This window comes from Megasphaera sp. An286 (genome assembly GCF_002163455.1).
GTDB lineage: Bacteria > Bacillota > Negativicutes > Veillonellales > Megasphaeraceae > Megasphaera > Megasphaera stantonii.
The window spans coordinates 1-57671 of the sequence record NZ_NFIY01000011.1; the positions used below are offsets into that span (position 1 = coordinate 1).

Genomic DNA, 57671 nt, shown 5'->3' on the forward strand with positions numbered 1-57671 from the left:
TGGGCTACCATACGCCGTCAGAGCTATTTGATGCATTCCTCGATGAAGTTTATGCTAGTGAGTGTGTTTCCTGATTATGGTTGTTCAAATTCAACTTGCAATTTACCTTAAAATTTTATATGATAGGGAAGTTCAATTCTTAGCTATATCAGGAGATGTCGTTTTTTTATGAACCACCGTATTTCATTGCGTCAATTTCTGCCTCTGGCGGGGATTACCGTTTCGGCTTTTTTATTTAATACGTCGGAATTTATGCCGATTGGACTGCTGACGAGCATCGCTTCGGATTTTCAGATTACCGAAGCGCAGGCCGGCGTCATGATATCGGCCTATTCCTGGGCGGTTACGATTTTATCTCTGCCGCTCATGCTGCTGGCCTGCAAGGTAGAATACCGCAAGCTGCTGCTGATGACGCTGGGCATGTTTTGTCTGGGGCAGGCACTATCGGCTTTTTCCAGCCAATATGCATTGCTGACGGCGTCGCGCATCTGCGTGGCCTGCGCTCATTCCGTCTTTTGGTCTATTGCGGCTCCTATGGCCGTTCAGCTCGTAGAAAAGGAACATCGCTCGACGGCGCTGAGCATGGTGGCGACGGGAACTTCTATCGCGATGATTTTAGGCCTGCCTTTAGGCCGCGTCATCGGCTTGTATATTGGCTGGCGCATGACCTTTTTGACGATCGGCATCATATCTTTTCTCACCTTGGTTTATATATGGCGCGTATTTCCGCAGATTCCCAGCCGCTCGGCTTTCTCGGTACGGCAGCTGCCGGAGCTCGTTAAAAATCCCGTCTTGATTCGTTTATATGGGCTGACCGTAGTCATGGCGACGGCATATTATACGAGTTACAGCTATATCGAACCGTTTTTGCAGCAGATTGGCGGTATGTCGGAAGAGAGGATTACTTTGACGCTGATTCTTTTCGGCCTCAGCGGATTAGGCGGCAGCGTCTTGTTTTCGCGCGGCTACGGCCATTTTCGCTTCGGAATGCTTCGCCTGTCGTTTATCTGCATGGCTGTGCCGCCATTATTGCTGCACGCGGCTTCAGGCAGCTTGTATGCCGTCATGATATTATGCGCGGTCCTCGGCATGGCTGCTACGATTTTCAACGTATCTTTCCAGGCCGAACTAATTCAGCATACGTCTCTCAGCGCGGCTGCCGTGGCGATGTCTATTTTTTCCGGCATCTTCAACTTGGGAATCGGCAGCGGCACCTGGATTGGCGGCATGGTTTCTACGTACAGTTCTATTGCCTATATCGGCTATGCCGGAGGCGGCTTGGCGGCTGCTGCGTCGGCGTATTGTATTTTCAGCTTTATCAAACGGCTGAAACAAGGGTAATTGCGGTAAAATGGATGTATAAGGCCGGCGAGCAGGCTGGGACATAGAGGCGTCAGAATTCATCAAAAAAATTTCAAAAAAGTACTTGCATTTTTTCTTTCTTACTAGTATAATAAATATCGTTCCAGTGAGAACACATGAGTTATTCCTCAATAGCTCAGTCGGTAGAGCAATCGGCTGTTAACCGATTTGTCGTAGGTTCGAGTCCTACTTGAGGAGCCATGGCCCCTTGGTCAAGTGGTTTAAGACACCGCCCTTTCACGGCGAGAACATGGGTTCGAATCCCGTAGGGGTCACCACTATTTGGGCGATTAGCTCAGCTGGGAGAGCGCCTGCCTTACAAGCAGGATGTCAGCAGTTCGATCCTGTTATCGCCCACCAGACTCGAGAGCGCTAGTGCAGTGATGCACTAGCGTTTTTTTCGTATACGGAGATATACTTTAATATGGAAAACAGCCAGATATGCCGGGGCACATCTGGCTGTTGTGTCAGGATTCTGTTGGTTTTTTCAGGGATTGCTTTAATTTTTTGATCGATAAGCCGACGCGGCCGCGGGAGCTGTCGACGGAGATGATGACGGCATCGACGACGTCTCCGACGCTGATGACGTCGGTCGGGTGGCGGAAGGGATGATTGCACAGCTCGGAGCGGTGAATCAGCCCCGGTGTCTTTAAGCCGAAGTCGACGAACGCGCCGAAGTCGACGACGTTGTGGACGGTGCCGCGGACGACGGTTCCTATTTTTAATTCGTCCAGAGATACGACGTTGCGGCGCGTCAGCGGCAAGGGAAATTCGCTGCGGACGTCGCGGCCCGGCTTGCGCAGCTCTTCCAGGATATCGCGGATCGTCGGCTCGCCGGCCTGGAATTTGGCGGCCAGGACAGGGACGGCGTTCATCTGCACCTTGCTTTGCAGGGCGCGGAGTTTCTCTTCGTCGTGGAGGTCTGCTTTCGTCAGGCCATAATGGCTGATGATTTTTTCTGTCAGCTCGTACGATTCGGGATGGACCGACGTGTTGTCCAAGGGTTCGTCGCCGCCTTTAATGCGCAGGAAGCCGGCGCACTGCGTAAAGGTAGCCGGGCCTAAGCGGTTGACCGACAGCAGCTCCTGCCGGCTGTGAAAGGGGCCGTTTTCCTTGCGGTAGGCGACGATATTGGCCGCCGTGGCCGCCGTCAAGCCCGATACATGCTGCAGCAGGGCTGCCGACGCCGTGTTGAGGTCGACGCCGACGTAGTTGACGACGGATTCGACGACGGCGTCCAGGGCGGCTGATAAGGACTTTTGGTTGACGTCGTGCTGATATTGGCCGACGCCGATTGATTTCGGGTCGATTTTGACGGCCTCTGCCAGGGGATCCTGAATCCGGCGGGCAATGGATACGGCTCCGCGGATGGTGACATCCAGGTCGGGCAGCTCTTCCCTAGCCAGATCGGACGCAGAGTAGACCGACGCGCCTGATTCGTTGGCGATGATGTAGCGGCAGGATAAGTCGTTTTCCTGAATGAGGCTGGCTACGAACTGCTCCGTTTCATAAGAGGCCGTGCCGTTTCCGATAGATAAGAGCGTTACGCCGTGATTTTGAATCATGCTCAGGAGGGTGTCGGCGCTGGCGCGGCGCTGTTTTTCCGAGCCGGTCAAATAGCAGACGCCGTAATCGAGGACGTTGCCCGTCGCGTCGATGACGGCGGCCTTGCAGCCCGTGCGGTATCCCGGGTCCAGGCCTAAGATTACCTGTCCGGCAAAGGGCGGCTGGAGGAGCAGGCTGCGCAGGTTCTTGGCGAAGATAGAAATGGCCTGCTTTTCGGCCCGTTCTGTCAGGTCGCTGCGGATTTCCCGTTCCAACTGGGGGAAGATGAGGCGCTTATAGCTGTCGGCTGCTGCTGCGGCGATGATCTGCCCGTAAGGCGAATTGCAGACCGTTACGTCTTGTATGAGCTTGCCGATGTTGGCGTCCGGCGTGTCGGTCAGAGTTACCTTCAGCAGCTTCTGCGCTTCTCCTCGGTTGATGGCCAGTATGCGGTGGCTGGGAAGGGAGGCGATGCGGCCGCTGAAGTCCTTATAGGTCAGCATGGCCTTGGCTTCGTCCTCTTCGACTAACAGGGCGCATTCCAGCTTTGACGTTTTCCACAAGGCGCGGCGGAGATACTGACGGTACGGCGCAAGCTCGGACATGCGTTCCGCTAAAATATTGGCCGCGCCGGCAATGGCGTCTTCGATTGTCGGTATCGTTTCATTCAGGTAAGATGCGGCGGCCTCTTCCGGAGACGGCCCGTGGGGATCCTGCCGCCAGAAGATGTCGGCCAGCGGCTCCAGCCCGGCGTCGCGGGCCATGGACGCTTTTGTCCGTTTTTTCGGCTTATAAGGCATGTAAAGGTCTTCGATTTCCTGCAGCTTGCCGGCCTGGTCTAGGAGACGTCCTAATTCTTCCGTCCACTGGCCTTGCTCCATAATGGACTGGCGTACGGCTTCGCGGCGGCTGGACAGGGCTTGTTCATATTCGTACTGCTCCTGGATTTGGCGCAGCTGTATTTCGTTCAGCATACCCGTCGCTTCCTTGCGGTAACGGGCGATAAAGGGAATCGTGTTGCCGCTTTGCAGGAGGCTCAGGGCCGTCTGGATTTGCTTTTCTGACACGTGTATCGTATGAGCGATTGTTTGAATAATGTGTTGGTCTGTCATGGAAAACTCCTTTCTAATACAGTATATATTATGCTTGCAAATTTTGTATTCGTCAAATTAAAAAATTTTATCTATTTATATTGAAAAATCTATTAATAACCGTTACAATGTAATAGAGAATACTTTCGCATATTATATGTTTAGTTAGTATGCTCAGTATCCTTGCACAAAAGGGGGGAAACGATATGAATATTGCCGAATTATTACGGAGTAACGGCTACAAGGTTACGCCGCAGCGGCTGGCTGTATACGATGCGATCGATCATAATATGACCCATCCCAACGCAGAATCCATTTACCAGCAGCTCCAGCCCCAGTATCCATCGATGAGCTTGGCGACGGTGTACAAGACCATGGAGATTTTTGCAAAAATCGGCGTAGTAAAAATTTTGCAGTGCGGCGAAGACGCCCACCGCTACGATTATAATACATCCCAGCACGCCCATATACGGTGCGTCAAATGCAACCGCGTGCTCGACGTCGATATCGACGAAGGCCAGCTGGCCAGACAGGCCGAGGCGCAGACAGGATTTTCTGTTAGCGGCGTGAGTTTGTCTTTCCTGGGTGTATGCAAGGACTGCCAGGAGGCAGAATAATAAAAAATACGAAGAGCGCTGCAGCGAAGTGACATACTATTTGCTGCAGCCTTTTTCTTATGCGAGGTGAAGAAATATGCTGCATATAGGATGTCATCTGTCCGTTTCCCAGGGCTTTCGCCATATGGGCGAGGAAGCTCTGACCATCGGCGCCGATACGTTTCAGTTTTTTACGCGCAATCCCCGCGGCGGCAGTGTCCGAAAGCTGGATATAGACGATATGAAGCAGCTGAACGAGCTCATGGCGGCCCATGATTTTGCGCCTATTCTGGCCCATGCGCCGTATACGCTCAACGGCTGCTCCAAGACGGAGCGAACGCGGCAGTTTGCCGTCGAAGCGATGAGCGAGGATTTGCAGCGGCTGGAATATCTGGATAACTGCCGCTACAATTTTCATCCCGGCAGCCACGTCGGGCAGGGCGCGGACGAGGGAATCCGCCTCATTGCGTCCATGATGAACCAATGCATGTTTTCAGGACAAAGGACGACGGTGCTGCTGGAAACCATGGCCGGCAAGGGGACGGAAGTAGGCCGCAGCTTTGAAGAGCTGGCGGCTATTATCGACAAGGTGCAATTTTCTGATAAGGTAGGCGTCTGCCTGGATACGTGCCACGTATTTGACGGCGGCTATGACATTACGGAGCGCCTGGATGAGGTGCTGGAGCAGTTTGACCGCCTTATCGGATTGGAGCGGCTGAAGGCCGTTCATATCAACGACAGCAAGAATCCCCTGGGCAGCCGCAAGGACCGGCATGAAAAAATCGGCGAAGGCCATATCGGACTGGAGGCATTTCGGAAGATTATCAACCATCCGGCCCTGCGGACGCTGCCGTTTTATCTGGAAACTCCTAACGAGTTAGACGGCTACGCCAGGGAAATCGCTATGCTGCGGGATTTATACTGCGAATAAGGAGGGATTGCCTATGCGGATTCTGCATACGGCAGATTGGCATTTAGGAAAACTATTTTACGGCGATTACCTGACGGACGACCAGGCCTATGTGCTGACGGAACAGCTTCTGCCGATGATCCGGGACGAGGGCATCGACGCCGTCGTGCTGGCCGGCGACGTATACGACCGCAGCTTGCCGCCGGCAGACGCCGTGGCCTTGTTTGATGAAATCGCGACGAAGATTACGGCGGAAGCGGGGGTTCCCTTTTTCGTCATCAGCGGCAATCATGACAGCGCGGCCCGCCTGTCCTTCGGCAGCCGGATGCTGGAAAAACAGGGGTTTTATATTGCCGGGGAACTCGACAAGCTGATCGGGCCGGTCGTCCTGCATGACGCCTATGGACCCGTGGCCTTTGTGCTCCTGCCGTTTATCGAGCCGGCAGCGGCCAGGTTGTATTTCGGCGACGATACGATCCGCAGCCATGAGGACGCCTTAGCCCGTTTCATAGACAGCCGGCGCGCCGGAACGGCGATGCGGACGGTCTGCGTCGCCCATGTCTTCGCTGCCGGCGGCGAAAGCAGCGATTCAGAACGCCCGTTGTCGATCGGCGGAAGCGACGCCGTTTCGCCGGCCTTGTTTTCCGACTATACGTATACGGCTCTGGGCCATCTCCACGGGCCGCAGCAGGTGGGCGGGCCGAACGTGCGCTATGCCGGCAGCCTGCTGAAATATTCCTTCGGCGAATGGAGGCAGAAAAAAGGAGCCGTCATCGTGGATATAGACGAAAAGGGCGGGACGGCGACGTCGTTTTTGCCCTTTTCTCCCTGCCATGACGTACGCGTCGTCGAGGGCTTGTTTGAGGATATCATGGCCGGCGAAGACTTGCATACCGACGACTATATCCTGTTCCGCCTGACCGATACGGCTCCGATTCTGGACGGCATGTCTAAGCTGCGGCAGAAATATCCGCGAGCGGCGGCGCTGGAAATGCCGAACCGTCAAAGCGGCGGCACGGGAGAGCGGGATTTCGACCTGCGCAGGACTACGGAGCGGCAGCTGTTTGAGAGCTTTGCCGCCGCCATGATGCCGGACCGGCCGCTGACGGAGGCCGAGCAGGCTTGCATGGACGACTTGTGGACGGATATGCTGCAGCGGGAAGGAGACGGCTTGTTGTGAAACCATTATATTTGGAAATGAACGCCTTCGGTCCCTATGCCGGGCGTCAGGTTATTGATTTCCGCCGGCTGGAAGATCATAAGCTGTTTTTGATATACGGGCCGACCGGCGCCGGCAAGACGACGGTACTGGATGCGATGTGCTATGCCCTGTACGGCGAAACGAGCGGAAACCGCCGCTCGGGCGCCCATATGCGCAGTGAATATGCTTCGCCGGAAGAGGAGACGTACGTCGTCTTTGCCTTTGCCATCGGGCCGGCGCGGTACTGCGTCGAGCGAAGGCCGGAGCAGCAGATAGCGAAAAAGCGCGGCACTGGCTTAAAGAAATCGGCGGCGTCGGCCGCCTTATACGCCGTGGACGAAAAGGGCGAAAAGACGGCGGTCATTGCGACGAAAAAGGTCGGCGAAGAGGTGGAACGGCTGCTGGGCTTTAAGGCCGAGCAGTTCCGGCAGGTCGTCCTGCTGCCCCAGGGGGATTTCCGCCGTTTGCTGCTGGCCAGCTCGGCGGACCGCCAGCAGATTATGCAGACCTTGTTTCATACCCAGCGCTACGCCCGGCTGCAGGAGCTGGCAAAGGAAAAATACGACGATATCCTGTCGCAGTACGACTTGCGCAAGGAGCGCATTGCTCAGCTTTTGCAGAGCCTGGGAGCCGGCGATGCAGCGGCGCTGACCGCTATGGAACAAGCTGCAGACGAAGAACAACGGCTGCGTCAGGGCGAATTGGACGCGGCCATAGCCGACCGCGATGTCTATCAGAAAACAGTCCAGGATGCGCAGGTAGTGTACAGCCATTGGCAGAATTTGAAGGAAAGCCGCAGGCTGCGGGATCAGCTGCGTCAGCAGGAAACAGCTATGGCGGAGAAACAGGCTTATATCGACGTGTTGCGCCGCGCACAGCTGCTGGCGGAACCGTGCCGCCAGCTTGACGAGATACAGGCCCAGGGCGTCGCTGCCGGCCAAAAAGCCGGCGAAGCTGCCGTACAAGCCGAACGGGCGCTGCAGCGACTTCAGGCCGTGCGCAAAGAGGCAGAAGTACTGCAGGCGCAGGGCACGGCTCATGACGCCGACGCAAGGCAGCTCGTCCTGCTGCAGAACATGGCGAAAAAAGCTGAGCAGTATGGAGAGCTGTGCCGCAGGGCCCGGAAGCTGGCGGACCAGAGCCGGCATGCTGATGAGATATTGGCGGCACTGCAGCAGGAACGGGAGGCCTTGCAGGCCCGGATAGACGCTGGACGAGCAGAAGTAGCTAACCAGCCCGAGCTGGCCGCGGCGTGGGAACAGGCTAAAGGGCAGGCCGCCGCCTGGGAAGAACGGCTGAGCCGGGAAGCGTCGATAGAGTCTTTGTCCGAGGAAATCGCGCAGCGGGATACAGCGTGCCGGGCCGTTGAGGACACCTGCAGCCGGGCTGCCGCCGGGGCGGCGCAGGCGCAGTTGGATTACGAAGGCGTACAAGCCTTGTTTTTGCAGGGACAGGCTGCTTTGCTGGCCAAGGAGCTGAAAGCAGGAGAGCCTTGTCCTGTTTGCGGCGCGACGGAGCATCCCATGCCGGCTCCTTTGGCGGCCCATATGCCGCGGAAGGAGGACGTAGAAGCGCGGAAACGGCAGGTTCAGCAGCGCGATGAGGAGCGCCGTCAGGCTGAACTGACGCTCCAGCGCGTACAGGCGGAGTGCCAAAGTCTGAAGCGGCAGCGCGACGACCTGCGCGCTCAGTATCCTTTTGAATGTACGTCCGCTCAATGGCGGGTACGGCTGGACGCGCAGAAGCAGAAGGTTAGCCTCTTGGGCGAACAAGCCGCCCGGGCAGAACGGACGAGGGCCGCCGTGACGCAATGGGAGATGAAGCAAAAAGAAGGGATACAAAAAGAAGAGCAGGCCCGCCAGCAGGCGGAAGCGGCTCGACTCGCCGCCGCGCAGAGCCAGTTGGCGAAGAAACAGGCCGAAGCGGACGTACCGGCAGAATATCGGGACGCCGCCGTACTGAGACGGCATATGGCTGATCTGAGCCAGCGCGTTAAAGCCTATGAAGAGCAGGCAGAACGAAGCCGAAAGGCCGTCGTTGACGCCGAAAAGGAGGCTGCGCGCTGGACGGAGCAGGAACGCCTGCTGCAGGAGCAGGTGACGGCTCTGCGAAAGCAATATAAAGAGTACGCCGCCGATTTGAAGGATCGGGTTCGACAGGCTGGAATTGAAAGCCTGCAGCAATGCCGGGAACTGCAGCCCTTCGTAGGTTCCATCGACAGAGAGCAGCAGGCTGTCGACGAGTATAACCGGGACGTACAGCAGATACAGGGCCGGATAGCGCAGGAAGAAAAGGCCGTCGCCACGCAGCCGGAACCGGATATGGCGGTATATAAGGCGCAGCTTGATGAAAAGAACAAGCTGTGCCAGCGATTATCTGAATCCTGTGCCGCCGCGGCGATACGCCGACAGGAGCTGTGTCGGGGGCGGGAGCAGATTGCCGCCTGGCAGGGAGAGCAAGCGGAGCTGTCGGCTCGGTATGAGGCAGTCGGTTCCATATATGAACTGATTTCCGGCCAGCATACGGGCGTCAACTTCGAGCGGTATGTGCTGGGAGCGCTGCTCGACGAAGTCTTGGCGGCGGCCAACGCCCGCCTCGATTTGATGAGCCGCCGGCGGTATGAGCTGCAGCGCTCCCGCTCGTGGGACGACAAGCGCGTGCGGCGCATCGGCCTGGATATCGAAGTATTCGACAACTATACGGGATACGCCCGCCCGGCCAATACGCTCTCCGGCGGCGAGACCTTTTTGGCTTCCCTGGCCTTAGCCCTGGGACTGGCCGACGTGGTACAGGCCTATTCCGGCGGCATTCACCTCGATACGATATTTATCGACGAAGGATTCGGTACTCTCGACGGAGAAACGCTGGATTTCGCCTTAAAGGCCCTGATGGAGCTCAAGCAGGGCGGCCGTCTCGTCGGCATTATCTCCCACGTGCCGGAGCTGAAAGAGCGAATCGACGCGCGCCTGGCCGTCCACAAGACCGACAGGGGCAGTACGGCTGACTTCGAATTGCCGTAATTCGTAAAAATTATTTGAATCCCTTTCCAAATGGTAATATAATGAAACCTAATAACGCTATGATACAGGAGGGGACAGAAAGGATGTCTATTCAGAAGGTAAGGGAGTATTTCGCCCAGTGGGGCATGGCTGACCGCGTGTTGGAACTGGATCAGTCCAGCGCGACTGTCGACGAAGCGGCGGCGGCCCTTCATACGGAAGGCAAGCGCATCGCCAAATCTATGTCGTTTTTATTGGACGACGGGCCGATTTTAGTATTGTTTGCCGGCGACGCCCGCGTGGACAATCATAAATTTAAGGCGCAGTTCCATAAAAAGGCGACGATGATCAAGCATGACGACGTGGAACGGTTAATTGGACATCCCGTCGGCGGCGTCTGCCCCTTTGCCGTTAATCCCGGCGTGACCGTATATCTGGACGAATCGCTGAAGCGGTTTGAAACGGTCTTTCCGGCCTGCGGCAGCGGCAACAGCGCCATCGAACTGACGCTGCCGGAATTGGAACTCTACGCCCGGTCTCAAGGCTGGGTCGACGTTTCCAAGGGCTGGCAGGAAGAAGCATAAGGAGGAACCTACACATGCAGTTTACATTCAGACATACTAATTTTAACGTGCTGGACTTGCAGCGCAGCATGGAGTTTTACAAAGAAGCCCTGGGCCTTACGGAAGTGCGCCGTATTGAAAAGCCTGATTTTACGATTGTTTATCTCGGCGACGGCGTTTCTGATTTCCAGCTGGAGCTGACGTGGCTCAAAGACAGAAAAGAGCCCTATAATCTCGGCGAAAACGAGTTCCATACGGCCTTTTCCGTCAAGGATATGGATGCGGCCCTGGCCAAGCATAAGGAAATGGGCTGTGTCGTCTATGAAAATCCGGCTATGGGCATTTATTTTATCGTCGACCCCGACGGCTACTGGCTGGAAGTCGTTCCGGAACGGTAAGCCGTGAGGGAGGAATACGCCCAGCGGACGGCGCTGCTGCTGGGATGGGATAAGGTAGAGGCCTTAGCGGGCAAAACAGTGCTGGTGTTCGGCGTCGGCGGCGTCGGTTCCTTTGCGGCTGAGGCTCTTTGCCGGGCCGGCATCGGCCGCTTGATTCTCGTCGACGGCGACGTATACGACCCGTCTAATGTAAACCGCCAGCTTGGGGCGACTGTGCCGGCTATTGGCCGGCCTAAGGTCGAGGTCATGAAGGAGCGGTTTTTGTCGATTAATCCGGACATAGACGTCGAAACGCATCACGTGTTTTACTTGCCGGCAGAGCGGCCGGGCTTGGTTGCGCAGTCGGGAGCCGATTACGTCGTTGACGCCATTGATACAGTAGCGGCGAAGGTCGATATCATAGCAGAAGCCTATGAGGCCGGTATTCCCGTCATTTCCGCTATGGGGGCGGGGAATAAGCTCCATCCGGAGCTGTTTGAAATTGCCGAGATCGAGAAGACGTCTGTCGATCCCTTGGCCAAGGTGATGCGGAAGGAGCTGAAAAAACGGAATATCCGCCGCGTCAAGGTCGTATATTCCAAAGAGTTGCCCCAGCCGGTACGGCGGAAAGAGGGCTGTTCCGGCATAGGCAGTATTTCCTTTGTGCCGTCGGCAGCGGGACTCATTTTAGCCGGAGCAGTGGTACGGGACCTTCTCCAAATCCCATAAAAAATTTTTTATCGAGTTATACACAGGCGGCAGGCTTTCAGAAACGCAGTTTTTTGAAGGCTTGCCGCTCTTTTTGATAGGACTTGATAACAACAGTATCAAGTATTAGGCGATTGACAACGTATACCAGATATAGTAATATGTGTTTGCACTGTTTTACGAAGATAAATCATATATATTGTATATATAATGTTGATTTCAGGTAAATATACACTATATCGTGGGAGGTATACACATGTTGGAAGTCATCAAGCGCAACGGGCAGAGGGCGCCCTTTGACCGCAATAAGATCGTCGCGGCTATAGAAAAAGCCATGAACAGCAGCAGCGGCATTTATGAAGAAGGCCAGGCGGAGAAGATCGCCAGGGAGATTGAAGCCTATGCCTCGACCATGCATAAGGATATGACCATCTACGCCATTGAAGACCAGGTGTATTACCGCTTGATTCAATACAACAATCCGGCGACGGCCCGGGCCTATGAAAATTACAAAGCCATTCAGGCCTTCAAGCGCCAGACAAATACGACTGATTCAGATGTCTTCGGCCTGCTGAACAATACCAATCTCGAGGTCCTTGATGAAAATTCCAATAAAAACGGCCACGTCGTGTCGACGCAGCGCGATTTGATCGCCGGCGAGGTGTCCAAGGATATTGCCCGCCGCAAGCTCATTCCCGCCGACATCGTCCAGGCTCACGACAGTGGGGCCATTCATTTCCACGACATGGATTACATCATCCAGCCTATGTTCAACTGCTGCCTCATCAATCTGGAAGACATGCTGGCCAACGGCACGGTCATCAACGGCAAGAAAATCGACACGCCGAAGTCGTTCCAGGTAGCCTGTACGGTGACGACGCAGATCATCGCCCAGGTAGCCAGCGGCCAGTACGGCGGCCAGTCCATCAACGGCATCGACCGCATTTTGGCTCCTTACGTCCGCAAGTCCTTCAACAAATACATGGAAGCCGTCGTAGAAGAACAGAAGGAAGTCTACGGCATCGAGCCGGATATGGAAAAGGCTGAAGAAATAGCCTGGAAGCGGACGAAAAAGGAAATTAAGGACGGTATCCAGACGATTCAGTACCAGATTAATACGCTCATGACCACGAACGGCCAGGCTCCCTTCGTCACCTTGTTCATGTATTTCCAGCCTGACTACGAATACGCGAAGGAAGCGGCCCTCATCGACGAGGAACTGCTGCGCCAGCGCATTCAGGGCATCAAAAACGAGGCCAACGTCTACGTCACGCCGGCCTTTCCGAAATTGATATACGTATTGGACGAGCACAACGTCCGCAAGGGCAGCCCTTATTTCTATCTGACCGAGCTGGCTGCCGAATGCACCGCTAAGCGCATGTATCCCGACTATATTTCGGCCAAGAAGATGCGGGAAACCTACGAAGGCAACGTATTCAGCCCCATGGGCTGCCGCTCCTTCCTGAGCCCCTGGAAAGACGAAAGGGGCCGCTATAAGTTCGACGGCCGCTTCAATATGGGCGTCGTGTCGATTAACCTGCCGCAAATCGGCATTCTGGCCGACGGCGACGAAGACAAGTTTTTCCAGATTCTCCATAAGCGGCTGGAGCTGTGCAAAAAGGCCCTGCTGCTGCGCGTAGAGCTGCTCAAAAAGATCACGTCCGACGTGTCGCCCGTTCACTGGCAGTACGGGGCCATCGCCCGCCTCAAGCCGGGCGAATCGATTGAGAAATTTATGTACGGCGGCTATGCGACCTTGTCCCTGGGATATATCGGCATCTACGAAGCGACGCTTCTCACGAAGGGCTGCTCCCATACGGCTCCGGAAGGGAAACGGTTTGCCCACCGCATCATGGACGAATTCAACGCCCACATCAAGCGGTGGAAGGAAGAGACGAACATCGGCTTCGCCCTGTACGGCACGCCGGCGGAAAACCTGACGAACCGCTTCTGCAAAATCGATACGGCCCGCTTCGGTGTCATCAAGGACGTGACCGACAAGGGGTACTACACGAACAGCTACCACGTCGACGTCCGAGAGCCCATCAACGTCTTCGACAAATTTGCCTTTGAAGCGGAATTTGAAGATAAATCGACAGGGGGCTGCATCAGCTATGCAGAAATCCCGAACATGGTCCATAACATTCCCGCCGTCCTGACGATGATCCAATATATTTACGACCGCATTACCTACGCTGAATTCAACACGAAGCTGGATTACTGCCACGAATGCGGCTTTGACGGGGAAATCGTCCTCAACGGCGACAACGAATGGGAATGCCCGCGCTGCCACAACAGGGATCGTTCCAAGCTGACGGTCATCCGGCGGACCTGCGGCTATTTGGGCGAAAACTTCTGGAACGAAGGGCGAACGCAGGAAATTAAGAACCGCGTCCTGCATATCTAGGAGGCGGGGCCATGAGATATGGACAAATCAGGCAGTACGACATCGCCAACGGCCCGGGCATACGGGCGACCGTATTTGTGACGGGCTGCAGCCGGCGCTGTGTCAACTGCTTCAATGAAGAATATCAGGATTTTAACGCCGGCAGCGAATGGACGGCAGCCGAAACTGAACGGCTCATATCCTACCTGCAGGACGATACGAACAGCGGGCTGACCTTGCTCGGCGGCGAGCCGATGGAAAATGCCAAGGACCTGCTGGCGCTGGTGCAGGCCGTCCGCCGCGCCGTGCCGGAAAAAAGCATCTGGGTGTATTCGGGATTTCTGTACGAAGAAATCCTGACTCAGCCGGCCCGCAAAGCACTGCTGGAGGCTTGCGACGTCCTCGTTGACGGCCCCTTCGTCGACGCCCTGAAGGACCCGGGATTGTATTTCCGCGGCTCGTCGAACCAGCGGATTATCGACGTGGCAAAAAGCCGCGAAGCCGGAAGAGCCGTGCTCCTTTGGCCGGACGGGAGATGAGGTGCGGGGCAGGGAGCGTAAAATTTGTAAATTTATGTCCTTGCATTTCATGGGGCACTATGCTATACTATCTTAGCATAGGTTTGGTATGATAGATAAGAAAGAGGTGTGAATAGTGAAAGAAGGTATTCATCCGAAGTACGGCACTGCCGTAGTTACGTGCGCTTGCGGCAATACGTTTGAAACCGGTTCGACGAAATCCGAACTGCGCGTTGAAATTTGCTCTAAATGCCATCCGTTCTTTACGGGTCAGCAGCGTGCACAGCAGGCTCGCGGCCGTATCGAACAGTTCAATAAACGTTATGGTAAAAAAGCTAAATAAGAAGTACAAAGTTGGCGGCAGAGCAGCGATGCTCTGCTCTCTTTGTATACGCAGAAATAAATAAGGGGGACAAGCAGTGAAGCAGACGAAGATATATGTAGGCGGACAGGCCGTCATCGAAGGCGTCATGATGCGCGGCCCCGAGTATATCGCCACGGCGGTCCGGACGCCGTCCGGCGAGATTACCGTGAAAAAGGATGCAGTCCATTCGATTACGGAGCGGTATCCTATACTGAAAAAGCCCTTCCTGCGCGGCACCGTCGCCCTGTGCGAGTCGCTGGTGTACGGCATGAAGAGCTTGTCCTATTCGGCGCAGGCTGCCGGAGAGGAAGACGAACAGATTACCAACACGGAAATGGCCCTGACGATGGCCTTTTCCATCGTATTGGCTATCGTCTTTTTTTTGCTCATCCCGACGTACGCCGTCAAATTTATTCCCGGCATCGAGCACAGCGCCGTGTGGATGAATATCGTAGAAGGCGTGCTGCGGCTGGCTATTTTTTTATTGTATATATGGGGCATATCCCTAACGAAGGATATTCGGCGCGTATTTGAGTACCACGGCGCTGAACACAAGACGATCTGGACCTACGAATCGGGACAGGAGCTGACGGTGGAAAACGTCCGCCGCCACAGCCGCCTTCACCCGCGCTGCGGTACGAATTTCCTGCTCATCGTCATGGTCGTGTCGATTTTCGTATTCGCCTTTTTGGGCTGGCCCAGCCTGTTGGAGCGCGTCGCGTCGCGCATCGTCCTCATGCCCGTCGTAGCCGGCATCAGCTACGAAATGATACGGCTGGCCAGCCGGACGGAAAGCCCGCTGCTGCAGACCTTGTTCAAGCCGGGCCTGTGGCTGCAGTATTTGACGACGAGAGAGCCTCACGACGATCAGATCGAAGTAGCCATTCGGGCTCTGGAAGCGGCTAAGCCGGAAGAAAAGCAGGAAGAGCAGGCTGATTCGGATCTTCGCTAAGGGATATACGCATTGGATGGGAGAGAGATACAGGTGTTTATTGATAAAGTGCAGGACGTGGAAAATAAATTCATGGATTTGGAGCAGCGCATCAGCGACCCGTCGGTCATTGCCCGCCAGGACGAATGGCAGAAGCTGACGAAGGAACACGCGTCGCTCATGCCGCTGGTAGAAACGTTCCGGAAATATAAGGACGTCGCTAAGACTGTTGAAGGCGATAAGGAAATCCTGAACGATCCGGACAGCGACGCCGACCTCATCGCCATGGCGAAGGAAGAGCTCGGCGAAGCGTCGAAGGAGTTGGCCGAGCTGGAAGAACAGCTCCATATCCTCATGCTGCCCAAGGACCCGCGGGACGACAAGAACGTCATCATGGAAATCCGCGGCGGCGCCGGCGGCGACGAAGCGGCGCTGTTTGCCGGGGATTTGTTCCGTATGTATATGAAATATATTGAAAAGCAGCCCGGCTGGAAGGCGAGCATTATCAGCTCCAACGCCCCGGAGCTGGGCGGCTTTAAGGAAGTCATTTTTTCCGTCGAAGGCTCGGGCGTATTCGGCAAGCTGAAATACGAATCGGGCGTGCACCGCGTACAGCGCGTGCCGGTGACGGAAGCCGGCGGCCGTATCCACACGTCGACGGCGACGGTCGCCGTCCTGCCGGAAGCGGAAGACGTAGAAGTCGATTTGAATATGGACGACGTCCGCGTCGACTATTTCCGCGCCAGCGGCGCCGGCGGCCAGCACGTCAACAAGACGAGTTCGGCCGTGCGCATGACCCATATTCCGACGGGCATGGTCGTAGAATGTCAGGACGAACGGTCGCAGCTGGAAAACCGGGCTAAGGCCATGCGGGTATTAAAGGCCCGGCTGCTCGATCAGGCTCAGCAGGCGGCCGATGCGGAAATTACGGAGGAACGGCGCAGCCAGGTCGGCACAGGCGACCGGAGCGAACGAATCCGTACCTACAACTTCCCCCAGGGCCGCGTGACGGACCATCGCATTAACCTGACGCTGTATAAGCTGGAAAATATTTTGAACGGCGATATCGACGAATTCATTCAGGCCTTGGCTGAAGCCCGCCGGGCTGAGCTCATGAAAGAAGAAAATCATGAATAAGCTGTGGACTATTGGGAGCCTCCTGCAGTGGACGCAGGAGTATTTCGCCCAAAAGGGCGTCGATACGCCCCGCCTGGACGCGGAAATACTGCTGGCCCACGTCCTGCAGAAGGAACGGATTTATTTATACGCCCACTACGACCAGCCTATGAACCCGCCGGAGCTGGCGGCGTACCGGGAAATGGTCAAGAAGCGGGCCGGCCGTTTATCCGTCGCCCATATTTTAGGTATGAAGGCCTTTATGGGACTCGACTTCCAAGTCACGACGGACGTGCTGGTACCGCGGCCAGAGACGGAAATGCTCGTCGAGACGATGCTGGACGCGGCGAAATCGCAGCCGCCGGCGTCGATATTGGATATCGGCACGGGAAGCGGCGCGATTATCCTAAGCCTCCTCCATTACCTGCCCGAGGCGGCAGGCACGGGCGTCGACATTTCTCCTAAGGCACTGGCCGTCGCTCGTCAAAACGGCGAGGCCCTGGGACTGGCCAACCGCGTGACCTGGGTGGAGAGCGACGTGTGCGCCGCTTTGCCGGAACAGCGATTTGACTGGATCGTATCGAATCCGCCGTATTTGACGCGGGACGACATGGAGCGGCTCCAGCCGGAAGTCCGCTACGATCCGCCGCAGGCACTGTTCGGCGGCGACGACGGGCTCGACGCTTACCGGCGCATTGCGGAGCAATCCCCGGCCTTTCTGCGGCCTGGCGGCTGCTGCGCCGTAGAAATCGGCGCGGGTCAGACGGAAGACGTCGTGCGCATCTTTACGGATACGGGAGCCTATGGTCATGAGAAAACCGTGACCGATTACGGCGGAATAGAACGGGTCATCTTATTTATACGAAAAGAGCAGATGTAGATGAAACAGACAAAACTTGTACATATTACAGACATCGAAAAAGATAAAGCCGTACTGGAAGAAGCAGGGCGCATCATCCGCGCCGGCGGACTGGTCGTATTTCCGACGGAAACGGTGTACGGCATCGGCGCCAACGGCCTCGATGCCGACGCCTGCCGGAGCATATACGCTGCGAAGGGCCGGCCCAGCGACAACCCGCTGATTTTAACCGTGCCGGATCAGCACGGGGCGGAAAAAGTGGCGGCCTGCATTACGCCGACGGCGAAAAAGCTGATGGACCGCTTTTGGCCGGGGCCGCTGACGATTATCTTTCCCCGGCAGCCCCAGGTTCCCGACGCAGCTACGGGCGGATTAGATACGGTCGCCCTGCGCTGCCCGGACCACGACGTATGCCGGGCCTTCCTGCGCTGCGCCGACGTTCCCGTTGCCGGCCCGAGTGCCAATTTATCGACCCGTCCCAGCCCGACGACAGCGGAAGAAGTCATGCACGACATGGACGGCCGCGTCGACATGGTTATCGACGGAGGACCCTGCTGCATCGGCGTCGAATCGACGATTGTCGAATGCGACGGAGACGATTCCGTTACGATTCTACGGCCGGGCGGCATTACGATGGACATGCTGAAGGAAGTCGTCACGTACGTGCGTCTGGATACGAACCTAGTGACCGGCCAGGGCGCTCCCAAGGCGCCGGGCATGAAATACCGCCACTACGCTCCGTCGGCTCCGATGACCGTCGTCGTAGGCTCGGAAGAAGCCGTAACGGCTAAGTTGAAAGACTTGTATGAAGACGCATTGGCCGATGGAAAAACAGTTGGCTTTTTAGTCAGCCAGGAAGTGGGCGCTCATTTCCCAAAAGACGATATGTACATATGGGGACGGCGGGGCGATAAGGTAGCCCTGGCCAACCAGCTGTATACGGGGCTGCTGTCCTTCGATACGGACAAGGTAGACCTCATTCTGGCGGAAGGCGTCGACGGCGACGGCTTGGGCATGGCGATTATGAACCGCATGAAGAAAGCCGCCGGCGGCAACGTCATCATCTTATAAATTGTATTTCAATCTGTTCATCTTCTCTATTGCAGAGTATAATGAATATATACTATATATAATATGTCCGGAGACATAAGGAGGAACGATGATGAAATTAGTACTTGGCGCTGATCACGGCGGATTTGATTTGAAAGAAAACATCAAGGAATATTTGAACGAACAGGGAATCGAATTTACCGATTACGGTACTCTTACGGGCGAACGGTGCGATTACCCGGAAGTTGCCAAGAAGGTGGCCGAAGCCGTAGCGGACGGTACCTTTGACCGGGGCATCCTGTTCTGCGGCACGGGCATCGGCATCGGCATTGCGGCGAATAAGGTGCACGGCATCCGCGCCGCCCTGTGCCACGACCTGTTTTCGGCAGAATATTGCCGCCGCCACAACGACGCCAATATCCTGACCATGGGCGGCCGGGTCATCGGGCCGGGCGTTGCCAGAGAAATCGTGCGGGTCTTCTTGACGACGGGCTTCGACGGCGGACGTCATGCTGACCGCGTCGCGATGATTACGGAAATGGACAAATAATTGGGAAAGGAGCCGCAGAGTATGCAGGTACAGGTAATGGATCACCCGCTGATTCAGCATAAGGTGACGCTGATGCGGAAGAAGGAAACCGGTTCTACCGATTTCCGCAATTTGCTGGAAGAAATTACGATGCTCATGGGGTATGAAATTACGCGGGATTTGCCGCTGGAAGATATTGCCATCGAAACTCCGGTCGCACCGACGACGGGAAAACAGATCAGCGGCAAGAAGCTGGGCATTGTGCCCGTTCTCCGCGCCGGCCTGGGCATGGTGCAGGGGTTGCTCAATTTGATGCCCATGGCCAGAGTCGGCCATATTGGGCTGTACCGGGATCCGGAAACGCTGGAGCCCGTTGAATATTACTGCAAGCTGCCCGACGTGCAGGACCGCGATTTCATCATCGTTGACCCCATGTTGGCTACGGGCGGCAGCGCGTCGGCGGCGATTACCCTGCTGAAGGATAAGGGCGTGCAGAATATTAAGCTCATGTGCCTCGTTGCGGCGCCTCAGGGCGTGCAGCGGGTCAATAAGGATCATCCGGACGTGCGCATTTACGTGGCTGCCCTGGACGATACGCTGAATGAACACGGCTATATCGTTCCCGGTCTCGGCGACGCCGGCGACAGGATTTTCGGCACGAAATAACAAGAAAAATCTTATATTAGGTATACAAAAAGAAGGGCTGGATACGGCAGAAGGTATCCAGCCCTTTCTGTATGCAGGAGCCGTGCCGGCTGTCAGCGGACGCAGAATTTTCCGTGGCCGATGTCTTCCAGGCAGTACGGCGTTTCCTGGTATACGATATTGAGCCAGTTGTGGTAGAACAGATGGGCGTAGCTGCACCAGGTGAAGACCGGCTGGTTCTTGTCGTTGTCCTTGGGATAGTAATGCTTGGGAACGCTGATGGGCAAGCCTTTATTTTTGTCGCGCAGGTATTCGGTTTCCAGCGTCCGCCGGTCGTATTCGAAGTGGCCTAGGACGAAAAAGCGGCGGTGGTCGGCAGTGCCGATGATGTTGATGCCGTTTTCCGGAGAACGGGATAAGATGTCCAGGGCCGGCGTATTGTACACCTTGATATCGTCGATAGCAGTGTGACGGGATTGAGGAATGAAATACCTGTCGTCAAAACCGCGCAGGAGGGGATGGCCTTTCTGCGTGAGCTGGTATTCGAAGATGCCGAATAATTTTTCCGGCAGCAGGCGCTTTTCGATGCCGTAATAATGATAGAGAGCCGCCTGGGCGCCCCAGCAGAAATACAGGGTGGAAAAGGCGTGCGCTGCGGACCAGTCCAGATACGTCGTCAGCTCGGGCCAGTAATCGACGTCCTCGAAGGGAATCTGCTCGACAGGCGCGCCGGTGATGATCAGGCCGTCGTAATAGTTGTCCTTGATATCATCGAAGGTATAGTAATTTTGCTCTAAATACGACGGGTCTGTATGAACGCTTTCATGGCTCGTCGTGCGGCAGAAATCTACTTCGACCTGGAGGGGCGAATCGCCAAGCAGGCGGAGGAGCTGCAGCTCCGTCGGTTTTTTCAGGGGCATGAGATTGAGGATGAGGATGCGGAGGGGGCGGATATCCTGATGGAGGGCCGAGCCCTTGTCTATGGTAAAAATTCCTTCTTCATGAAGCAGTTCTTTGGCCGACAGGCCGTCTGTAATTTTAATGGGCATATAGCTATCTTCCTTTGCAAGTAATTTTGTCTTTATTCTGCGGCGGCCAGGGCTTGCTCGATGTCTGCCAGCAAGTCGTTGACGTTTTCCAGGCCGACGGAGATGCGTACCGTGCCGGGCGTGATGCCGCAGGCCCGCTGCGCTTCTTCCGACAGCTGCTGATGCGTCGTCGAAGCCGGATGGACCAGCAGGGATTTGGAGTCGCCTACGTTGGCTAAATTGGAAAAAATCTCGGCGTGGTCGATAAAGGACCGGGCTGCTTCATAGCCGCCTGCCAGTTCGAAGGAGAAAATAGAGCCCGTTCCCTTGGGGAAATATTTCTGAGCCAGGGCGCAGTATGGCGAAGAGGGAAGGGATGGATAATTGACCTTGGCGACGGCGGAGTGGCTTTCCAGGTATTCGGCGATTTTTTGGGCGTTGGCGACGTGGCGCTCCATGCGCAGGGACAGCGTTTCCATCCCCTGGAGGAGGAGCCAGGCGTTGAAGGGGCTGATGCAAGCCCCGAGATCGCGGAGGCTTTTGGCCCGGATGCGGGTGACGAAGCCGGCTCCCGGCATATCGGTCGCAAAATTGATGCCGTTGTACGACGGGTCTGGCGACGCGATGTCGGGAAATCTTCCCGACGTCCAGTCGAAAGCGCCGTTTTCAATGATGAGGCCGCCGAGGGTCGTGCCGTGGCCGCCGATGAATTTCGTCGCCGAATGGACGACGATGTCGGCGCCGTGCTCGAAGGGGCGGAATAAATAGGGCGTGGCGAAGGTGCTGTCGACGACGAGAGGCAGGCCGTTCCGGTGGGCAATATCGGCCAGGGCTTCGAAGTCGGGAATATTGATGGCCGGATTGCCCAGGCTTTCGATGTACAACGCTTTCGTATGATCCGTAATGAGGGCTTCAAAAGTCGACGGGTCGTCGGCATCGGCGAAACGGGTCATAATGCCGAAGCGCTGCAGCGTTTCCGTAAATAATTCGAAGGTGCCGCCGTATAAGGTCGGGGCCGCGATGATTTCGTCGCCTGCGCCGGCAAGGTTCAGTATGGTGTAAGCGATGGCAGCCGAACCGCTGGCGACGGCTAAGGCGGCCGTTCCGCCTTCCAGCGCGGCGATTCTCTTTTCCAGCACGTCCTGCGTCGGATTGGTCAGGCGGCTGTAAATGTAGCCGGGCTTGCGCAGGGCGAAGATGTCCTCGCCGTCCTGGGCGCTGGCGAAGACGTACGACGTCGTCTGATAAATGGGGACGGCCCGGGCTCCCGTCGCAGGATCGGGGATTTGTCCGGCGTGCTGCTGCAGTGTTTCAAATGCATACGTGTCGATATGGTTCATGATGTGTTCCTCCCGTTGTAAAAAAATTTATGTGACAAGCCGATAGCAGGCAATAAAAAAAGCTCCCGTCCCCAAAGGGACGGAAGCACCGTGATACCACCCAATTTCACCGGACCTTCGCAGGCCCGGCCTCTTCAGGTACGCAGGCCGAAGCCCTGAATACCATAGCACTGTAACGGGTGCGCCCGGGCAGTCTAATGATTCGACTAACCTGCTCGGAGTCCATCTTCCATGAAACGCCCCGGATTCCCTTTCACCACAGCGGGAACTCTCTGTGCCGTTCTTTTTCATGTACTCTTCTCTTCATTGCAATACTATCAAGTTGTTGACGCTAAGTTTAGCATTAAATGAGCCGTTTGTCAAATAAATTTTGAAATCATCTCCGGGGCGAACGATAACGAATAAAGGAAAATCGAGACAAATTGCCTATTTTTTCGGCAAATGCGGTTCTTCGGCCGGGCCTGCGGAGAGCCGGTAAATTTACGAAAAAATCACTTGACAAGGGGTGCCGTAATCTGTAAAATAATTAGGTAAGCTTTTCACTTGGACTCCACTTAGCCCCGGAGAAAGAGCCTTAAAGCTTGGTTAGTTAGTCGTATCAGGGAGGAATCACACAGCATGAAAACTACATTTATGGCTAATGCCGGCAACATCGAACGCAAATGGTTTGTTGTTGACGCTGAAGGCCAGACATTAGGACGTCTTGCTGCCGAAGTAGCCAAAGTTCTTCGGGGAAAACATAAACCTACATTTACCCCGCATGTAGATACAGGCGACTATGTTATCGTAGTCAACGCAGCAAAAGTAAAAGTAACTGGCAAAAAATTGGTTCAGAAAACATATTTCCGTCATTCCGGTTATCCCGGCGGAGCTAAATTCACGCAGCTCGGCCACATGCTCGAAAACCGTCCGGAACGGGTCGTAGAAATGGCTATCCGCGGTATGCTGCCGAAAAACAAATTAGGCGAACAGATGTACCGCAAGCTCAATGTGTACGCTGGTGCAGAACATCCGCATCAGGCTCAGAAACCTGAAGTTCTGAATTTAAACATTCGTTAATCATACCGGGAGGAAGATTTCATGGCAGTAGCACAGTACTACGGCACTGGCCGTAGAAAGACCTCCGTTGCCAGAGTTCGTCTGGTTCCGGGTCAAGGCAAAATCACAGTTAATAAAAAAGATTTGAACGAATATTTCGGCCGTAAAACGCTGGAATTGATCATTAGACAGCCCCTCGTACTGACTGGCGTAACGGAACAGTACGACGTCATCGCTGACGTAAAGGGCGGCGGACCGTCCGGCCAGGCCGGCGCAATCCGTCACGGCATCAGCCGCGCGCTGTTGGAAGTCGACCAGGATTTCCGTCAGTCCTTGAAAAAGGCTGGTCTCCTGACTCGCGATCCTCGTGAAAAAGAACGTCGGAAATACGGCTTGAAGAAAGCCCGCAAGGCTTCTCAGTTCTCCAAACGTTAATCATTTTCATAATAACTACTCTAAAACCTATGCAATCAAAAATGGCGTAACCCATGAGGTGTACGCCATTTTTTTTGTAAAAAGCACCTGCTCCGTCGGCTCTGGAGTTTGTCACTTGCTCCAGCGGTCGTACGTCGCTATTTTTCGATTTAAATACGCCAAGGCTTCCTGCATGGCGCTCATCCGCTCTTTGAGACGGTCCCGTTCGCGGACGAGGATGGCCTTTCTCGCCTCATAGGTCTCGCGGCTGCCCTGGTTGTACAGCTCGATGTACTCCGTCAGGCCTTCGATGGATACGTTGCCCGAACGCATGCATTTAATAAAGGCGATGGTATTGCAGTTTTCCTCTGAATAATTGCGGATGCCGTTTTTATCGCGCGGGACGTTGCGGATCAGGCCGATGCGTTCGTAATACCGCAGCGTGTCCGGCGTAATGTCGTATTGCTCGCTTACTTCTTTGATTTTCATGATAGATTCCCTCCTAGTACCCTTACTATACAGTATGGAGTTTACTATAAGTCAAGAGACGGATGGAAATTCGCTGTCCTTGACGGGGTATGATATACTGAAAAAAATACGATAAGGTGATGTCATGAATAAAACACGTGCCGGTATAAAAAATAAAATCATCGCGGCCATCGCTGTCGCTTGTGCGGCGTATTTTGTCTCTTTCTGGATGGGGACGGAGAAAGAGACGACGCTGGAGGCCTATGAAAAAGCAGCGGAAGAAGCCATGATAGCCGATACGGAAATCTTGGCTCATAACGGCCATATCCGCGCCATGGACGGGCAAGATACAGAAATACGAGATTTATATAACGACAAGCCCGTACTCATCTATTTCTGGATGCCCTGGAGCGACGACAGCAAGAAGGGAATGGCTGTGTTGGAAAACATATACCGAAGGTACGGCGACGATATCCATGTCGTCGTCCTTTCTTTCGGCAGCACGGCAGAAGAAGCCCGCTCCTTTTATTTGCAGCATGCCTATGCCATGCCCTTTTATACGGGCGCCTTGTCTGTCGCCGACGACTATAACGTATATGAAGTCCCGCAGTGCGTCATGATCCGCAAAGGCGGAGCCATTTCCGACAGAGTCGCAGGGCTGCCCGATGAAAGATCGTTGGCTTATATGGTGGAAAGAGGGATGGAACCGTGACGTTATTGGGCGAAAGCCTCGGGCTGCGAGTTGCTGCGCCCAGAAGGCTGGTCCGTCGATATTCCCGTTTGGATTGACAGGATAAGCCTCGATGGAAATTCCTTTTTGTCGCCTTTTCATGGTTCCAGCATCGATGGCAGGAAGGGAAAAAAGTTGATGGCAGCGTGAAAAAGTTATAAAATTTCTATTGACAAATTCGCTGATTTTGCCGTATAATAAACAAGTCGCATGGAGCGGCACTGTTGAGGGCGGTTAGCTCAGTTGGTTAGAGTATCTCGTTGACATCGAGGGGGTCGATGGTTCGAATCCATTACCGCCCACCACACACGTAAACCTTACTAGTTCATAGTAAGGTTTATTTTTTTTGCCGCACAGCGGCCGGGATGCGCATGTAGGAGCCCTTCGTTTCGGGTTCATCTTTGAAACGTCTTGACAAATATCATATAAACTATTAAAATACGGCTATATACAAGTTTATGTATATTAAAATGCGATGAACAAGACGGCCTGCGTCGGAGGTCTTTACAGCGAACCGGGAAGAGTGTGAGCCCGGGAAAGACGGTATGCAGGCGGATCACTTGGAAGCTTCGGCTGTGAACCAGCCGACGGGTAGCTCCGTTACGGGCATAGAGTGGCTGCACTGCAGTCAATAGGGTGGTACCACGGTGATTACGTCTTCGTCCCTTAGGGATGGAGGCGTTATTTTTTTTACTGAATGAGGAGGAAACACAATGGACTACGGCAAGACCTTACATCTGCCAAAAACGGATTTCCCCATGCGCGGCAATCTGCCGAAACGGGAACCGGACTTTTTAAAATTCTGGCAAGAACACAAGATTTATGAAAAACGGCTGCAGAAGCGCGACGGCGCGCCGAAATTTATTCTGCACGACGGCCCTCCGTATGCAAACGGCAAGCTCCATATCGGCCATGCTTTAAATAAAGTATTAAAGGATATTATTTTAAAATATAAGACGCAGCAGGGCTATTATACGAAGTATATTCCCGGCTGGGATACGCACGGCCTGCCGATTGAACACGCCGTCATTAAGGATACGGGCCTGAACCGCCATGAAATGTCTGCCCTCGATTTGCGGGCGAAATGCCGCGATTATGCCTTGGAACGCGTAGAAGAACAGAAGCAGGACTTCATCCGCTTCGGCGTTCTCGGCGATTGGGATCATCCCTACCTGACGCTTCATAAGCAGGTCGAAGTGGCTCAGATCGGCGTATTCGGCAAAATGGCCAAGAAGGGCTATATTTACAAAGGCCTCAAAACCGTTTACTGGTGCCCGCACTGCGAAACGGCCCTGGCTGAAGCTGAAATCGAATACAAGGACGACAAATCCTTCTCCATCTATGTAAAATTCCAGGCTGTTGACTTGAATTGCCACATGCCGAAGGGTGCCGATCCGGATAAGGTATTCGCCTTGATTTGGACGACGACACCTTGGACGATTCCGGCCAACATGGCCATTTGCGCCAATGAAAACTTTGAATACGTATGGGTCAAAATCGGCGAAGAATACCTGCTCATGGCTAAGGAACTCGTCGAAGCGACGATGAAGGCCGGCAAGGCAGAAGACTACGAAGTATTGCCTGAGGTCATGACGGGCAAGCAGATCGAAGGCCTCGTCTTCCAGCATCCCTTCTACGCAGACCGCAAGGTTCCCGTCCTTCTCGGCGACCACGTTACGCTCGACGCCGGCACGGGCCTCGTCCATACGGCTCCGGACCACGGCCAGGACGACTTTGACGTCTGCGTGAAATATGCATCCTGGGGTGTCAAGCCGATCGGCACCGTCGGCTCCAACGGCTGCTATACAGATAAGGTTCCCGATTATGAAGGCAAGTTTGTCTTCGATATGAACGTGCCTATCATCAAGCGGCTGGCTGAAATGGGAGCACTCTTCGCCAAGAGCACCTTCCGCCATCAGTATCCCCATTGCTGGCGCTGCAAGAACCCGATTATCTACCGCGCGACGGAACAGTGGTTCTCCTCTGTCGACGGCTATCGTCAGAAAGCGCTGGAAGCGATTGACCAGGTACAGTGGATTCCTGGCTGGGGTCACGACCGAATTTACAACATGATTCACGACCGCGGCGACTGGTGTATTTCCCGTCAGCGCGTATGGGGCGTTCCGATTCCTATTTTCTACTGCAAGGACTGCGGCGAACACATCATCAACGACGAAACGATCGCTCATTTGCAGACGATGTTTGCCAAAGAAGGCTCCGATACGTGGTGGATGCACGATGAAAAGGAACTGCTGCCCGAAGGCTTTACGTGCCCCCACTGCGGCGGCACCCATTTCCAGAAGGAAAGCGACATCATGGACGTATGGTTCGACAGCGGCTGCACCCATCAGGGCGTTCTCTGCAACGATCCGGAATTGGATTACCCCTGCGAAATGTACCTGGAAGGCTCGGACCAGCACCGCGGCTGGTTTAACTCGTCCCTGCTGACGTCCGTTGCCGTCAATGGCTGCGCTCCGTATAAATCCGTACTGACTCACGGCTTTACCGTCGATGGCGAAGGCCGCAAGATGAGTAAATCCGTCGGCAATACGGTAGCTCCGCAGGAAGTCATTGAACAGTACGGCGCCGACGTCATGCGCCTGTGGGTATCTTCGGCCGATTATCAGGGCGATATCCGCCTGTCCCCGAAGATTTTGAAGCAGCTGTCTGACGTATACCGCAAGATCCGCAACACCTTCCGCTATCTTTTGGGCAACCTCAGCGACTTCAATCCGGAAACGGACGCCGTCGCTTATGCCGATATGACCGAACTCGATAAATGGGCTCTTATGCGTCTGGAACAAGTATATGAAACGGTTACGGAAGCCTATGAAAACTACCAGTTCCACGTCATGTACCATGCGATTCACAACTTCTGCACCGTCGACTTGAGCGCTATGTACCTCGACGTCATCAAAGATCGCCTGTACACGGAAAAGGCCGACTCGCAGGTCCGCCGCAGCGCCCAGACGGCAATGTACCAGATTCTCGATACGCTGGTCAAGATCATTTCGCCCGTATTGTCCTTCACGGCAGAAGAAGTTTGGCAGAACATGCCGCAGATTCCCGGCAAGGAAGAAAGCGTTCTTCTGACGGATTGGCCGAAAGCTCATCCGGAATATTTGAACGCCGATTTGGAAGCTCGCTGGAATACGCTGCTGTCGTACCGCCGCGATTTGACGCGTATCCTTGAAGGCGCTCGTCAGGATAAGAAGATCGGCCATGCCCTGGACGCTGCCGTTGCGATTTACGCCTCCGGCGAAGACTACGACTTCCTCAGCCAGTGGAAAGACCAGCTGGCGACGCTGCTCATCGTCAGCGAAGTTTCCTTGCTGAACGAAGCGGCCCCGGCTGAAGCCGTTTCCGGCGAAGACCATGGCGATATGAAGGTCGTCGTCGCTCCGTCGACTCATGAAAAATGCGAACGCTGCTGGATTCACAGTGAAACCGTCGGCGCTGATGCCGAACATCCGACGCTGTGCGCACGCTGCGTTTCCGTCTTGAAATAAGTAAATATTCTATTCGTATGCATCCCGTCTGCTCTTTCGTCAGGCGGGATGTTTTTTGTTATTGAAGGGAAGGCCGCAGGCTATCGGCGTTGCGAGTATGCTGCGATGTACCGCAAAAAAGCCCTCCCCCGGGCGTACCGTTGGGGGAAGGGCCGTGCAGACTGATACGATTATTTTTGGATGGAGACGGTATGGAGTTCCTCTCCGGAAGGCAGGTACCCCGTAAAGGTAAGGGCAGCGTCGGAGGCTTCCATGACCAGGTAGTTTTCCGTTTCCGGCTGAGGCGCTGCGTATTCGTCCAGGGAATGGTTTTTCCATAGGCCGGGATATTGGACACTGCCGGCTACGCCCGTCAGGATGTACAGCGGACCTGAAGCATCGCGCTGGAAGTTGCGGATATGGCCGCGGTCGCGATAGCTGTGGAGATGGGCTGATAATACGACGTCGACGCCGTATTCGTCAAAGAGGGGCATCCATTGGCGGCCTTCTTCGGAAAAGCCTTCTTCGCGGGGCTGCGGGCGGTTTTGGAACCCGTACTGCAGGACATCCTTGTGCATGACGACGACTTTCCATTTCTTTGTCGTGCGGGCCATGTCCTGGCGGAACCAGGCCATTTCATCTTCCAGCAGCTTGGGCTGGAACTGAGCCATTTCGGAAATCTGCGTGTTGAGGACGACGAAGTGGACGTCGCCGTAATCAAAGGAATAAAATTGGTTCCGATACGGCTCAGGCGCGTTGGCCGGCAGGGCGAACAGGCGGAGATAGGCTTCGGGCATGCGGATCTTCCAGTCGCGGTTGTACGTTTCGTGATTTCCCATGGCGGGCGCGATGGGGATCTTGCTGATCATATCCTCCGCAGCGTCGAACCAGGCATTCCACTGGTAATGATCCTGGCCGTTGTCGACGAGGTCGCCCATAGAGATGGCGAATTGGGCGTCGGGATGAGCCTGCCAGGCCGGGTCCAGCGTGGCGGCCCATACGCTGTAATCGCTGGATTGCGAGTCGGGAAATATCAGGGCTTTAAATTCGTTTCCTTCTGCCGTGTGCAGGCGAATCCAGGCGCTTCGCTTTTGGCCGTAGCCGACGCGGTATTCGTAGGCTGTGCCGGGCGACAGCTCCGTCAGCGTTGCTTTATGGATATACGTCGTTACGCCGTCGTCCGTAAAGGCTTCGCTCGTCGCCGCGACAGCGTAGACCTCGTCCTGTCCCTGCTCATGATATTCTACGACAGCATCGTCTTCGGCCATTGCCGACTGCCACATGATGGTCCGCGACATTTCGCTGTCTTCCGTAATGACCTGGCGTATGTTCATGGCGTCTACATTGCTGGTGAGTTCGTAATGAGCAGCCAGGGACTTTGTTGTCCGAAGGCTCTGCTGGGCCGCCGTCTTGACGCCGGGAATGAAGGCGTACGCGGCGGCACAGGCGATGAGCAATACGGGAACGATTCGTTTCAACAATTTCTTTTTATTCATTTGCAGCCCTCCTTACGGCGTATATCCTGAGATGAACTTTATCATATCACATGAAGTTTGCTTTAAGTCAAGACCTTTGACATAGGGTATTCTTACTAATTACATTATAGGTTTTAAACGAGGTCATGTCTAATGCTTGCCTTTTATGGTAAGAAATACGACAAAGGCATGGTATGCCCTCAAATCGGCCCTATGCGCAGGGCGGCGCTTGACAAGGGGAAGGGCAGGATATACAATATTGAACGTAATAGAGAATGTCGATGAACGGGAGCAAGTACCCTTGCGGCACCCTTTGCAGCGAGCCGGCGGCAGTGGAAGGCCGGTATGAGGACGCAGGCGGGAATGGGCCCGGGAGATGCGGTCTGAACGACGAGTAGGCGCCGCCGGGACTTCCGCCGTTATGAGGAAGAGCGCATGAAACGTGCGCATATGAGCCGGGCAGCTTGCCAACCAGGGTGGTACCGCGGAAATGTCTTTCCTTTCGTCCCTATCATAGAGGGATGGAAGGATTTTTTTATAGCGCAGCGATGCGTTGACTATGAGGAGGATGATACTATGTCGATTATTTTTTCCGGCATTCAGCCGAGCGGCAATCTTACATTGGGAAATTATTTAGGCGCCCTGCGCAATTTTTCGAAGATGCAGGACGGCAACGAATGCTATTACTGCGTCGTCAACCAGCACGCCATTACGGTGCCCCAGGACCCGAAGCTTCTCCATGAACGGACGCGGGCTCTGGCGGCTATTTACATCGCATCGGGCCTCGACCCGGAAAAATCTACGCTGTTCGTACAGTCCGAAGTGCCGGAACACGCATTGCTGGGCTGGATTATGATGACCCAGTCCTACGTAGGCGAGCTGGAACGCATGACCCAGTACAAGGATAAGGCGGCGAAGCGGGGCGATTCGATTCCTGCCGGCCTGCTCGTCTACCCGCCTCTCATGGCTGCGGATATTCTCTTGTATCAGACCAATTACGTACCCGTCGGCGATGACCAGAAGCAGCATATGGAAATTACCCGCGACCTGGCGCAGCGTTTCAATCGCCTGTACGGCGAAGTATTTACGATTCCCGATATTTACCTGGGACACGACGGCACGCGCGTCATGAGCCTCCAGGAACCGACGAAGAAGATGAGCAAGTCCGACGACAATACGACGGCGACGATTTATCTGCTCGATGAACCGAAGGCCATTGAAAAGAAAATCAAGCGGGCCCAGACGGACAGCGAAAACTCCGTCCACTACGACAGGGAAAACAAGCCGGGCATTTCCAACCTGATTGAAATTTTCTCGGCCGTGACGGATCATACTCATGAAGAAGTCGAAGCAGCGTATGCCGGCAAGGGCTACGGCGCGTTCAAGAAAGACGTGGCCGAAGCCGTAATCGCCGCCCTCGAGCCGATTCAGGCCCGCTACGCCCAGCTGGTCAACGACCCGGAACTGGACGAAATTCTCGACAAAGGCGCGGCGAAAGCCCATGCCAAGGCCAGCGAAACGTACGAAAAAGTCGTCCGCGCTATGGGCCTGAACCGGAAATAAGAGGCCGTCATGAGCCATTTCTTTGCGCTCCTGGCGCGGATGAAATTCATTCGCCGCTGGAGCCTGATGCACAACACGCAGGAAGAAAACATCCAGGAGCATACGCTGCAGACGGCTATGATCGCCTATCATCTCTGCCTTCTCAGCAACCTGCATTTCGGCGGCCGGACGGACCCGAAGCAGGCGGCCGTGTTGGCTCTGTATCATGACGCAGCGGAAATCTTTACGGGAGATATGCCGACGCCGGTGAAATATTTCAACGAAAAGATGCGCCGTACCTACGGCGACGTAGAGGCCATGGCCCAGGAAAAGCTGGTTCAGACGCTGCCGGAGGAACTGCAGGCCCATTACAAGCCGCTCATCTGCAGCGCCGAGGAGGATCCGGCGTGGCCCTTCGTCAAGGCGGCCGATACGCTGAGCGCGTATTTGAAATGCCGGCAGGAACTGGCGGCGGGAAACCGCGAGTTTGCCGAGGCCTTCTCGTCGCTGAAGGCACGGCTGGAACAGCTGGGCATGCCGGAGGTTGATATGTTTTTGGCTGACTATGCGCCGAGCTTTTCCTTGTCCCTGGATGAAATGAATCATTCAGGCTGACAAGAGTTTAAAGAAATAGAGAATAAGGTTTACCGATTTTTGATCGGCAAGCCTTATTTTTTTATAAAAATATTTTGCGATACAAGTTGTATATTTAGTATAATAAGGATCATATGCTGATACATATAGTATATGCATTTCGGCGGGAAATTTTTTTGAAAAAGAAGGTATTTACCTGCCGAGTGTGGAAACGTATAATAAATAAGGCAAATATACTTTAGTAAGTGGAGGTAGTCCTTATGACGCTCAGTTTATTTTGGTCGAGATATACCTTAGAGCTGCATGAACGGCATCTGCGCGATGTGGACGCCATGTACCGCTATGTGATTGCTCGGGAAAAATGGAACTGGTTTTTATCTCAAATTCCGGAAAAGGAACAGGTACAGATCCTGCGCGGCCATAATCACGGCGACGAGTCGTGGTCGTGCCGGAAGTGGCTGGACCATATGCTGGAATGGATGAAGGAAAATAAGCCGGCCGCCGTATACGAGGCCGTGGCGGAGCGCGTCCGCGCCATGGAAGCCAAGCCGATAGAGGAATTGGAAAAGCAGGCGGCTCATTCATTGTCGCAGGAAGAGCTGTATACGCTGCGGCAGGCCGGATATTTCCGGTGCGTCGACGTGCCGGAAGGTGAGGAGTGATACAAGGAGGTGCCTATGAGTGCAGTGCGGCGCATTTGGTTAGTTGTACTTGGATGGTTCATTATATTATGTTCGGCGGCTGCGCTGCCATCTGTTCAGGCGGCCGATTCGGTGCGGGCTATCGTCATTTCCGGTGAAATTGACGGGAGCCAGGCTGCTCTCGTGCGGCGGGGCCTGGAGCTGGCGGAAGAAACGGGCGATACGGCCGTCGTCGTGTCTATCGACACCATGGGCGGCAGGGCGGACAGCGCCCTGAAAATACGGGACATGCTGCGGAGCACGTCCTTGCCGACGATTGCCTTCGTCAAGTCGCGGGCCTGGTCGGCAGGCGCTCTCATCGCCTTATCGTGCCGCCACATCGTCATGGCTCCGGGAAGCAGCATCGGCGCAGCCGAGCCGATTCCCAATACGGAGAAAAATATCGCCGCTATGAAATCGGAATTCAGCGCGACGGCTTCCCATATGGGCCATAATCCCCGTGTAGCCGAAGCCATGGTCGACAAGACTCACGGCTATCCCGATTACGCCGAGCCCGGCGAAATATTATCTTTGTCAGACGGACAGGCCAAAGAGCTCGGCATTTCCGAAGGGACGGCTAATTCGCCGGAAGAGGCGCTGAAGCTGTTCAGCCTGGGCGACGCGTCGGTGCAGTATGAAGAAAAGAGCTGGAAGGACAGCATCATCGGCATCCTGCAGAACGAGTACGTCCGCATGGTCATCATCGCCCTCATCCTGATGGCGATCTTCGTAGAAATCAAGACGGCCGGCATCGGCGTAGGCATCATTACGGCCATCGTCTTAGGCGGCCTGCTGTTTTTATCCGGCGAGGATTCCCTGGGCGACAGCCTGATTGTCTTAGGCGCGTTTATCGGCAGCCTGTTCTTCGTCGGGATGGAAATTCTGTCTCCCGGCATGGGGATTTTCGGCGTCCTGGGCGTGTTGCTGCTCTTCGGCAGCTTATTTTATACGCTGGGGGCGACCATAGATTCCGTCTACATTTTAGCCGGCGGGACCGTCTTGTCGTTAGTCCTGTTTTATTTTGTCGGCAAGCGCCTGCCGAAGAGCCGGCTGGCGGCGAAGTTCATGCTGACGACGCAGTCGACGAAGGAGAAAGGCTATTCGTCCCAGTCTGATAAGAGCAAGTACCTGTATCAGCGGGGAAAAACCATTACTATTTTACGGCCGGCCGGCACCATCCGCATCGGCAAGGAGCGAGTCGACGCCGTATCGGCAGGCTCGTTCATCGAGCGGGACGTAGAAGTGCGCGTCGTAGAAGTAGAAGGAACGCGCGTCGTCGTCGAGCCGGTTCCCAAACGCAGCGAGTAAAGGAGGTACCTTATGTCCATATTATCAGTTCTTGCCGTACCGATTATCGTCATCGTCATAGCCATTGTGGCCATATCCCTGTTTCTGCACTTCGTGCCCATCGGCTTGTGGATTTCGGCCATGGCTGCCGGCGTGTCCGTCGGCATCGTCAATCTCATCGGCATGCGCCTGCGCCGCGTCGTGCCGTCGAAGATTATCCTGCCGCTGGTCAAGGCGAATAAAGCGGGCCTCAACGTCAATGCCAACCAGCTGGAAGCCCATTATCTGGCCGGCGGCGACGTAGACCGCGTCGTCGACGCCCTCATTGCGGCGCACCGGGCTACGATGGCCCTGACCTTTGAACGGGCCTGCGCCATCGATTTGGCCGGCCGCGACGTACTGGAAGCCGTGCAGATGAGCGTCAACCCCAAGGTCATTGAAACGCCCTTTATTTCGGCTGTCGCCCAAAACGGCATCGAGCTGAAAGTACGGGCCCGCGTGACGGTCCGGGCCAATATCGACCGCCTCGTTGGCGGCGCCGGCGAAGCGACGGTCATCGCCCGCGTCGGCGAAGGCATCGTTACCAGCGTCGGCTCGGCCAGCGACCATTCACAGGTGCTGGAAAATCCCGATGAAATTTCCAAGACCGTGCTGAACAAAGGCCTCGACGCCGGTACGGCCTTTGAAATCCTGTCTATCGATATTGCCGATGTCGACGTAGGCCGCAACATCGGCGCGCGCCTCCAGACGGACCAGGCGGAAGCGGATAAGCAGATCGCCCAGGCCAAAGCGGAAGAACGGCGGGCCATGGCTGTAGCGAAGGAACAGGAAATGCAGGCTTATACTCAGGAAATGCAGGCCAAAGTTGTCGAAGCACAGGCGGAAGTTCCCTTGGCCTTGGCTCAGGCCCTGCGGGACGGAACGCTTGGCGTGATGGACTACTATAATATGAAAAATATCATGGCTGATACGGAAATGCGCTCGGCTGTGGCCCAGGCCGGCATCCCCAAGGCGAAGCCGGCGCCGGCGAAGGACGAAGGCCATAAAGGCGGATTTACGTCTGAGGCGGAAGAATAAGCAGGTGATACCATGGATATATTCGACGGCAGCCTCTTAAATTACGTCATACCCATTATTATGATTATCCTGTTTTCTCTGCCCGACGCCATGCGTAAAAAGCGGCGTTATCCGAAGCGTCAGACCCCGCCGGCAGAGAAACCGCAGCCGCCTGCGCCGGCTAAGAAAGAACCGGAACCGGTCCGAACGGCGCCGCGCCGCGTTCCTATACGGTCGCGAAAGGTCAAGGCGCCGGCAGAAGAACCAGCCGCTGCCATTCCTGCCGCTGCGGCGCAGCTGGCGGCATACGCCGCGTCGCTGCCGCCTCAGCCCAAATCGGCCGCGCCGGTCCGGCTGGCCAAGACAAAAACAGAACCGTGGAGCGGCTTGACGCCCGAAGCACGGGATCTTTACGCCGGCCTCGTATGGGAAGAGCTGCTGCAGCCGCCATTGGCTCGCCGCCGCAACCGGCGCTAAGGCCCTCCATCGGACATAATGAGACAAAGTGAGGATAGGATATGATACGAGAAACTCGAATTAATATAGACGGCATTCCGGCCCTGCAGATCACCTGCGGCGATATGCCGAAAGGCGTCGTGCTGTTTTATCACGGCTGGACGTCGCAGAAGGAATATCAGTCCGTCCGCGGCCATCTACTGGCAGCTTACGGATACGACGTGCTCATTCCCGAAGCCGTAAACCACGGCGAGCGCGGCCCCATCGACTACAACAGCCCTGCGTCGTACGGTGAATTTTGGCAGACGATTTTTCAAAACATCCGCGAAGCGCCGTCGATCATCAAGTACATACGCAAGTGGCGGCGGCATGTGCCGTGCGCCGTCATGGGCCATTCTATGGGGGCCTTTACGGCCTTGGGCGTCATGACCCACTATACCGAATTCCGTACGGCCGTAGCCCTGAACGGCTCCGGCTGGTGGGATGAATCGGACCGCCGGTTCCGGGCGGCGCTCCACATCGAAAAGCCGAGAAGCTACCGCGTGCTGGCCCTGCAGATTCAGGCCATGGACCCCTACGCCTATACGCATAAGCTGGCCGGCCGCTCCGTCCTGGCTCTTAACGGCGGCGCCGACGACGTCGTCGACAATAAGGCTCAGGAGCTGTATATGGAGAAGCTGGCGAAAGACAGCCAGGTTATCAGCCGTTACGGGACGTACGACGGCCTGGGCCATTTCGTGACGACGAATATGATGGGCGACGCCGTGCAATGGCTGGATGAAGCGCTGGCTGTTCCCGTGAGGTAGCCGGCTTGCGGAAATACACTGAATCATGGAAAAAGACTGGGCGTCTGTGCGATGCCGGTCTTTTTTCATATAAAGACGATTGGAGGAAATTATGTATGGCTTTGCCTAATATATACATCGTAGCCTGCGGCGGGACAATTGCCGGAAAGGCGGCGACAGAAGAAGATTTGACAGGATACACTGCCGGAGCGGCGACGATAGACGAGGTGCTGCAGGCTGTGCCCGCCGTTCATCAGTATGCCCGGATTCGGGGCGAGCAATTCTGCAGCATAGACAGCTCTGATATGAGCGAAGGGCTGTGGCTGGCCTTGGCCGCCCGGGTGCAGGAGCTGGCCGGCAGGGACGACGTAGACGGTATCGTCGTTACCCACGGCACCGATACGATGGAAGAAACGGCGTATTTTCTGAATCTGGCCGTCCATACGGAAAAGCCCGTCGTCTTCGTCGGCTCCATGCGTCCGGCGACGGCTATCAGCGCCGACGGTCCCTTAAATCTGCTGGAAGCCGTGCAGGCGGCGGCCCAGGCCGAAACGGGCCATTACGGCGTCGTCATCGTCATGAACGGGACGATTTGCAGCGCCCGGTTTGTAGAAAAGACCGATACGACTCACGTCGACACCTTTAAAAGCCGTCAGCTCGGCTATATAGGACTGATGCAGGACGGAATGCCCATGTTTTATCAAGCCCCGCTGCGCCGCCATACCTATGAGTCCGGCTTGTCCTGCAGCGGCTGTGCCGCCCTGCCGCCCGTCGTTGTTGCCTACGCCTATGTTGGCATGGAACGCTGGATAGAATCCCTCATCCCGCAGGACGTCTGCGGCCTCGTGCTGGCAGGCTTTGGCCACGGCCGCATGCCCGGAGCCGTATGGCAGTCCCTGCAGAAGGCAATGAAAGAGGGCCTCGTCGTCGTGCGGGCCAGCCGGACCCTGGGCGGGGCCGTTACACCTATCGCTGAATACGAGGGCACGATCTGCGCCGATACGCTGACGCCGCAGAAGGCGAAGATCCTGCTGCAGCTGACCCTGCTCAAAACGAGGAATATCCAGGAGATCAAAGAGGCCTTCCGGGAATACTGATTGGCCAAGGACGGCCTATTCCCTATTCGTTTTGAGTGTGATAAAATAAAAAAGATATGAGAATAACGTATACAGCGATGCTGTGAACTATATAGTATGGACAGGAGAGATGCACGATGAGAAAATATGCGAAAGTTTTCATAACAGCTGCCTTGGCTGCCGGCCTCAGCACGGCCGCCTTTGCGGCAAATAATGCGTCGCAGCTGACGGACATCGACAATTACTGGGGAAAAGCGGCCGTACAGTATTTCTATGACCGCCATTATGTCAGCGGCACAGACGGAAAATTCCGCCCGAATGAGGATATTACCCGCGAAGGCATCGCGGCGATTATCAACAACATGATCGGCGAAGATTCGGCGGCGGTGACGACGGACTTTAAGGACGTCAAGGGCCGCTGGTCTGAACGGGCCATTTCCTCTCTTGTCGATAAGCAGATTATGAGCGGCTACAGCAACGGCACCTTCCGGCCGACGCAGAACATTACGCGGGAAGAATTCGCCGTCATCGCTTATAATTACATGAGCTACAAGGGCATGGCGACGACGGGCGAGCAGACCGTCCCCTTCGCCGACGAAGCCAAGATTTCTCCGTGGGCTAAGGAAGCCGTTAACGCAATGGGCGCGGCAGGCTATATGACGGGCTCCAACAACGTCTTCAATCCGAAGGAATACGTTACCCGCGGCGAAGCGGTCAACGTATTGTACCGCATCGTCATGACTGCCGATTCGGCCCAGGCTGCGGCGCCGGAAGCGACGCCGGAGGAAGCGTCCCTGGAAACGAAGGTATTTAAGGATATTACGGAAGCCTACGGTTCGATCAAGAAATTCGCCGGCGACGGCATTATGTACTGGCAGGGCGATACCCTCCACATCGGCGTGAAGACGCAGAAGAATAAAGTCGAACTGGAAAGCGTCCTGGCGGCGGATAAGACGATACCGAAAAATGTCGTATACGTACAGACGGCTAAATACAGCTATGACGACTATAAGAAGATGATGTCCAAAGCCGAAGAAGTATACAGAGCTACGGAAGCTACAGATGCCGTCGTCAAGACCGACGTCGACTATCTCAATGAAAAAGTCGTCCTCACCGTACAGTCCATTTCGGAAGAAACGCGGGCCAACCTGGATGACGCCCTCGGCGGCGCGCTGCGCATCGTAGTTCAGTAAATATTGTCGCAAAAGGAGACGTTTGCATGAAATATAGAGCCTTGGCGGCGGTTTTAGGCGCCGCCGCTATACTATCCGCAGGCGCTGCTTCGGCAGAAGCGCCGTATACGGACTTGAACGCATTGCCCCAGCGGGCTGCCGTCGACTACTTGTACGATACGCAGTGCCTGACTTTCGTGACGGGCGATCAGTTTCATCCGAATACCGTGTTGACTCGCGGCGATTTGGCCCAGCTCATTTACAACGCTGCTGCCAATATGCCGTTAGCGAATCCGGAGTTTAAGGACGTCCAGCCGGGACGAGCTGCCGACGCCATGGCGGCCGTAGCGGCCCAGGGCATTTTGACGGGCTATGAAGACGGCTCGTTCCAGCCGGATAAAGAAGTGACGCGGGAAGAATTTGCCGGCGTCCTGTACCGGTATCTGCAGTACTGCCGCCTGGCGGACGCCGACGGTGAAGTGGAAGCATACGCCGATGAAAGCGACGTATCGCCGGCTGAGCTGACGGCCGTTCAGGTGCTGCACAGCAAGAATATCATGGTGCCCGACGATAACTATTTCCGTCCGAAAGACGGCATTACCCGCATGGAAGCGGCCGAGGTCATATACCGCCTGCTCCATTCGGACGAAGACTACGTATCCCATGTGCAGGTGGAAATGCAGGTCATGAAATGCCTTAACGCTGAATATGGCTCGGCCGTGGCCTATTTCCGGTATGGGACGATGTACTGGGAAGGCAACACCCTCGTGTTAGGTATAAAAGGCAGCCCAGGCCGGTATTTGGAAGACCGCATTGAACATGAAGTGACTCGCGCCGACGCCGTGTCTATTCGCCGCGTCCGCTTGAGCCGGAGCGACTACGACCGCATTCTGAACAGCGCCGTCAATACGATCGTGCGGATGGAAGGCGTGCAGACCTACGTCGGCTCCATTCCTGATTACGTCAACGAGCAGGTCGTCGTTACGGTCCGCCGCCCGGTGAGCGAGCAGACCCTCAAGGCATTGAACGAGCGGGTGGGAGCAGGCGTTATCCGCATTGAAACCCTGGCTGCTCCGGGAAAGGCCGTCCATGTGCAGGAAAATCGCAGCGGTGACGGCGAAGGCTACGACGTGGACCGCCGCGGCCGCCGTCACGACAATATCAGCTATTCGCCCCTCGTAGACCAGGCGACGTCCAACGCTATCGCTTACGTGGAAAACGATGTAATGAATTAAAAAAGAAATAAAATGAACCGACCCTTCCAAGTCAGCGTTTCAGGCTTCACTTTGAAGGGTCGGTTTTTAGTCGTTGGGGAGAAACAGGTGGGTCAGTTCTTGACAGGAATGGACGAGGTAATCAGGATGAAGGCTTTCTAAAAAGGACGAATCCCGAAAGCCCCAGGTGACGAGGACCGACGTCAAGCCGGCGTTGTCCGCCGTTTCCTTATCTACTTCCGAATCGCCGACGTAGACGGCCTGCTCGGGCCGGCAGTTCAAGAGGTGCAGGGCTTTTTCTATCATGTCCGGCGCAGGCTTTTTGCGGTACTGCGGCGATTCGCCTATGGAGAAATCGACGAGCTGGCGGAAGAATTCGTCGTGGAGGAGCGATACGGCGCCTTGTCCTTTGTTGGAAACGATGGCCGTCTTGTATCCGCCGTTCCGCAGCGCTGCCAGCATGTCTGCGACGCCGTCGTAGGGACGGGTATTGCCTTGGCAGTGGGCGCTGTAATATTGCTTGAACTCTTCCGCTAACAGGGCCTGCTCGTCGGCCGGCACGGACGGAGCGGCCCGCTCGATCAATCCCGTATAGCCGTAGCCCAGGCAGAGGCGCACCTCCTGCGGAGGGAGCTCCGGCATCTGGTGGAGCCTGAATATATGATTTAGACTATGAGTCAGTTCGGACAACGTATCGAGAACCGTGCCGTCCATATCGAAGATGACGGCTTTGTACGAATGGTTTATTTCATGGGGCATGACGGCCCGCCTCCTTTGCGCAGTATACCCATAGTATACCGTTCCCGGCGGTCTTTGTCCAACGGCGATAGCTTCCTAAATTCATGGGGCTTCAACCTAAATAGGCTAGTGCTAAAATAGATGCAGTATGATACAATAGGGAAAGATATTTGATAGAGCAAGATAGAGGAGAGGTTGATATGGCAAATTTGTTACCATATGCTATTGTAGCTGGCATTGCAGTTGTCTTTTTTGTAGTATGCTATATTTTATTTTCCGGCGGCAGCTCGGAAAAGGAAGAGAAAAAAGGAAAGAACCGCCACAGCCGCGCCGTGTCCGAACGGCCAGGCCAGGGCAAGTCGTCCCTTGGGTATGACGAGGCGGAAAAAAGACGCTCGGCGCAGCCGCAGCAGCCCGTCAGGGAAGATACGGCGCCCATTCCTCGCATTTCTAACGTAACCGTGCGGGAGCGTCAGGAAAATCCCGACGAAACGGCCTTCGTGACGACGAAGGGAGAAGCCGTACGCCGCGACGGAAAAATCGTATACGAAGAACCGCATCGTCCGGCTAAGAAGCAGGAACATCTCGACGCGACACAGGTATTGTCGCGCGAAGAAATATTAGAAGCCATGGATAAAATCGATAAAGAAGAAGCTGCGGCTCACAAGGCGAAGGAAGAAGAAGCCAAGAAGAAAGACATGGCTGAAACCTTGCGGAGCGCCAAAGCCGCTGAACGGTCTGAGGGAGAACGGGAAGACGAAGAGGCTCCCCGCGCCGCCTTGGCCGATATGGCCGCCGTCGTAGCCGCCGATTTAGAGGCGAAATCGCAGGGCGAAGCCGCGGCGCGGCCGGGACGCCGCATCGTGCAGGAAGTCATGGCTGAAACGGCCAAGGCTGCCGCCAAAAGCGTCTCCGACGAAACGCAGGTCATCAGTCCGGCCGAGCTGCGCAGAAAGCAGGAAGAAACGGCTGCTGCGGCAGACGAAACAGTTATGTTCGACGCAGGCCGCTTGTCTGATGCCGTGCGTCAGACCGGCGCGGCCCCGGCAAGCGACGAAACGGCCGTCATGCCGCCGGTACGGCAGCATACGCATACTGACGCCGGCAACGAGACGAAGCAGCAGAAGAGCCCCTGGGGCAACGACCTGTCCCGCTCGGCGGCGAAAGCTGCGCCAATGGCCGGCCGGCCGTCTATTTGGGAAGCGGCTCCCGAAGCCGATTCGCCCTTTATGTCCCAATGCACGGCTCATTTCCTGCGTCAATTCGGCATGGTGACCGAGGATATGAAAGCGCAGGCTGCTTCGATTACGGCGGCGGCCTTCCGCCGCATCGGCTGCCACTCCGACGGCGAACGAAAGAAAGCCCTGTCGTCGCTGCTGGCCCAGGAAGCGCTGCAGAACGTGCAAAAGGCCTACGTGGCCCATCCGAAGGATTACGTCGCGGCGATGGCATTGCAGGCCTTTGCCGATATCGTGCAGGGCTCGCCTGTTTCGACGCGCCATCTCGTCGCCGTCGACGCCTTGAAAATCATGCCTTATCTGTCGGACAACCACTATAAGATACTGTCTGTCCTGCTGCTGTTCCTGTATTCGCGCAATTCCCACAACGTCGACGCCGAAACCTTCGGCCAGTACATCGACAAGTACGTACTGCCCTTCCTCGACGGATTCCCGACGGAACGCCCCTATTACCAGCAGCTCGATTATCTCCACTGCACGGCTTTTGAAGGCAAGGAAACGCACTTTGCTGAAATCCTGGCTGATTCGTATCCGCTCTTATTCCGCTACCGCGGCTTTACGGAAGAGGAACTGCGCAAGGTGCTGAAGGGAACGCCTATGCCGGCGGAATATATCGTCCGTTCCTTCAATTCGCCCCTGGTGAAGCTGGCTATGATCGACGAAAGCATGGCGACGCGGTTCTTCCGCCTGGCCGGTATTTCCGACCGGGCCATGCAGGCGCAGCTGCTGCGGCTGGCGAAAAAACGGCCTGCCGGCTTCGGCGGCGAAGAAGCCCTGGATATTATGGAAGATATTTCGCCGGTACTGGCCGATTTGGGCGACATTTGGGACAGCACGATGCTGCGCATTTCCACCTTGTCGCTTTTAGGCTTGTATTTAGCGCAGGGATATATCAAGGAACAGATCGGCGAAGAATTCGATTTGTCCCGCTGGTTTGAATAAGGAGGATCTGCTATGAAGAAAATTCGCAAGGCTGTCATACCGGCTGCCGGCTTCGGCACCCGTTTTTTGCCGGCGACGAAGGCTACGCCAAAGGAAATGCTGCCTATCGTCGATAAGCCGACGATTCAATATATTGTAGAGGAAGCCCTGCAGAGCGGCATCGAAGAAATCCTGATCATCAGCGGCCATGCCAAGCGGGCTATCGAGGATCATTTCGATACGAATCCGGGCCTGGAAATGCATTTGGAAAGCCACGGCCAGGAGTCTCTGCTGAAGATGGTCCGCAGTATTTCGGAAATCAACATCCACTACGTCCGGCAGAAGCACATGCGCGGCTTAGGAGACGCCATCTTATGCGCCCGGTCCTTTATCGACGACGAACCCTTTGCCGTCCTTCTCGGCGACGACGTCGTATACAACGAAACGAATCCGGCCCTGCGCCAGATGATCGATATTTATAATGATTTGGGCGCGACGATTTTGGGCTGCCAGGAAGTACCCTTGGAAAAGGTATCGGCCTACGGCATCGTAGCCGGCGTTCCCGTCGAAGGAAAGAATGTTCTGCGGGTGACGAATATGATTGAAAAGCCGTCTGTCGAAGAAGCGCCGAGCCGTACGGCCGTCCTGGGCCGTTACATCATTACGCCCGACGTCTTTGAAGTGCTGGCCCGCACCGAGCCGGGCAAAGGCGGCGAAATCCAACTGACCGACGCGATTCAGACTATGGCGTCGCGCGAAGCCGTATACGCTTACTGCTTTAAAGGCAAACGCTACGACGTAGGCGATAAGCTGGGCTTTTTAAAGGCGACGGTCGAGTACGCCCTGCGCCGTCCCGATTTGGGCGAGCCCTTCCGGAAGTATTTGAAAGATTTGATGACAAAATAAATGGATGCGTGAAATGGAGAGTACCAAAAGGGACTCTCCATTTTTTTGTTCAAATTTCAATATTAAATAAAATAATTATTATCAAAAATATTTACATCAGCCTTCATTTGATATATAATAAATGAGTAATAAGTATCAGTTTCTATTTACGAAGGAGAGGTTGGCTATGTTTCAGAACAGCGATTTTTGGATTGGCTTAGGTATTGGCGTCGTTGCCGGTGTATTTGGGTATAAACTGCTTACGGAGCGGGAGCAGCAGCTGTTGGCCCTGCAGCAGCCGGCAGCCGGGACGGTTACGGCCGATGTGCCTTTGGCTGAATTACAGCGTCAAAAAGAAGAATTGGAAGACTTGATTGCGGCGCAGGAAGCAGCGGCAAAATAAGAAGCGTTATAGAAAAGACTGTCGCCATGGCGGTGACGGTCTTTTTTACACTGGTAATCATTGATAAGAAGGGACGGCTTACTCACGTGCTTCCTGTATCGAAATGGGATTTTATCATCCGCGCTGTGCGCATTTCATCGTATCTTCCGGGGCGCATCCGCTTGTACAGCCGCAAGCTGGTCGGCAATGCGGAGCTGGCCGGAAAGATATATGCCTATGTGGCCAGCTATAGGGAAATTGATAAGGTAGAAATCAATATTGTTACCGGTTCCGTGCTGATTTTGTACAGGCCGCAGGCGCTGCGGAGCAATGCCGAATTGGCTCGGGTGGAACAGTATATCATGAACCATGCGGAAAGGAGAGGTTGATTATGTCTTATGCTTCCGGATTTATGTTGGGAGCTTCTATCGGAAAGGCGATTCATAACATGGTGTCCGGCGGCGGATTTTCTCCAGCCGGAGGAAGGGGCAAGGGAATGGGAAAACAGGCTGCCAATCCTCCCTATGCGGCTCCGGCTATGCCTGCCGCGCCTGTCAGACCGAATATACCGGCTTTTGCCTGTGTATCTTCTACACGGGGCCGACGCCGATATCGGGCTGCCGCATTAGTGCAGAATCAGCCCCTGGCCGAGCTTCTGCAGCAGGCTCTCGGCAGTTTGCCGGCGGCGCGGCGCGTGGAAGTCAATGCGGCGACAGGGAGTATTCTGGTATGCTCGGATAATGAAGGGGCTCTGGATGCGTTGGAACGTTATTTAGGGGAACGTATTTTTCCCGCTGCTCCGGCTCCGCCGTATGTGCCGGCGCCTGTGCAGACGAAAACGGCTGCGTCGGCTTATACGGATGTGCTGTATGAGACGCTGAATTTCTTGAATTCTGCCGTATCGCAGAAGACGGCCAACGTCTTTGATTTGCGTTCCCTCTTGTCTCTCTTTTTGGCCGTGCGGGGCATGCGCAAGATGATCGGCCAGAATCAGCGCCCGTCGGGACCGCAGATGCTGTGGTGGGCTACGTCGTTGATGAGGGGGCGGAGATAAGATGTATACGTGTTGTACCCTGCCGCTTCACAGCGTGCTGCCCCTGCGCATGCGCTCTATCCTGAGCGTCAAGCTGCGCCAGATTCCCGGCGTGGCTGCCGCCTCGTCTGACGAGCAAAAGCTGACCATATACTACCAGGGGAAGGTGGATCTGCGGATTATCCGCATGTTGGTCCGCTCCTTTGAGCAGAAATACGGAAAAGCTAAGGAAGATAAAAAAGAATGGGACGTAGCGGCATACCGGCGCGAAGCCATTATTTCTGTCGGCGGCTTTATCGCCATGAATATTTTACGCAAAACGAATCCGGAATTTTACGACGGCATTCTCCTGTTCCGGCGCTTGTTTACCTTATTTATCGCCCGGCGGTTTATCCAGAACGGCGTCATGGGCGTTATCCGGGACAAGCAGGCTAATGCCGATACGCTGACCGCTACGGCTGTGGCCGCGTCCGTCCTGGCTGGCAAGCCCGAATCGAGCCTGACCTTGCTGGCCCTTTCCAATGGAGCGGAAATGCTGACGGAATATGCTGCCGAACGGGCGCGCCGCCAGATTTCGGGCCTCTTGAAGCTGGATCAGCGGGACGTATGGCTCGTGGAAAATGGCCGGGAACGAAAGGTCCCTGTCGACTCACTGAAGGTAGGCGATACGATTGCCGTCCATCTGGGCGAAAAGATCTGTGTGGACGGGAAAGTCGTCGGCGGGAATGCGGCAGTCAATCAGGCCTCCATTACGGGCGAATCGAATCCGGCTATCAAGCAGCCCGGGACCTTTGTATATGCCGGCAGCGTCATCGAAGCCGGAGACCTCGTCGTCAAGGTCGAAAAGGTCGGCGCCGATACGTCACTGGCCCAGATTATCCACTTGGTCGAAGAGGCGCAGACCCGCCGCGCGCCGGTGCAGAATTTTGCCGATAAAATGGCCAATATGCTTGTTCCTATTTCCTTTATCGGCGCGGCCATTGTCTATGGGGCGACGAAGGACTGGCAGCGCGTGCTGAACCTGCTGTTCATCGACTTCTCCTGCGGCCTGAAGCTGTCGACGGCGACGGCCATTTCTGCGGCCATCGGCATGGCGGCCCGCAAGGGGATTCTCATTAAAGGCGGCAACTACATCGAAAATCTGGCCGATATTGACACGGTTGTCCTCGATAAGACCGGCACGATTACCATGGGCGTACCGCAGATTGCCCATATTTCTACGGTTCCCGGAGTAGATGAAAAGGAAATGATTTTACTGGCTGCGTCGGCGGAAATGCACTCCGTTCATCCGCTGGCCGTAGCGGTGCAGAAATACGTCAAGGCTCACGGCTGGGACGTACCGCATCACGATATGTCCGAGACGGTCGTTGCCCGCGGCATGAGGGCCTCCGTGCCTCCCTTTGAAGACTTTGCCGGCGGCGACGTCCTCGTCGGAAGCCGCCGCTTCATGCAGGAAGAATGCGTGCAGGGCATGCCGGAAAAAAGCGACAAATCATGGGGAAAAAATCTGTTGTTTGTCGCGCGGGACAAGCAGTATATCGGCTGCCTGACGATTGAAGACCCGGTTCGCCCGGCCATGAAGAAGACTCTCAATCAAATGCGCCGCATCGGCGTAGACGAAGTCATCATGCTGACTGGCGATTCCAAGGAAGTGGCGGCAGAAGTGGCCCGCGAAATGGACATTGATTCCTATCATGCTGAAATACTGCCGGAAGATAAGGCTAATTACGTCATGAAGCTGCAGAAGCGGGGCAGCGTCATGATGGTCGGCGACGGCATCAACGACGCACCGGCACTGGCCTTTGCCGATATCGGCGTCAGCCTGGGCGGCAACAAGACGGATATAGCGGCTGAATCGGCAGCTATTACGATTCGCTCCGAAGATCCGGGAAAATTGTATGATGCATTGAAGATTGGCCGGCAGACCATGAAGGTCATCAATCAGAATTTTACGGCGACGATTATCGTCAATTCAGCGGCTATGCTTCTCGGCGCGCTGGGGCGCATCAGCCCCTTATGGGCCGCAGTCATCCACAATACAGCGACGCTGGCCGTCGTATTGAACAGCGTGCGCATTCTCGGCGTGTCTCGCCGCATGGTAAAAGCGTAATTTTATCCTGACATATAAGCTCCTTTGTTCTGGGAATTCCCTGCAGTTGGTACAGTGAATCAGCTGCAGGGAATTATTTTTTATCTGCCGGGGTGGAGAAACAATTTTATCCGGAATTTTATATTTTTTTATGTATACATCACCATATTAGTATGATATACTACTGTATGAATGACGAAAGTCAGTCCTAACCATTAAAGGAGTGAAAGAATACATGTTAGAATTACGCCATGTATCGTTTTCCGTTCCCGACGAAAATGGTACGAAAAATACAAAGGAAATTTTAAAAGATATCAATCTGGTCATCGACGAACAGAAATTCGTCGTCATTACCGGCCCGAACGGCGGCGGCAAATCGACGCTGGCTAAATTAATCGCCGGCATTGAAAAGCCGACGAGCGGCCAGATTTTCTTCAACGGCCAGGACATTACGGACTGGGACATTACGAAGCGGGCCCAGAACGGCATCGGCTACGCTTTCCAGCAGCCTGTGCGCTTCAAGGGCATCACCGTCATGGACCTGCTCTGTCTGGCGGCGGGCAATAAGAAACTCGACAAATGCGTCGTCTGTCAATACCTGTCCGAAGTCGGCCTTTGCGCGGAAAATTACATCAACCGCGAAGTGGACGCATCCTTGTCGGGCGGCGAATTGAAGCGCATTGAAATCGCCACGATCGTAGCCCGCAAGAACACGGAACTGGCTATTTTCGACGAACCGGAAGCAGGTATCGACTTGTGGAGCTTCCATAAACTCATCAAGGTATTTGAAAGAATGCACGATCAGAAGCAGTCGATTCTCATCATTTCCCATCAGGAACGCATTCTCAACATTGCCGATGAAATCGTCCTCATTGCTGACGGCACGGTCCGCAAGGTCGGCACGAAGGAAGAAGTTCTTCCCGAATTGATGGACGTCGTAGGAAACTGCAAGTTTTATAAGGAGGAAGACTGATGGATAAGTATCAAGAACATTTGCTGGAAGTCATCGCCGATTTGCATGGCATTCCTGAAGGCGCATATAATATCCGCTCGAACGGCCAGAGCGTCGGCCGCGCTTCAACGGCTCATATCGAAATCGAGCCGCAGAAGGACCGTCCGGGCATCAACGTGTATATTAAGCCGGAAACGCAGCACGAAGCTGTGCACATTCCCGTCGTCCTGAGCCAGGCCGGCCTCAAGGACGTCGTATACAATGATTTTTACGTCGGAGAAGGGGCTGACGTCGTCATCGTCGCCGGCTGCGGCATCCACTGCGGCAGCGACGACGGCTCGCAGCACGACGGCATTCATACCTTCCATATCGGCAAAAACGCCCGCGTACGCTACGTAGAAAAGCACTACGGCGACGGAGACGGCAAGGGCCAGAAAATCATGAACCCGGAAACCATCGTCCATATGGAAGAAGGCAGCTATATGGAAATGGAAACGACGCAGATCAAGGGCGTCGACTCGACGAAGCGCGTCACGAAGGCTGATTTGGCAGCCAGCGCGACGTTTATCGTCAAGGAAAAGCTCATGACCGACGGCGTGCAGTTTGCCGAAACGGAGTTTGAAGTTGAACTGAACGGCAAGGATTCCAGCACGGACGTCGTATCCCGCGCCGTTGCCCGCGGCACGTCCCACCAGATTTTCCGGGCCAAGGTCATCGGCAATGCCCAGTGCCACGGCCATTCAGCCTGCGACTCCATCATCATGGACGACGCCAAGATTTCGGCGATTCCTGAGCTGACGGCCAACGATACGGACGCGGCCCTGATTCACGAAGCGGCTATCGGCAAGATTGCCGGCGAACAGCTGACCAAGCTCATGACGTTAGGCCTTACGGCAGAAGAAGCGGAAGAAATGATCATCCAGGGCTTCTTAAAATAATAGGCGCAAGAGAAACCAGTCTTTCCCCATTAGGGGGAGGCTGGTTTTTGCATAGGCGGAAAGAGTAGGCAAAGGGCGGGAAAATAGTGTACAATAAGGAGAAAAAGGAGGGGGACGGCATGAACGGAGAGGCGGCGTTTCGCCGATATGCAGACTTTGACGCAATACTGAATTCTATTTACTGCGCGATTTTTATCGTCCATACAGACGGCCGCGCCGTATACCGCAATGGAGCGGCTGACGAGCTCAAGGCGGAATTAGGCGTGACGGAGGATGAGCTTATCGGCGCGCTGGAGGCGCAAATCGACGTCGTACATGGGCAGGGGCGCTTTGCCGTCGCAGTAGAGGGGGGCATGATTATCTGCCATCTCCTGCCCTGGACCCAGGCCGGTCAGCGGCAGGGCAGCATTATCGTCGCCCATATATCGGGGAAAGAGCGGTGCTCCGCCCAGGAATTGGACAACGTCATAGACGTACTGGAAGAAATCGACGCTATTTTGGAGGTCGTCGCCGACGGCATCGTCGTGGCCGATAAAAACGGCGTCATCATCCGGGTCAACAAGGCCTTGGAAACGACCTTCGGCATCAAGCGGCGCGACGTCTTGGGGCGGTCTATGGAAATACTTGACCGGGAGCATTCCGTCTGCGGCGAACTGGTCCGCAAGATGAACGAAGACCCGAAGCGCATCGTCGTGTCGGGAACGTACAAGCAAAAGGAGCTCTTGTGCACCGGCGCGCCCATATTCGACCGGCAGCACCGCCTCAAGACCATCGTCATCAGCATACAGGACATGTCGGCTCTCAATACGCTGCGCAAAAAGCTGGAAGAGCAGCGGCTGTACACGAAGAGCTATATGCGGGAAATATCCTTGTTCAACGGCAGCGGCGGCCCCATCGTGGCCCACAGCCCGGCCATGAAGAAGATACTTCATCTGGTGCACGTCGTCGCCGACGTCGAGTCCGTCGTATTGATTACGGGCGAGTCGGGAACGGGGAAGGAAGTCGTCGTCAACGAAATTTATCACACGAGCCGGCGAAAGGACAAGCCTTTTATCAAGATAAACTGCGGCGCCATCCCCGACACCTTGTTCGAGTCGGAGCTGTTCGGCTATGAAAGCGGCGCCTTTACAGGTGCTCGGCGGCAGGGCAAGGTCGGCTTTTTCGAACTGGCCAACAAGGGAACCCTGCTCCTGGACGAGGTGGGCGAGCTCAGCCTGGCAGCGCAGGTCAAGCTGCTCCGTGTCATACAGGAAAAAGAAGTGCAGCGCATCGGCGCGGCCAAGCCGGTCAAGGTAGACGTCCGCCTGATTGCGGCGACGAACAAGGACTTGTGGAGTATGGTCTGTCAGGGGACGTTCCGGCAGGACTTGTATTATCGCCTCAACGTCATTCACATCCATATTCCGCCGCTGCGGGAGCGGCGCGAGGACATTATCCCCCTGGTCAACTATTTCCTGAAATATTTCAATGAAAAGTACGGCAAGGAAAAGGAGATTTCTCCGGAACTGTACCGCTTCCTCATGCGTCAGGACTGGCCGGGCAATATCCGCGAGCTGGAAAACGCCGTCGAGACGATGATCGTCCTGCCGTCGGAAAACAAGCTGACGCCCAGCCATTTTGTCGGCAAGGGAACGGGCGAGGATTCCGGGGCGGCCGTCAAGGTGCAGCGTCTCGTGCCGTGGAAGCGGGCCGTAGAAGAAATGGAAAAAGAGCTGCTGATGCAGGCGTACCGGGAATACCGCTCGACGCGGGCCATGGCGAAGGCGCTGGAGATAGACCAGTCAACGGTCGTGCGGAAAATGAAAAAATGGGGCGTCGGCTCCCATGAAAAGGATAAAAACGATGCAATATAGCATAGAAGTGATGTCAACGCGCATCGGTTGGACGAAAGCGGTACCATCATGGCATCGGCAATAAGCAGTAAGGATATCGGCATACAGGCGATGTAAATATACATCGCACTGGATGCCGATATGTTTTTAAAGGTCCGTATTTACGCCATTTGCAGCTTTTTTGTATTTGGCATATTTATTTCATATATATTTGTGAAAGATCCATCAGGTATAGGATAGTGTATGAAATATGAGTCCAGCGAAGGAGGGGTTTGGTATGTTAATGACTAAACAACAATTCCAAGACAGCATTCGCGCCAGAAAACCGATGAACGTATGGTTCCTGGGAGAGAAAATTGAAGACGTTACGACCTATCCGCCCTTGGCGGCCAGCTTCAACGCTATCTCCAAGATTTACGAACTGCAGCATCGCCCGGACTGGCAGGATCTGATTACTGTTCCGTCCCATATGCTCGACGAACGGGTCAGTATTTACAACGCTCCCCTCCGTTCGGCAGAAGACGCGAACCGCAAGACCAGAGCTGCCAGAGCGCTGGCTGAAGTTATCGGTTGCTGTACGCACCGCTGCACCGGCTCGGAAGCATTTGCCGGATTAGGCCCTGCGTGCTACGACATGGACCACGACTTGGGTACCAACTATTTTGAACGCTTCATGAATTTCCTGAAATACGTACAGCAGAACGACTTGACCTGTACCGTTACGGTAACGGACGTCAAAGGGCTGCGGACGGCGCCGCCTCATGCACAGGCCGACCGCGATTCCTACGTCCACGTCGACGAAGTCCGCGAAGACGGCATCGTCATCAGCGGGTTCAAGTGCAATCAGACGGGCATCCTTTTCGCTCATGAAATCGTCATCGTTCCGACAACGAACATGAAGCCGGAAGACAAGGATTTTGCCGTCGCCTGCGCCGTTCCTGCCGATACGCCGGGACTGACCTTTGTCTTGGGCCGTACGCCTCAGGATAAACGCTTCTTCGAAGTCGAAGGCGATATCGAAGGCATCGACTTGGGCAAACAGTATGCCGACCATCAGGCGCTCGTATACTTCGACCACGTATTCGTCCCGAATGAAAGAGTATTCCTCTGCGGCGAAACGCAGTACGTAGGACGGCTCCTGAGCTACTTCACGGCAGTCCACAGATTGACGGCCGGCGGCTGCAAGGCTGGCGGATGCTCGGCTCTCTGCGGCGCGGCAAGTCTGTTGGCCGATATGGTCGGCGTGCAGAAAGCCGGTCATATCCGGACGAAGCTCACGGAAATGGCAATGACTGCTGAAACGGTTTACGGCCTGTCCATTGCTTCGGGTGTAGAAGGATTCCAGCATCCCAGCGGCTTCTGGATTCCCAACCCGCTCATGTCCCATACGTGCAAATACACCTGCACGAAGATTCCCTTCGATGCCGTTCGGTACGCCCGCGACATCCTGGCGGGCTTTGGCGAAACGGCTCCGTCCGAGCTGGATATGAGAAATCCCGAAGTCGGCGAACTGTGCCAGAGAGCCTTCAACCCGGGAAACCCGAAATACAACGCCTTCGATCGTCTGCGGGCCAGCCGCTTCATCGAACACATGGTACGCGGCTCTAACTGGACGGCCATGGCCCTCCACGGCGGCGGCAACCAGGAAGCGTCGACCGTCATGGCCAGAATGTATACGGACTGGGAATACCTGAAAGGCCTCGTAAAAGTTGCCACAGGCATTGAAACGGACGCGCAGAAGGCTGAAGAATTTATCGACACCATCGGCAAGCGCCAAGGCCGTATCTGTACGACCCTCGATTTGCCGAAGGTTGAAAGCTGACGGGTTAGTAAAAGAAGATATAGACTGTATGATAATGGGCTCCCACGGTGAGATGTTACTGTGGGAGCCCATTCTGTCATGCTATTGATGCAGTAGACAATAAAAGAGTCCTATATCGTTTTCAGTTACCTCTAGTAGAACTAGGGGAGTTTGTTATGCCTGTTTGAAACCTGAAAAGTAAACGAATGAGACAGAAATGTAGATAGATAGTATTTTAGCCGAACCATGTATTTGATTGTAGTAAGAGCGCTGAGGAGAGAAACTATTGGTCTAGTCATCGTTTGATTTTATTCGCTATTACGATTATAATTATTAATGATAAGTTTATACATGCAGTGAAATATCAAGACGATTTTTTTGGAGCAGGAGATGGCCTAATGAAATATTTATCCGTGACGCAAACTGCCCAAAAGTGGGGCATCTCTACGCGGCGCATACAGATATTGTGCAGCGAAAAGCGCATCCCTGGCGCGGTAAAAATCGGCAATCAATGGGCGATTCCAGACGACGAATTGAAGCCTGCCGATGCAAGAGTCAAAAGTGGAAAATATAAGAAAACCAGTCTAACATGAGGCAAAGACATGCAGATAATTAATAATATCCAAACTACTATCAAAGGCGATTTACAGACGGTTATTCATAAGGGAAGCAAGCTTTCGATTGCCGCAGCTTGTTTTTCTATCTATGCTTATCAGGAACTCAAGAAGCAGATGGAAGGGATAGACGAGCTGCGCTTTATCTTTACGTCTCCGACCTTTGTAACGGAAAAGACACCAAAAGCCCAGCGCGAATTTTATATTCCCCGCATTTCAAGAGAACGCAGCCTTTATGGCACGGAATTTGAAGTAAAGCTTCGCAATGAGTTGACGCAAAAGGCCATAGCTAAAGAATGTGCCGATTGGATTAGAAGAAAGGTGACTTTTAAATCGAATGTCACGCAAGAGCAGATGATGGGGTTCATGACGGTAGATGAAAGCAGCTATATGCCCATCAGTGGCTTTACTACGGTGGATCTTGGCTGCGAACGCGGAAATAATGCATATTACTCTGTGCAGAAAACAGAAAGCTATGAGAACGGAAAGTACTTTATCAATCTTTTCGAGCAGCTTTGGAATGATAAGAAACGCCTTCAAGATGTTACGGACATCGTTATCGAAAGTATTACGGCAGCGTACCGTGAAAACGCGCCGGAATATATCTATTTCTTTGCTTTGTATAATATTTTCAACGAATTTTTAGACGATATTTCAGAAGACGAGCTGCCCAACGAGGCTACGGGATTTAAAGAGAGCAAAGTCTGGGGGATGCTTTACGATTTTCAGCGCGATGCCGTCCTCGCTATTATCAATAAATTGGAAAAGTTCAACGGCTGTATTTTGGCTGATAGTGTCGGTCTTGGCAAAACCTTTACGGCTCTTGCCGTCATTAAATATTATGAGAACCGCAATAAGTCAGTTATGGTCCTGTGCCCCAAGAAGCTTTCCGAAAACTGGAATACATATAAAGGCAACTATATTAACAACCCTATTGCAGAAGATCGGCTGCGCTATGATGTGCTGTATCATACGGACCTCTCGCGCGAACACGGGCAGTCCAATGGCATTGACCTTGAGCGTCTGAATTGGGGCAATTATGACCTCGTCGTAATTGACGAAAGCCATAATTTCCGCAACGGCGGCGAAGTGTCCGGCGAAGCGGCAAAAGAAAACCGCTATTTGAAACTACTCAATAAAGTGGTTCGGGCAGGTGTACGGACAAAAGTCCTGATGCTTTCCGCCACGCCGGTCAACAACAAGTTCATTGATTTGAAAAATCAGCTTGCTCTTGCTTATGAAGGCGATGCCGCGCAAATCAATAAAAAGCTGGCTACGACGAAGGGGATCGACGAAATCTTCCGTCAAGCGCAGAAAGCGTTCAATCGATGGGTCAAGCTTTCCGTTGAAGAGCGTACTACTGAGGCGCTGCTTCAAACGCTGGATTTCGACTTTTTTGAATTGCTGGACAGCGTGACGATTGCCCGTTCCCGGAAGCACATTGAAACGTATTACAATACTGCCGATGTTGGCAAATTTCCCAAGCGGCTTCCGCCGATTTCCCTGCGCCCTTGCTTAACTGATCTGAACGATGCTGTCAACTACAATGACATTTACACATTGCTCATGTCGCTGAATTTGTCGATTTATACGCCGTCGAACTATATTATGCCTTCGAGGCTTGAGAAATATCTTGACGTGACGCACCACCAAGGGACGAGTCTTACACAGCAAGGTCGAGAAGAAGGCATCCGTCGCCTGATGAGTATCAATCTTCTCAAGCGGTTGGAAAGCTCGGTCTATTCTTTCAGGCTGACGATTGACCGCATCACAAAGCTGATTGAAGATACGATGAAAACGATTGAAGACTATCAGGCTGGCAACTGCATTCTCAAACTGACGGAGATTTCAGACAGTGATGATTTTGATTACGACGACCAAAATACGGACTTTTTCTCTGTCGGGAAGAAAGTCAAAATCGACCTTGCCGATATGGATTATGTTTCGTGGAAGCGGGAATTGGAAAAGGACGCAGAAAAGCTGGGACTGTTGTCTCAGATGGTAGCGGACATTACGCCGGAGCATGATGCAAAACTGCAAACGCTGTTAAAACTGATCCAAAAGAAGGTCGAACATCCCATAAATCCTGCAAATCGGAAACTCATCATTTTTACTGCCTTTTCTGATACTGCCGATTATCTTTATGCAAATGTCAGCAAGTTTGCAAAGGAGAAATTCGGTTTGGAAACCGCGGAAATCACGGGTAACGTAGACGGCAAGACTACTATTCCAAAGCTCCGCGCCGACCTCAATACCGTGCTGACCTGCTTTTCTCCTATATCCAAGGGGAAATCAGTTTTGATGCCCAATAGTTCGGACGAGTTGGATATTCTCATTGCTACGGATTGCATATCTGAAGGGCAGAACTTACAAGACTGCGATTATTTGATCAACTACGATATTCATTGGAACCCTGTACGCATCATTCAACGGTTTGGGCGCATTGACCGCATTGGCAGCAAAAACGAAACGATTCAGCTCGTCAATTTCTGGCCGGACATGGACTTAGATGAATACATCAATTTGAAAAGCCGTGTCGAGACGCGTATGAAGATTTCGGTCATGACTTCTACTGGTGATGATGACCTTATCAATGCCGAAGAAAAAGGGGATCTTGAATATCGTCGGGCCCAGCTTAAACGGCTGCAAGAGGAAGTCGTAGACCTCGAAGATATGACCAACGGCATCTCGATTATGGACTTGGGACTCAATGAGTTCCGGCTGGATCTGCTGGAATACATGAAGCGTCACGACGATCTTGAGACGGCCCCGAAGGGTCTGCATACCGTTGTCGGCAAAACAGCGGACTCACCGGCAGGCGTAATCTTTGTTCTGCGGAATATCAATGACAGCGTGAACATTGATAACCGAAACCGCATCCATCCATTTTATATGGTATATATCAGCGAAGAAGGTGAAATTGTCTGCGATTACCTGAATCCGAAAAAGTTGTTGGATACGATGCGTCTGCTCTGCCGCGGCAAAAGCGAGCCGATAATGGCGTTGTGCAGAAACTTTAATGAGGAAACCGATGACGGGCGCAATATGAGCGAAGTCTCTGAGCTGCTTTCTGAGGCAATCAATTCTATTATGGATGCCAAAGAGGAAAGCGATATCGACAGCCTGTTTAAAAGCGGCGGCACGACGGCTTTGCTTTCGACGATATCGGGATTGGATGATTTTGAACTGATTTGTTTCTTAGTGGTGAAATAAGAAAGGGGATTTTCCATGTTTGGGTTTCCTGCTTCTACTGAGTTTAACAAACGAATACCAAAGCAGAAGTTTTATGAGCACATCGATATCGGTTCCTCATTGAAACGGATTTTTATAGAACAAATTCATCTCATCTATTGGCGCAATAAACTGGCGGCAACGACGTTGAACGTAGCGGCAGGAGAGGCTGTGACCGAAATAGAAGTCCTTGAAGTGCAGCTGAAATCTCCGCACCTCGATGAGGCGGTGCTTCGCCAGATCGACAGGGAAATTCCCTATCATATCCTTTTCGTTCTGACCTGTGAGGGGAAAGCCCAGGTTTGGATAGGCTACAAGGAAGCGGCTGGTTCCGGCAGCAATGCCTTCAAGGTGAGCCAATATTATCATACCGATTGGGGGCCGGAAAAAGAGCTGCAATTTGGCATAGATGGGCTGAACATGGATGCCGTTTATGAAAACCTCATGCGTCAAGTTGCCGGAGACACTTTGCAAACAGATTCGGAGGAAAGCTTACAAGCTTCCGTAGAGCGCGATAAAAAGCGGCGGCACCTTGAAAAGCAGATTGCGGCATTGGAAAGTAAGATGAGAAAGGAAAAGCAGCTTAATAGACGAATGGAGATACATGCTGAATTGAAACGATTAAAAATAGAGAAAGCAAAAATATAGGTGCAAATTATTAACAGAAAGGAATGGAAGCGAGAGTATATGGATATTCATGAAGAGCATGTTAGAAAAATACTTTCTAACCTTTCGGTTGACGGTACACTAAAGAGCAGAGAAAGCAATACTGTCGAGTTCAAAGAATCATTTAATAAAAACAGTACAGCGAAATATGCTAAAACGATGGCGGCATATTCTAATAATCGTGGCGGATATATTATTTTCGGAGTAAAAGACCGGCCTAGGAAAATCATAGGATTAAAGAATGATAATTTTGAGAATATGAGTCAGGAACGGTTTTCTGAAGCTATCAATTCTCTATTTGTGCCGTCAATGGATTGGAGCTGTGGAACATTTGTAATTGATATACCATCTCTTGACAATAGTGCTCACTATAAAACTTTAAAAATTGGATGGATATATACGGTGGAAGCTGATCATAAACCCGTTATTGCTCAGAAGGCAAATGATGGTGAAAAGATAAATAGTGGAGATGTTTTTTATCGTTACCGAGCGCGAAGTGAAAAAATAAAATTTGCTGAAATGAGTCGTATTATTGAAGAAAGAATCGTAAAAGAACGAAATGGATTGCTAAAAGTTTTTGAGGTGATTCGAAAGAGTGAAACAGCAAATCTCGGTATCGTAAACTATTCCAATGGAAGAATTACTACTCCGTATGGTATAGATATTTCTTTTGATCGTAAGCTAGTAACACAAGTTTTGAAAAAAGCGAAGTTTATTAAGGAAGGTAGCTTTAATGAAACAGATGGGATTCCCGTGAT

51 protein-coding genes, 4 tRNA genes and 1 other annotated feature (1 of these 56 running past the window's edge) are annotated in these 57671 nt (G+C 54.1%); of the genes, 49 read left to right on the forward strand and 6 right to left on the reverse strand.

Going from position 1 to position 57671, the window contains the following annotated elements:
* Positions 1-168 precede the first annotated feature (168 nt).
* The 4 genes from B5F80_RS06340 to B5F80_RS06355 all read left to right on the forward strand — a co-directional run bounded on the left by B5F80_RS06340 (position 169) and on the right by B5F80_RS06355 (position 1722).
* Positions 169-1341 (forward strand): sugar transporter, encoded by a 1173-nt coding sequence (locus tag B5F80_RS06340; protein WP_087477984.1) that lies wholly within the window; start codon positions 169-171, stop codon positions 1339-1341.
* 146 nt (positions 1342-1487) lie between these two features.
* Positions 1488-1563 (forward strand) — tRNA-Asn (locus B5F80_RS06345).
* A 1-nt stretch (position 1564) separates the two neighbouring features.
* Positions 1565-1640 (forward strand) — tRNA-Glu (locus B5F80_RS06350).
* Between the two features lie 6 nt (positions 1641-1646).
* Positions 1647-1722: transfer RNA gene (locus B5F80_RS06355), tRNA-Val, on the forward strand.
* A 107-nt stretch (positions 1723-1829) separates the two neighbouring features.
* On the opposite strand, the gene B5F80_RS06360 is transcribed toward B5F80_RS06355, so the two are convergent.
* Positions 1830-4019 carry a Tex family protein gene (locus B5F80_RS06360; protein WP_087477985.1) on the reverse strand — a complete coding sequence of 730 codons (2190 nt, stop codon included), beginning with the start codon at positions 4017-4019 and terminating at the stop codon, positions 1830-1832.
* A gap of 185 nt (positions 4020-4204) precedes the next feature.
* On the opposite strand from B5F80_RS06360, the gene B5F80_RS06365 reads away from it, so the two are divergent.
* The 16 genes from B5F80_RS06365 (at position 4205) to upp (ending at position 19771) form a co-directional block, all read left to right on the forward strand.
* Positions 4205-4615 carry a Fur family transcriptional regulator gene (locus tag B5F80_RS06365; RefSeq protein ID WP_087477986.1) on the forward strand — a complete coding sequence of 137 codons (411 nt, stop codon included), beginning with the start codon at positions 4205-4207 and terminating at the stop codon, positions 4613-4615.
* Positions 4616-4691: 76 nt separating this feature from the next.
* On the forward strand, positions 4692-5525 hold the full coding sequence (locus B5F80_RS06370) for a deoxyribonuclease IV (protein WP_087477987.1): 834 nt from the start codon (positions 4692-4694) through the stop codon (positions 5523-5525).
* A gap of 13 nt (positions 5526-5538) precedes the next feature.
* Positions 5539-6684 carry an exonuclease SbcCD subunit D gene (locus B5F80_RS06375; protein WP_087477988.1) on the forward strand — a complete coding sequence of 382 codons (1146 nt, stop codon included), beginning with the start codon at positions 5539-5541 and terminating at the stop codon, positions 6682-6684.
* Positions 6681-9725: an SMC family ATPase gene (locus tag B5F80_RS06380; RefSeq protein WP_087477989.1), complete on the forward strand. Its 3045-nt coding sequence runs from the start codon at positions 6681-6683 to the stop codon at positions 9723-9725. Before B5F80_RS06375 ends, B5F80_RS06380 begins: the two co-directional genes overlap by 4 nt.
* An 83-nt stretch (positions 9726-9808) precedes the next feature.
* Positions 9809-10288: a YbaK/EbsC family protein gene (locus B5F80_RS06385; RefSeq protein WP_087477990.1), complete on the forward strand. Its 480-nt coding sequence runs from the start codon at positions 9809-9811 to the stop codon at positions 10286-10288.
* Between the two features lie 14 nt (positions 10289-10302).
* Complete coding sequence (locus B5F80_RS06390) at positions 10303-10665, forward strand: VOC family protein (RefSeq protein WP_087477991.1); 363 nt, start codon at positions 10303-10305, stop codon at positions 10663-10665.
* A 3-nt stretch (positions 10666-10668) separates the two neighbouring features.
* Positions 10669-11373 (forward strand): tRNA threonylcarbamoyladenosine dehydratase, encoded by a 705-nt coding sequence (locus tag B5F80_RS06395; RefSeq protein WP_087477992.1) that lies wholly within the window; start codon positions 10669-10671, stop codon positions 11371-11373.
* 235 nt (positions 11374-11608) lie between these two features.
* Positions 11609-13759 (forward strand): anaerobic ribonucleoside-triphosphate reductase, encoded by a 2151-nt coding sequence (gene nrdD / locus B5F80_RS06400; protein ID WP_087477993.1) that lies wholly within the window; start codon positions 11609-11611, stop codon positions 13757-13759.
* Between the two features lie 11 nt (positions 13760-13770).
* The gene (nrdG, locus tag B5F80_RS06405) at positions 13771-14277 is read left to right on the forward strand and encodes an anaerobic ribonucleoside-triphosphate reductase activating protein (protein WP_087477994.1); all 507 of its coding nucleotides are present in this window, start codon (positions 13771-13773) and stop codon (positions 14275-14277) included.
* A gap of 115 nt (positions 14278-14392) precedes the next feature.
* Complete coding sequence (gene rpmE / locus B5F80_RS06410) at positions 14393-14599, forward strand: 50S ribosomal protein L31 (RefSeq protein ID WP_087477995.1); 207 nt, start codon at positions 14393-14395, stop codon at positions 14597-14599.
* 127 nt (positions 14600-14726) lie between these two features.
* A complete protein-coding gene (locus B5F80_RS06415; RefSeq protein WP_198947407.1) occupies positions 14727-15572 on the forward strand; it encodes a DUF1385 domain-containing protein in 846 nt (281 codons plus the stop codon).
* Between the two features lie 33 nt (positions 15573-15605).
* The gene (gene prfA / locus B5F80_RS06420) at positions 15606-16688 is read left to right on the forward strand and encodes a peptide chain release factor 1 (protein WP_204246356.1); all 1083 of its coding nucleotides are present in this window, start codon (positions 15606-15608) and stop codon (positions 16686-16688) included.
* On the forward strand, positions 16681-17547 hold the full coding sequence (prmC, locus tag B5F80_RS06425; protein ID WP_087477997.1) for a peptide chain release factor N(5)-glutamine methyltransferase: 867 nt from the start codon (positions 16681-16683) through the stop codon (positions 17545-17547). The genes prfA and prmC overlap by 8 nt, the downstream gene beginning before the upstream one ends.
* The gene (locus tag B5F80_RS06430) at positions 17548-18597 is read left to right on the forward strand and encodes an L-threonylcarbamoyladenylate synthase (RefSeq protein WP_087477998.1); all 1050 of its coding nucleotides are present in this window, start codon (positions 17548-17550) and stop codon (positions 18595-18597) included.
* Positions 18598-18688: 91 nt separating this feature from the next.
* Positions 18689-19126 (forward strand): ribose 5-phosphate isomerase B, encoded by a 438-nt coding sequence (gene rpiB, locus B5F80_RS06435; RefSeq protein ID WP_087477999.1) that lies wholly within the window; start codon positions 18689-18691, stop codon positions 19124-19126.
* 21 nt (positions 19127-19147) lie between these two features.
* Positions 19148-19771: a uracil phosphoribosyltransferase gene (gene upp, locus B5F80_RS06440; protein WP_087478000.1), complete on the forward strand. Its 624-nt coding sequence runs from the start codon at positions 19148-19150 to the stop codon at positions 19769-19771.
* Positions 19772-19863: 92 nt separating this feature from the next.
* Here the strand turns inward: upp and metA are convergent, their stop codons facing one another.
* The gene (gene metA / locus B5F80_RS06445) at positions 19864-20799 is read right to left on the reverse strand and encodes a homoserine O-succinyltransferase (RefSeq protein ID WP_087478001.1); all 936 of its coding nucleotides are present in this window, start codon (positions 20797-20799) and stop codon (positions 19864-19866) included.
* A gap of 32 nt (positions 20800-20831) precedes the next feature.
* Entirely contained in the window at positions 20832-22118 is a 1287-nt protein-coding gene (locus B5F80_RS06450) for an O-acetylhomoserine aminocarboxypropyltransferase/cysteine synthase family protein (RefSeq protein ID WP_087478002.1), read from the reverse strand.
* Positions 22119-22190: 72 nt separating this feature from the next.
* Positions 22191-22434: a binding site (T-box leader), on the reverse strand.
* A gap of 302 nt (positions 22435-22736) precedes the next feature.
* Between B5F80_RS06450 and rplM the strand changes: the two genes are divergently transcribed.
* Both rplM and rpsI read left to right on the forward strand, forming a co-directional pair.
* Positions 22737-23177, forward strand: coding sequence for a 50S ribosomal protein L13 (gene rplM / locus B5F80_RS06455; RefSeq protein ID WP_087478003.1), 441 nt, complete (start codon positions 22737-22739; stop codon positions 23175-23177).
* Positions 23178-23198: 21 nt separating this feature from the next.
* On the forward strand, positions 23199-23591 hold the full coding sequence (rpsI, locus tag B5F80_RS06460; RefSeq protein ID WP_087478004.1) for a 30S ribosomal protein S9: 393 nt from the start codon (positions 23199-23201) through the stop codon (positions 23589-23591).
* 111 nt (positions 23592-23702) lie between these two features.
* Here the strand turns inward: rpsI and B5F80_RS06465 are convergent, their stop codons facing one another.
* A complete protein-coding gene (locus tag B5F80_RS06465; protein ID WP_087478005.1) occupies positions 23703-24059 on the reverse strand; it encodes a MerR family transcriptional regulator in 357 nt (118 codons plus the stop codon).
* A 124-nt stretch (positions 24060-24183) separates the two neighbouring features.
* Here B5F80_RS06465 and B5F80_RS06470 point away from each other — a divergent pair, with 124 nt between their 5' ends.
* The 3 genes from B5F80_RS06470 (at position 24184) to ileS (ending at position 28277) form a co-directional block, all read left to right on the forward strand.
* Entirely contained in the window at positions 24184-24750 is a 567-nt protein-coding gene (locus tag B5F80_RS06470) for a TlpA disulfide reductase family protein (RefSeq protein ID WP_087478006.1), read from the forward strand.
* 246 nt (positions 24751-24996) lie between these two features.
* Positions 24997-25073 (forward strand) — tRNA-Val (locus tag B5F80_RS06475).
* A gap of 408 nt (positions 25074-25481) precedes the next feature.
* Positions 25482-28277, forward strand: coding sequence for an isoleucine--tRNA ligase (ileS, locus tag B5F80_RS06480; RefSeq protein WP_087478007.1), 2796 nt, complete (start codon positions 25482-25484; stop codon positions 28275-28277).
* A gap of 170 nt (positions 28278-28447) precedes the next feature.
* Here ileS and B5F80_RS06485 read toward each other — a convergent pair whose 3' ends face one another.
* Positions 28448-29752, reverse strand: a complete 1305-nt coding sequence (locus B5F80_RS06485; RefSeq protein ID WP_087478008.1) for a metallophosphoesterase family protein — start codon at positions 29750-29752, stop codon at positions 28448-28450.
* Positions 29753-30307: 555 nt separating this feature from the next.
* Here B5F80_RS06485 and trpS point away from each other — a divergent pair.
* From trpS to B5F80_RS06535, 10 genes are all read left to right on the forward strand, one after another.
* Complete coding sequence (gene trpS / locus B5F80_RS06490; protein ID WP_087478009.1) at positions 30308-31294, forward strand: tryptophan--tRNA ligase; 987 nt, start codon at positions 30308-30310, stop codon at positions 31292-31294.
* 9 nt (positions 31295-31303) lie between these two features.
* Positions 31304-31888 (forward strand): 5'-deoxynucleotidase, encoded by a 585-nt coding sequence (gene yfbR, locus B5F80_RS06495; protein ID WP_087478010.1) that lies wholly within the window; start codon positions 31304-31306, stop codon positions 31886-31888.
* 239 nt (positions 31889-32127) lie between these two features.
* Positions 32128-32529, forward strand: a complete 402-nt coding sequence (locus tag B5F80_RS06500; protein WP_087478011.1) for a hypothetical protein — start codon at positions 32128-32130, stop codon at positions 32527-32529.
* 15 nt (positions 32530-32544) lie between these two features.
* Entirely contained in the window at positions 32545-33855 is a 1311-nt protein-coding gene (locus B5F80_RS06505; RefSeq protein WP_087478012.1) for an NfeD family protein, read from the forward strand.
* A gap of 12 nt (positions 33856-33867) precedes the next feature.
* Complete coding sequence (gene floA / locus B5F80_RS06510; protein ID WP_087478013.1) at positions 33868-34911, forward strand: flotillin-like protein FloA; 1044 nt, start codon at positions 33868-33870, stop codon at positions 34909-34911.
* Positions 34912-34923: 12 nt separating this feature from the next.
* Complete coding sequence (locus tag B5F80_RS06515) at positions 34924-35367, forward strand: hypothetical protein (RefSeq protein ID WP_087478014.1); 444 nt, start codon at positions 34924-34926, stop codon at positions 35365-35367.
* 41 nt (positions 35368-35408) lie between these two features.
* On the forward strand, positions 35409-36152 hold the full coding sequence (locus B5F80_RS06520; protein ID WP_087478015.1) for an alpha/beta fold hydrolase: 744 nt from the start codon (positions 35409-35411) through the stop codon (positions 36150-36152).
* Between the two features lie 95 nt (positions 36153-36247).
* Positions 36248-37228, forward strand: a complete 981-nt coding sequence (locus B5F80_RS06525; RefSeq protein WP_087478016.1) for an asparaginase — start codon at positions 36248-36250, stop codon at positions 37226-37228.
* Between the two features lie 116 nt (positions 37229-37344).
* Positions 37345-38400: an S-layer homology domain-containing protein gene (locus tag B5F80_RS06530; RefSeq protein ID WP_087478017.1), complete on the forward strand. Its 1056-nt coding sequence runs from the start codon at positions 37345-37347 to the stop codon at positions 38398-38400.
* 26 nt (positions 38401-38426) lie between these two features.
* Entirely contained in the window at positions 38427-39614 is a 1188-nt protein-coding gene (locus tag B5F80_RS06535) for an S-layer homology domain-containing protein (protein ID WP_087478018.1), read from the forward strand.
* A 66-nt stretch (positions 39615-39680) separates the two neighbouring features.
* On the opposite strand, the gene B5F80_RS06540 is transcribed toward B5F80_RS06535, so the two are convergent.
* On the reverse strand, positions 39681-40352 hold the full coding sequence (locus tag B5F80_RS06540; RefSeq protein ID WP_087478019.1) for an HAD family hydrolase: 672 nt from the start codon (positions 40350-40352) through the stop codon (positions 39681-39683).
* A gap of 179 nt (positions 40353-40531) precedes the next feature.
* Here B5F80_RS06540 and B5F80_RS06545 point away from each other — a divergent pair, with 179 nt between their 5' ends.
* The 14 genes from B5F80_RS06545 to B5F80_RS06610 form a co-directional block, all read left to right on the forward strand.
* Positions 40532-42511 carry an LPO_1073/Vpar_1526 family protein gene (locus B5F80_RS06545; protein WP_087478020.1) on the forward strand — a complete coding sequence of 660 codons (1980 nt, stop codon included), beginning with the start codon at positions 40532-40534 and terminating at the stop codon, positions 42509-42511.
* Positions 42512-42523: 12 nt separating this feature from the next.
* The gene (gene galU / locus B5F80_RS06550) at positions 42524-43396 is read left to right on the forward strand and encodes a UTP--glucose-1-phosphate uridylyltransferase GalU (RefSeq protein WP_087478021.1); all 873 of its coding nucleotides are present in this window, start codon (positions 42524-42526) and stop codon (positions 43394-43396) included.
* A gap of 166 nt (positions 43397-43562) precedes the next feature.
* Positions 43563-43778, forward strand: coding sequence for a 50S ribosomal protein L9 (locus B5F80_RS06555; protein WP_087478022.1), 216 nt, complete (start codon positions 43563-43565; stop codon positions 43776-43778).
* A gap of 26 nt (positions 43779-43804) precedes the next feature.
* A complete protein-coding gene (locus tag B5F80_RS06560; protein WP_087478023.1) occupies positions 43805-44146 on the forward strand; it encodes an HMA2 domain-containing protein in 342 nt (113 codons plus the stop codon).
* A 2-nt stretch (positions 44147-44148) separates the two neighbouring features.
* Positions 44149-44811, forward strand: coding sequence for an HMA2 domain-containing protein (locus tag B5F80_RS06565; RefSeq protein ID WP_087478024.1), 663 nt, complete (start codon positions 44149-44151; stop codon positions 44809-44811).
* Position 44812: 1 nt separating this feature from the next.
* Positions 44813-46900 (forward strand): cation-translocating P-type ATPase, encoded by a 2088-nt coding sequence (locus tag B5F80_RS06570; RefSeq protein WP_087478025.1) that lies wholly within the window; start codon positions 44813-44815, stop codon positions 46898-46900.
* Between the two features lie 214 nt (positions 46901-47114).
* Entirely contained in the window at positions 47115-47852 is a 738-nt protein-coding gene (locus B5F80_RS06575) for an ATP-binding cassette domain-containing protein (RefSeq protein ID WP_087478026.1), read from the forward strand.
* Entirely contained in the window at positions 47852-48769 is a 918-nt protein-coding gene (locus B5F80_RS06580) for a SufD family Fe-S cluster assembly protein (RefSeq protein WP_087478027.1), read from the forward strand. Before B5F80_RS06575 ends, B5F80_RS06580 begins: the two co-directional genes overlap by 1 nt.
* 119 nt (positions 48770-48888) lie before the next feature.
* Positions 48889-50622 (forward strand): sigma 54-interacting transcriptional regulator, encoded by a 1734-nt coding sequence (locus B5F80_RS06585; protein WP_087478028.1) that lies wholly within the window; start codon positions 48889-48891, stop codon positions 50620-50622.
* A 256-nt stretch (positions 50623-50878) separates the two neighbouring features.
* A complete protein-coding gene (locus B5F80_RS06590; RefSeq protein WP_158099962.1) occupies positions 50879-52423 on the forward strand; it encodes a 4-hydroxyphenylacetate 3-hydroxylase N-terminal domain-containing protein in 1545 nt (514 codons plus the stop codon).
* 377 nt (positions 52424-52800) lie between these two features.
* Positions 52801-52995 (forward strand): helix-turn-helix domain-containing protein, encoded by a 195-nt coding sequence (locus B5F80_RS06595; RefSeq protein ID WP_087478052.1) that lies wholly within the window; start codon positions 52801-52803, stop codon positions 52993-52995.
* A 9-nt stretch (positions 52996-53004) separates the two neighbouring features.
* The gene (locus tag B5F80_RS06600) at positions 53005-56229 is read left to right on the forward strand and encodes a helicase-related protein (protein WP_087478030.1); all 3225 of its coding nucleotides are present in this window, start codon (positions 53005-53007) and stop codon (positions 56227-56229) included.
* A 15-nt stretch (positions 56230-56244) separates the two neighbouring features.
* Positions 56245-56895, forward strand: a complete 651-nt coding sequence (locus B5F80_RS06605) for a DUF4391 domain-containing protein (protein WP_087478031.1) — start codon at positions 56245-56247, stop codon at positions 56893-56895.
* A 39-nt stretch (positions 56896-56934) separates the two neighbouring features.
* Positions 56935-57671 carry the 5' portion of an ATP-binding protein gene (locus B5F80_RS06610; RefSeq protein ID WP_087478053.1) on the forward strand. It continues 334 nt past the right edge of the window, so only the first 737 of its 1071 coding nucleotides appear in the window; the start codon lies at positions 56935-56937; its stop codon lies off the right edge, out of view.

Bases quoted from the DNA above. Each gene is read 5' to 3' on its own strand.
- B5F80_RS06540 (WP_087478019.1), bottom strand. From the start codon at position 40,352: ATGCCCCATGAAATAAACCATTCGTACAAAGCCGTCATCTTCGATATG.
- B5F80_RS06605 (WP_087478031.1), top strand. From the start codon at position 56,245: ATGTTTGGGTTTCCTGCTTCTACTGAGTTTAACAAACGAATACCAAAG.
- ileS (WP_087478007.1), top strand. From the start codon at position 25,482: ATGGACTACGGCAAGACCTTACATCTGCCAAAAACGGATTTCCCCATG.
- trpS (WP_087478009.1), top strand. From the start codon at position 30,308: ATGTCGATTATTTTTTCCGGCATTCAGCCGAGCGGCAATCTTACATTG.
- B5F80_RS06415 (WP_198947407.1), top strand. From the start codon at position 14,727: ATGATGCGCGGCCCCGAGTATATCGCCACGGCGGTCCGGACGCCGTCC.
- B5F80_RS06525 (WP_087478016.1), top strand. From the start codon at position 36,248: ATGGCTTTGCCTAATATATACATCGTAGCCTGCGGCGGGACAATTGCC.
- metA (WP_087478001.1), bottom strand. From the start codon at position 20,799: ATGCCCATTAAAATTACAGACGGCCTGTCGGCCAAAGAACTGCTTCAT.
- B5F80_RS06485 (WP_087478008.1), bottom strand. From the start codon at position 29,752: ATGAATAAAAAGAAATTGTTGAAACGAATCGTTCCCGTATTGCTCATC.
- B5F80_RS06565 (WP_087478024.1), top strand. From the start codon at position 44,149: ATGTCTTATGCTTCCGGATTTATGTTGGGAGCTTCTATCGGAAAGGCG.
- B5F80_RS06370 (WP_087477987.1), top strand. From the start codon at position 4,692: ATGCTGCATATAGGATGTCATCTGTCCGTTTCCCAGGGCTTTCGCCAT.
- B5F80_RS06560 (WP_087478023.1), top strand. From the start codon at position 43,805: ATGGCGGTGACGGTCTTTTTTACACTGGTAATCATTGATAAGAAGGGA.
- B5F80_RS06545 (WP_087478020.1), top strand. From the start codon at position 40,532: ATGGCAAATTTGTTACCATATGCTATTGTAGCTGGCATTGCAGTTGTC.
- B5F80_RS06470 (WP_087478006.1), top strand. From the start codon at position 24,184: ATGAATAAAACACGTGCCGGTATAAAAAATAAAATCATCGCGGCCATC.
- floA (WP_087478013.1), top strand. From the start codon at position 33,868: ATGTCCATATTATCAGTTCTTGCCGTACCGATTATCGTCATCGTCATA.
- rplM (WP_087478003.1), top strand. From the start codon at position 22,737: ATGAAAACTACATTTATGGCTAATGCCGGCAACATCGAACGCAAATGG.
- B5F80_RS06515 (WP_087478014.1), top strand. From the start codon at position 34,924: ATGGATATATTCGACGGCAGCCTCTTAAATTACGTCATACCCATTATT.
- B5F80_RS06340 (WP_087477984.1), top strand. From the start codon at position 169: ATGAACCACCGTATTTCATTGCGTCAATTTCTGCCTCTGGCGGGGATT.
- B5F80_RS06450 (WP_087478002.1), bottom strand. From the start codon at position 22,118: ATGAACCATATCGACACGTATGCATTTGAAACACTGCAGCAGCACGCC.
- galU (WP_087478021.1), top strand. From the start codon at position 42,524: ATGAAGAAAATTCGCAAGGCTGTCATACCGGCTGCCGGCTTCGGCACC.
- B5F80_RS06465 (WP_087478005.1), bottom strand. From the start codon at position 24,059: ATGAAAATCAAAGAAGTAAGCGAGCAATACGACATTACGCCGGACACG.
- B5F80_RS06595 (WP_087478052.1), top strand. From the start codon at position 52,801: ATGAAATATTTATCCGTGACGCAAACTGCCCAAAAGTGGGGCATCTCT.
- B5F80_RS06500 (WP_087478011.1), top strand. From the start codon at position 32,128: ATGACGCTCAGTTTATTTTGGTCGAGATATACCTTAGAGCTGCATGAA.
- B5F80_RS06585 (WP_087478028.1), top strand. From the start codon at position 48,889: ATGAACGGAGAGGCGGCGTTTCGCCGATATGCAGACTTTGACGCAATA.
- B5F80_RS06530 (WP_087478017.1), top strand. From the start codon at position 37,345: ATGAGAAAATATGCGAAAGTTTTCATAACAGCTGCCTTGGCTGCCGGC.
- B5F80_RS06535 (WP_087478018.1), top strand. From the start codon at position 38,427: ATGAAATATAGAGCCTTGGCGGCGGTTTTAGGCGCCGCCGCTATACTA.
- B5F80_RS06570 (WP_087478025.1), top strand. From the start codon at position 44,813: ATGTATACGTGTTGTACCCTGCCGCTTCACAGCGTGCTGCCCCTGCGC.
- rpiB (WP_087477999.1), top strand. From the start codon at position 18,689: ATGAAATTAGTACTTGGCGCTGATCACGGCGGATTTGATTTGAAAGAA.
- B5F80_RS06385 (WP_087477990.1), top strand. From the start codon at position 9,809: ATGTCTATTCAGAAGGTAAGGGAGTATTTCGCCCAGTGGGGCATGGCT.
- B5F80_RS06555 (WP_087478022.1), top strand. From the start codon at position 43,563: ATGTTTCAGAACAGCGATTTTTGGATTGGCTTAGGTATTGGCGTCGTT.
- B5F80_RS06430 (WP_087477998.1), top strand. From the start codon at position 17,548: ATGAAACAGACAAAACTTGTACATATTACAGACATCGAAAAAGATAAA.
- B5F80_RS06390 (WP_087477991.1), top strand. From the start codon at position 10,303: ATGCAGTTTACATTCAGACATACTAATTTTAACGTGCTGGACTTGCAG.
- B5F80_RS06580 (WP_087478027.1), top strand. From the start codon at position 47,852: ATGGATAAGTATCAAGAACATTTGCTGGAAGTCATCGCCGATTTGCAT.
- B5F80_RS06520 (WP_087478015.1), top strand. From the start codon at position 35,409: ATGATACGAGAAACTCGAATTAATATAGACGGCATTCCGGCCCTGCAG.
- prmC (WP_087477997.1), top strand. From the start codon at position 16,681: ATGAATAAGCTGTGGACTATTGGGAGCCTCCTGCAGTGGACGCAGGAG.
- B5F80_RS06590 (WP_158099962.1), top strand. From the start codon at position 50,879: ATGTTAATGACTAAACAACAATTCCAAGACAGCATTCGCGCCAGAAAA.
- B5F80_RS06365 (WP_087477986.1), top strand. From the start codon at position 4,205: ATGAATATTGCCGAATTATTACGGAGTAACGGCTACAAGGTTACGCCG.
- B5F80_RS06375 (WP_087477988.1), top strand. From the start codon at position 5,539: ATGCGGATTCTGCATACGGCAGATTGGCATTTAGGAAAACTATTTTAC.
- nrdG (WP_087477994.1), top strand. From the start codon at position 13,771: ATGAGATATGGACAAATCAGGCAGTACGACATCGCCAACGGCCCGGGC.
- rpsI (WP_087478004.1), top strand. From the start codon at position 23,199: ATGGCAGTAGCACAGTACTACGGCACTGGCCGTAGAAAGACCTCCGTT.
- B5F80_RS06575 (WP_087478026.1), top strand. From the start codon at position 47,115: ATGTTAGAATTACGCCATGTATCGTTTTCCGTTCCCGACGAAAATGGT.
- B5F80_RS06360 (WP_087477985.1), bottom strand. From the start codon at position 4,019: ATGACAGACCAACACATTATTCAAACAATCGCTCATACGATACACGTG.
- yfbR (WP_087478010.1), top strand. From the start codon at position 31,304: ATGAGCCATTTCTTTGCGCTCCTGGCGCGGATGAAATTCATTCGCCGC.
- B5F80_RS06600 (WP_087478030.1), top strand. From the start codon at position 53,005: ATGCAGATAATTAATAATATCCAAACTACTATCAAAGGCGATTTACAG.
- upp (WP_087478000.1), top strand. From the start codon at position 19,148: ATGCAGGTACAGGTAATGGATCACCCGCTGATTCAGCATAAGGTGACG.
- B5F80_RS06505 (WP_087478012.1), top strand. From the start codon at position 32,545: ATGAGTGCAGTGCGGCGCATTTGGTTAGTTGTACTTGGATGGTTCATT.
- nrdD (WP_087477993.1), top strand. From the start codon at position 11,609: ATGTTGGAAGTCATCAAGCGCAACGGGCAGAGGGCGCCCTTTGACCGC.